This window comes from Rhodanobacter sp. OR92 (assembly GCF_000427545.1).
Taxonomy (GTDB): Bacteria; Pseudomonadota; Gammaproteobacteria; order Xanthomonadales; family Rhodanobacteraceae; genus Rhodanobacter; species Rhodanobacter denitrificans.
The window spans coordinates 109065-164248 of the sequence record NZ_ATYF01000013.1 but is presented as its reverse complement, the minus strand read 5'-3'; the positions used below and the strand labels follow the sequence as shown (position 1 = coordinate 164248).

Genomic DNA, 55184 nt, shown 5'->3' with positions numbered 1-55184 from the left:
GGTCTGGTGCTCCATGCCCAGGTGCGGGGTTTCCACCACACCCATCTTCTCGTCGCCGAACGGATACGGGCCGATCTGCTGCTCGAAGAAATCCAGCATGCGCGGGAACTCGCCGAACAGCCGCTGCGCGCCGGCCGCGTGTTCGGGCAGGTACCACAGCTGCAGCGGGATGGTGTTGCCGTAGCGGCTGGCGTAATCGCCCTTGAGCAACTTGAAGGGCCCGACGTTGATCGCGATCGCGTAGGTGTCGGGGTGCCTGGCGCGCCAGTGGTACGTGTGCCGGTCGCCCGCCTCGGTGATGCCGACCAGCACACCGTTGCCGGGCGCGGCCAGCGTCTTCGGCACGGTGATGAAGGTGTCGACCAGGTCGGGTTCGCCCTGCGGCTGGTCGATGCACGGCCAGAACAGGTCGCAGCCCTCGCCCTCGACCGCGCTGGCCACCCACGGCTGGCCGTCGGCACTGTGGCTCCACACGAAGCCGCCGTCCCACGGCGCCTTCTTCGCCACGTGCGGTTGGCCGCCGTAGCGGATCGTCACGCTGACCTTGCCGCCGGCGGCGAGCATCGCCGGCAGGCGGATGCGCAGGCGGCCGTCGGGGTTGCTCCATGTGCCGGCCGCGAGCGGGCGGCCGTCGAGGTCGATGCCGCCGATGGCCAGGTTGCGATCCAGATCCAGCAGCAGCGTGTCGGTGGTGGATGTCGCGGTGAAGCCCAGGGTGGCGACGGCGTCGATGCGCTGCACGGCCGGCTCGACCGTGAAGTGCAGCTCGGCATGATCGAAGTGCACGCGCGCCTGTTCGGCCGGCATTGTGCCGCCGGAGTTCAGCGTCTGCGCGGTCAGCGCCGGCTGGGCCGGTGCCGCGGTCCGGGCGACGGGAACGCCGCTGCAGGCGGCAAGGCCGAGTGCCGTGCAGGCGGCGAGCAGGTGCTGGCGCAAAGGCATGGCGGGTTTCCGGTCGGGGGAACCCGCAGGATGCAGTCTTTCACTCCGGCACGACAACGCCGGAGGTCATGTTGCCGTAGCGCTGCTGCAGGAACGCGAACGTCGCGCGCAGGCCCATCGCCTCGCCGCCGCGCGGGCGGCCGGGACGGTCGGCGTCGTTCCAGGCGTAGGTGTCCAGGTGCAGCCACGGCGTGCCGTCCGGCACGAAGCGTTCCAGGTACAGCGCCGCGGTGATCGCGCCGGCGTGGCGCGACGGGCCGGCGTTGGCGAAGTCGGCCAGGTAGGAATCGAGCATCTTGCGGTACGGCCGCCACAGCGGCAGCTGCCACAGCGGATCGCCGACCGCGCGGCCGGCGGCCAGCACGCCGGCGGCCGCGGCCTCGTCGTTGGCGAACAGCGCGGGCAGGTCCGGGCCCAGCGCCACGCGCGCGGCGCCGGTGAGGGTGGCGAAGTCGAGCATCAGGTCCGGCTGCTGCTCGGCGCCGTAGGCCAGCGCGTCGCACAGCACCAGGCGGCCTTCGGCGTCGGTATTGTCGATCTCGACCGAGTGGCCGGCGCGGGTGACCACCACCTCGCCCGGCCGCAGCGCATTGCCGGCCACCGCGTTTTCCACCGCGGGGATCAGCAGGGTCAGGCGCACCGGCAGCTGCGCCTGCATCACCAGCCCGGCCAGCGCGATCGCGTGCGCGGCGCCGCCCATGTCCTTCTTCATCCAGCGCATGCCGTCGGACGGTTTCAGGTCGAGCCCGCCGGTGTCGAAGCAGACGCCCTTGCCGACGATCACCAGTCTCGGGTCGGCCTTGCGGCCCCAGCTCAGCTCGACCAGCCGCGGCGCGCGATGACTGGCGCGGCCGACCGCGTGGATGGTCGGGAAGTTCGCCTTGAGCAGTTCGTCGCCGACCCAGTCGCGCACCTTCGCCTGGTGCGTCTTGCCGAGCCGGCGGATCGCATCGCCGAGCTGCTCCGGGCCCATGTGCTCGGTCGGCGTGTTGACCAGGTCGCGCACCAGCGCGGTGGCTTCGACCAGCGGCGCCAGCTGCTGCAACTCGGCGGTCCGCACGGCGAGCCGGGCCGGCGCGCGCTTCGGCTGGCGGTAGCGGGTGAACTGGTAGGCGCCCAGTGCCCAGCCCAGCGCGGCCTGGACCGGGTCGGCCAGCACGCCTTCGTCGGCGAGGTGGTAGCTCGCCTCGGGCAGGCTGCATGGCAGCGCGGCCAGCGCCGCCAGCGGCTCGCGCGGGTCGACGCCGGCCAGCACGCGCACCAGCTTGCCGGCGGCGTCGGACAGCAGCGCGAACGTGCCTGGCGCGGCCGCGAAACCGCTGTCGGCCAGCCAGCGCCGCTGCGCCGCGGTGAGCCGGCGACGGCTCGCCGCGTAGTGCGCGGCGTCGGTGGTCTCGATGGCGATGCTGTGGCGGTTGCCGGACTGGCGTTCGATCAGGGCGGACATGCGGGATCCTTCGGGCTTGCGGCGGCACGGTGCGCCGCGTCATGGGCGATCAGCCGCCAATGATGCGCGCATCGCGCGCAGCTTGCCTATGGTCCTTTGGTCAGCGGGCGCCGTGCGCGTCGAGCCAGTCGGCGAGCGCGGTCATGTCGCGCAGGTCCAGCTCGGGCGGCTGACCCAGTGCGGCCGGCCAGGGCAGGCCCGCGCGGTTGATCCAGGCGGTGCGCAGGCCGGCGTCGCGGGCGCCGGCCATGTCCATCGCCGGATCGTCGCCGACGTGCAGGATCTCCCCGGGCGCCACGCCCAGCCGTTCGGCGGCGGCCAGGAAGATCCGCGGGTCGGGCTTGGCCACGCCGCTGTCGCGTGCGCAGACGTGATGGGCGAAGTGCGCGTGGATGCCGATGCGCTGCAGGTCGGCGTTGCCGTTGGTCAGGCTGGCCAGCGGCCAGCGCGCGGTGATCCGTTGCAGCGCGGGCAGGCTGTCCGGGTACAGTTCCACCCGGTTGCGCGCGGCGAAGTAGATTTCCCACAGCGCCTCGACCGGCGCCTCGTCCACGCCGCAGGCGGCGAACGCCTGCTGCAGGGTGAGCTGGCGCTGGCGGGTGAAGTCGTGCGCCAGGTCCAGCCGCTCGGCGGCGACCTGCATGCGCAGCGCGCGCATGGCCGCGATCGGCCAGGCGCGGGCGACCTCGGGGTGGTGCCGCCGCAGCCATGCGTCCACCGCCTGGTCGGCGCGTTCCAGCGCCGGCAGCACCGGCCACAAGGTGTCGTCGAGGTCGAGCGTCAGCGCGAGGATCGGCACGTCCGCGCGGGCTTAGCGATTGCGGATGCGCAGCACCTGGCCGAGCTTGAGCTGGTCGTTCTTCAGGTGGTTCCACTCGCGCAGCTGGGCCACCTCGACCGAGTGCCGCTTGGCGATCGTCGACAGCGTGTCGCCCTTGGCCACCTTGTAGGTGGTCATGGTCTGGCTGGCGTTCGCATCGACCTCGCCGAAGTTCTTGCCCGCGGCCTGCTCGCGCGTGGTGGCGCTGCCGTTGGCGTGGGTCACGCTGGAGACGGTGACGTCGCTTACGCTGCCCTGGATCCGGCTCAGGCGGGCGTTGTCCTTCTCGTCGGCGCGGCGGCGCTCGACCGCCTGCCGGGCCGCCACCGTATCGGGCGAGGTCGGCGCGATCGCGGCGCGTGCCGCGTAGGTGGCGCCCGGCGCCGACACCGGCGTGCCGCGGACCGGGCGCGCACCCACTTCGGCCAGGATCCGGCTGCGCCGTGAAGTGTCCAGCGCCACCAGCGCCGCGCCGTCCTGGTAGGGCAGCACCGCGTGCTTGCGCAGCGCGGCCTCGGCCGGCGCGGTCTGCATGAAGTCGACGAAGGCCTGCGCCTGGGCGGCCTTCGGGCTGCGCGGGTTGGTCACCAGGTACAGCGGAGTGAACAGCGGGTAGCTGCCGTCGGCGATGTTGGCGGCGGTGGCCGGCCTGCCGTTGATCGGGATCGCCTTGAGCTTCGGGTTGCCGCTGATGCTGGCCAGGGTGCTCACGCCCAGGCCGTTCGGGTTCAGCGCGATGCCTTCTTCCAGCTTGCGCGTGTTGACGTACAACCGCGGCGCCGCCACCGGCTGGTTGCCGCGGCCGAACAGCAGGCTGCGCAGGCTGTATTCCACGCCGTCGCCGGGGCTGGCCACCGCGTACACGTCGATCGGCGCGTTGTTGCCGCCGACCTCGCTCCAGTTGTGGATGCGGCCGTAGTAGATGTCGTGCACCTGCTTCAGGCTGAGGTTGCGCACCGGGTTGGACGACTGCGTGACGATCACCAGCGCGTCCCAGGCTACCGGGGTGAAGGTGAGGTTGGCGTTCTGCGCGCTGTTGTCGCTGCCGCGCGCGCTGCCGGCCAGGTCGGCGGTGCCCGAGGCCACTGCGTCGATGCCCGAGGCGGTGTTGAACGGCTGCAGCTCGATCCGCCCGTGGCCGCTCTTCTCCCACGCCTTCGCCACTTCATTGACCACGCCGTTCGCGGTGGCGACGTCGCCGCGCCAGACCAGGCTGCTCTTGGCGGGAGCACTGGCGTGGTGCGCCTTGGGCTTGCTCTTGGCGAACGTGGGAGTGGCGAGGCAGGCCCCGATCAGGGCAACGGACAACAGGCGGGCAAGACGGACAGACATGGTGGTGGGGAGCCCCGGCATGATTTGGGTGTGGATGGGAAGGCGCAAGTATGGCGCCTCGCAGGCGCACGCAGGATGAAGCGACGAGGGTATTTCATCGGCCTGAATGCTGGACATCAAGCGCTTTCATGGGTTTGCGCGGAGGCAGGCGCCCAAGCTGTGCGCCCGGACACGGCCCGGAGGCGATCCCGGCCACGCTTTCGCCTGAAGCCTTTCCCGGCAGGGTGTTGAAAACATCCTGCCGGGAAAGGCCCGAACAAGATCCGGGGCGTGTCTAGTTGACCACCACGTAGCGCGTGCCGTCGTCGTCGGCGACCACCAGCACCAGCTGGCGCGGGTTCACTCCGGCCAAGCCGCGCAGCATGTGCAGGCTGGTGATGCGCTGGCCGCCCACGCCGATCACCACGTCGCCGGCGTCCAGCCCGGCGCGTGCCGCGCGGCTGCCCGGCTGCACCGCGTCGACTGCCGCGCCGTACCAGCCCTGGTTGCGTTGGCTCTGGCTGAGTTCGCTGAAGCGGACGCCGGCCAGGCGCGGGTCGAGCTGGCCGCCGTCGACGCTGGCCAGTTTCTCCGCGGTGAGCGTGGCGCTGACCTCGCGCAGCTTGCCCTCGCGCAGCACGCCCAGACGCAGCGTGCTGCCCAGCGGCAACAGGCCCTCGGCATTGTTCAGTTCCTGCACGCTGTGCAGCGGCTTGCCGTTCAGCGAGGTCAGCACGTCGCCGGGCTGCAGGCCGGCGTGCGCAGCGGCCGAGCCGTCGGCCACGCCGGTGACCACCACGCCGTTGCTGTCTTTCAGGCTCAGCAAGCGGGCGATGCGGGGGGTGATCGCCTGGGTCTGTACGCCCAGGCTGCCGCGCTGCACCTTGCCGTGCGCCAGCAGCTGCGCCATCACCTCGCTGGTGAGGTTGCTGGGAATCGCGAAGCCGATGCCCACGTTGCCGCCGGACGGCGAGAAGATCATGGTGTTGATGCCGACCAGCTCGCCGCGCAGGTTGACCAGCGCGCCGCCGGAGTTGCCGGGGTTGATCGAGGCGTCGGTCTGGATGAAGTTCTGGTAACCGGAGCTTCCCGAATTGGAGCTGCCCAGCCCCGAGCGGCCCAGCGCCGAGACGATGCCGGCGGTGACCGTCTGGCCCAGCCCGAACGGGTCGCCCACCGCCACCACGTAGTCGCCCACCTGCAGCGCGGAGGAGTCGGCCAGCGGCAGCGCCTTCAGGTTCTGCGCCGGGATCTGCACCACCGCCACGTCGGTGGCCGGATCGGTGCCGAGCAGCTTGCCCCTGAACGTGCGCCCGTCCTGCAGCGTCACGCTGATGTCGTCGGCGCCGCCGACCACGTGGTTGTTGGTCAGCACGTAGCCTTTCGCCGCGTCCACGATCACGCCCGAGCCCAGGCTCTGCTCGACCCGCTCGCGCGGCGTCGCCGGCAGGCCGAAGAACTGGCGCACCATCGGGTCGTCGAAATACGCGTCGCGCACCTGCACCCGCGTGGTGGTGGAGATGTTCACCACCGCCGGCGTCACCCGCGTCAGCATCGGCGCCAGCGACGGCATCGGCTGGCCGCCGACCGCGGCCGGCAGGGTGGCCGCGCGACCGGCGCCCGGCACGCTGCCGAGCATGGCGACGGCCACGGCCAGCAGGCCGGTCAGCCAGGGCACACGACGGGAAGGCGGCTGCGACATGGAGTCCTCCTGAGGCGGTGAAAGCGGCGCTGCTTCGACCGGGGCGCGGCGTCACGGTTCCGTCCGGGCGAATGCTGCCGTGGGACTTTACAAGCATCGACGTCAGGGTTAACTTGCTTACCCGATATCAACCACAACATCTTGTGTTCACGAGCCAGCGCCGAGACAAGCACTGGTGTCGACCGTCGCGCTCTTGAGGGGGAGTTGTTGCCGTCGGGAATCAGCTGGCGCATGGGCCGGAGGGCAATCCTCGCTGGCCCTTCAGGTGCCGCCAACACGGCGTGGAAGACATTGCCGTATCGAATAAAAAAACAACGCCGGCCGCAGGGCCGCCGCGAGAGGTCAGGAAGCCGATGAGCACAATGCGTGCGCCAGCCACAAGTTCAGCCCCCAGCGCGAACCCAGGTTCAACCATGAACCCAGTTACCAACCGTGATGCCGCCGTGGAAATCCCGCTGCAGCCGGCGTCGTACGACATCTGGGACAAGAAGTATCGTCTGAAGGCGAAGTCCGGCGAGCCGGTCGACGCCACCATCGACGAGACCTACCAGCGCGTGGCGCGCGCGTTGTCCGAGGTGGAAGCCAGCGACGAGCTGCGCGGCCACTGGTACGAGCGTTTCCTGTGGGCGCTGCGCCGCGGTGCGATCCCGGCCGGCCGGATCACCTCCAACGCCGGCGCGCTGGCGCACAAGCCGGCCACCTCCACCATCAACTGCACCGTCTCCGGCACCATCCGCGACTCGATGGACGACATCCTGGAGAAGGTGCACGAGGCGGGTCTCACGCTGAAGGCCGGCTGCGGCATCGGCTACGAGTTCTCCACGCTGCGCCCGCGCGGCGCGTACGTGTCCGGCGCCGGCGCGTACACCTCGGGCCCGTTGTCGTTCATGGACATCTACGACAAGATGTGTTTCACCGTCTCCAGCGCCGGCGGTCGCCGCGGCGCGCAGATGGGCACCTTCGACATCAGCCATCCGGACGCCAAGGAATTCATCCGCGCCAAGCGCGAGGACGGTCGGCTGCGCCAGTTCAACTTGAGCCTGCTGATCACCGACGGCTTCATGCAGGCGGTCGAGCACGACCAGGACTGGCCGCTGGTGTTCCCGGTGCACGTGAAGGAACAGGACGAGCTCGACCTCACCGACCCGACCCAGGTGGTCTGGCGCGAATGGCCCACCCACGAGAACTACGTCGACCGCGAGGACGGCCTGGTCGCCTGCAAGATCTACGGCCACATCCGCGCGCGGCACCTGTGGGACATGATCATGGTCTCGACGTACGACTACGCCGAGCCCGGTTTCATCCTGATCGACAAGGTCAACGAGATGAACAACAACTGGTGGTGCGAGCATATCCGCGCCACCAACCCGTGCGTCACCGCCGACACCTGGGTGCAGACCGCCGAAGGCCCGCGCCAGGTCGGCGACCTGCTCGGCCACGGTTTCATGGCGCGGGTGGACGGCCAGGATCACGCCACCGGTGCCGAAGGTTTCTTCCGTACCGCGACCAAGCCGGTGCTGGCCTTGCAGACCGAAGAGGGCCACCGCCTGCGCCTGACCGAAGACCATCGCGTGCGCCGCGTCTCGCGCCTGACCCGCTGGAGCGTGGACACCGAGTGGTGCGCCGCCGGCGCGTTGCAGCCGGGCGACCGCGTGCTGCTCAACGACCACCGCGCCAACGCGCAGTGGCCCGGCGCGCTGAGCGCGGAGCAGGGCTACCTGCTCGGTCTGCTGGTCGGTGATGGCACGCTCAAGCACGAGGCCGCGGTGTTGTCGGTGTGGCCGCAGGCCGCCGTCGTGAACGGCTCGGTGAATGGCGGCGCCCGTGCGCTGATGGCCGAAGCCCTGCGCTGCGCGCAGACGCTGCCGCACCGTACCGATTTCGCCGGCTGGTCGGAAGTGGCCGGTCGCGGCGAATTCCGCATGAAGTCAGCCGCGTTGCGCGACCTCGCCTTCGAGTTCGGCATGGGCGTCGGCGACAAGGCGATCACCCCGGCGCTGGAACAGGCATCGAGCGAGGCCTACCGCGGTTTCCTGCGCGGCTTCTTCGACGCCGACGGTTCGGTGCAGGGCAGCCAGGCCAAGGGCGTGTCCGTGCGCCTGGCGCAGTCGGACCTGCCGCGGCTGGAAGCGGTGCAGCGCATGCTGCTGCGCCTGGGCATGCCGTCGCGCATCTACCGCGATCGCCGCGCCGCCGGCGCAAGCCGGCTGCCGGACGGCCACGGCGGCACGCGGGCCTACGCCACCCAGGCCCAGCACGAGCTGGTCATCGCCGGCGAGTCGCTGCAGCGTTTCGCCGAGCTGATCGGCTTCGCCGACAGCGACAAGGCGACCCGCCTCAAGGCGGCCCTGTCCGGTTACAAGCGCACCCTCAACCGCGCACGATTCGTCGCCACCGTCGAGTCGCTGCAGGCCGATGGCGTCGAGGACGTCTACGACGTGCAGGTGCCGGGCATCAACACCTTCGACGGCAACGGCCTGCACGCGCACAACTGCGGCGAACAGCCCCTGCCGCCGTACGGCTCGTGCCTGCTCGGCTCGATCAACCTGACCACCTTCGTGCGCGACCCGTTCGGCCCGAAGGCGCGCTTCGACTGGGACGAATACCGCGAAGTGGTCAAGGTGTTCACCCGCATGCTCGACAACGTGGTCGAGATCAACGGCCTGCCGCTGGAGCAGCAGCGCAACGAGATCATGGGCAAGCGCCGCCACGGCATGGGCTTCCTCGGCCTGGGTTCCACCGTGACCATGCTGAAGATGCGCTACGGTTCGGCCGACGCGGTGAGTTTCACCGAGGACGTCTCGCGCGAGATGGCGGTGGCCGGCTGGGAAGTGGCGCTGGAGCTGGCGAAGGAAAAGGGCGCCGCGCCGATCCTGCTGCGCGACTACACCGTCACCGGCGACATGCTGCGCAAGCGCCCGGAAATGGCGGCCGACGGCTACAAGATCGGCGACGCCATCCCCGGCCGCGTGCTGCACGCCAAGTACAGCCGCTACATGCAGCGCATCGCCACGGTGGCGCCGAACCTGGTCGAGCAGCTGGCCGAGACCGGCGCGCGCTTCACCCACCACAGCTCGATCGCGCCCACCGGCACCATCTCGCTCAGCCTGGCCAACAACGCCAGCAACGGCATCGAGCCCAGCTTCGCCCACAGCTATTCGCGCAACGTGATCCGCGAGGGCAAGAAGTCCAAGGAAAAGATCGAGGTGCTCAGCTACGAGCTGCTGGCCTACCGCGCCCTGATCAACGCCGACGCCAAGGTGTCCACCGACGAGGCGGCCAACAAGCTGCCGGACTACTTCGTCTCCGCCGACGACATCAGCCCGAAACAGCACGTGGACATCCAGGCCGCCTCGCAGAAGTGGATCGACTCGTCGATCTCCAAGACCGCCAACGTGCCCACCGACTACCCCTACGAGGACTTCAAGGACATCTACTTCTACGCCTACAAGCAGGGCCTGAAGGGATGCACCACGTTCCGCTTCAACCCCGCCGCGTTCCAGGGCGTGCTGGTCAAGGAAGCGGACCTTGAAAGCACCCTCTACCGCTTCGAGCTGGAGGACGGTAGTGTTGTCGAACTGAAAGGCAATGAGCAGGTGGAATACGATGGCGAAATGCACTCCGCCGCGAACCTCTTCGATGCCTTGAAGGAAGGCTACTACGGCAAGTTCTGAACCGTCGCACGCGCCCGCGTGCGGCAACTCAAGCGATCCACCGGAGGGGAACACCAGCATGTCCATCGATAACGAAGTTGAAATGAACGCCACCACCACGCCGGTCGCCGCCGAGGCACCTGCCGTAGTCCTGCCGGTTCTGCCGGAAGTGCCGCCGGCCGCGCCGGTTGCCGCACCCGCGCCGGCAAAGAAGAAGCCGGCAGCGAAGAAGAAGGCCGCCCCGAAGAAGGCCGCGGCCAAGAAGGCGGCGCCGAAGAAGGCTGCCGCCAAGAAGGCCGCGCCGAAGAAAGCCGCGGCAAAGAAGAAGGCAGCGCCCAAGAAGGCTGCGGCGAAAAAGGCCGCCCCGAAGAAGGCCGCCGCCAAGAAAGCCGTGAAGAAGGCGGCGAAGAAAGTGGCCCGGAAAGTTGCGAAGAAAGTGGCGGTGAAGAAGACCGCCGCGAAGAAGGCCGTCAAGAAGGTGGCCGCCAAGGCCGCTAAGAAGGCCGGCGCCGCGAAGAAGGCGGTGAAGAAGGTCGCGAAGAAAGTCGCCAAGGTGGTGAAGAAGAAAGCCGCCAAGGTCGCAAAGAAGGTCAGCAGCAAAAAGACGGCCGGCAAGAAGGCCGCACCGAAAAAGGCGGCAGCGAAGAAGTCCGCCAGCAAGAAGGCCGTCGCCAAGACGGCCAAGAGGTCCACTGCCAGCAAGAAGGCGGGCACCCGGTCGGCGGCGCGCAAGCCTGCCGCCAGGAAGGCCGCCGCAAAACGGAAGTAGGCAACACCCATCCGGCCCGGCCGTCGCGCCGGGCCGGATCTTTCGCCGCACGCCGCGTCCACTCCGGCACCAACACCGATAAATAGAAGAAGCGAACACCATGGCGATCAAGATCGACAAGAAGATCACCGGCTACAACGTGGTCAAACCCGAAGACAAGGTTGCCGCCACCCCGGTCACCGCCGCCGCGCCGAAAGAGGCGCCCACGGCCGAAGTGATCCAGATGCACGAAAGCGTCGAGCGCCCGGAAACCCTGGTCGGCTCCACCTTCAAGATCAAGTCGCCGCTGTTCGAGCACGCGTTGTACGTCACCATCAACGACATCGTGCTCAACGCCGGTACCAAGCACGAGCTGCGCCGCCCGTTCGAGATCTTCATCAACTCGAAGAACATGGACCACTTCCAGTGGATCGTGGCGCTTACCCGCATCCTGTCCGCCGTGTTCCGCAAGGGCGGCGACGTCACCTTCATCGTGGAAGAGCTGAAGGCCGTGTTCGACCCCCGCGGCGGCTACTTCAAGGCCGGCGGTGTCTACATGCCCAGCATCGTCGCCGAGATCGGCGGCGTGATCGAACAGCACATGAAGAACATCGGGCTGATCCACGATCCGGAAATGGACGAGGCCACGCGCAAGCTGATTGCCGAGAAGCGCGCGGCCTACGAGGCGCTGGACTCAAAAAAAAACTCTGAAGTGAGCGGTACGCCGGCTGCCCCGAGCGCCGATGCCGCTGCGTCCGAGACGCTCACGTTTCCGCCCGGCTCGATGATGTGCGACAAGTGCAACACCAGGGCACTGGTGCTGATGGACAACTGCCAGACTTGCTTGAATTGTGGGTATAGCAAGTGCGGGTGAATGTGCGCATACGAGTGAATTGAGCAAGGGGTGGCAGTCATGCCACCTTTTTTATTCTGCGCAATTCCTCGCAGTAAGTTTTCGCTTGTCGGCGAGACCGCTCAGGCTAACGCACCTGAGCTTCCTCGCACGATTAGGTGATGCGCTTCAGAGTCAACCCGCGCCCGCTGGTTTCGGCAGTCAAGCGGCTTCTGGCAAGTCATCGCTCAGATCCAAGCCCATCCAGCCAAGGAGTACCAGGCTGCGAATCGCATGGGCGACGGCGAGTCGCTTCTCGCCCGAGTCCCAAGCCTTCTTCCATTCGAGGATATAACTGTAGAGTTGCTGCTCGCTGACCTTCTGGTTCGGGTACGCTGCCTTGAGTTGCCGGCTGGCATAGAGGACGGTGATCACCTCTTCAGCCTGCTCGGTACTCTTGATGCGGCTGAAAAGGTCTACTGTCTTGGCGATTTTCCGTTCGTAGGGACGATAGGCGACCTCAAGCTTTGCACGCTCATTCTCGTACTGGGGCGTTGCCCGCAGTGAGATCATCCGGCCGAGCGGCTGTTCGTGCAGCCAGTTGCGGTTGGCAAGATCGGCCAAGGCGGGATTCACATCATCGGAAAAGGGGCCATAACTGCCCTTGCCGAATTGGAATCCGGTAGGTACGCCCATCTCGGTGACGACGTAGCAAATCTTCTGGAAGATCGTCCGCCCCACCGGATTGGCGTACGGCTGCCGTTGCAAACGTAGCAAGACCTCCATCAGCACGGTCCACGATGGATTCGCCCTCTCGTGTCTCCGACCTTTGCCGTCCAACGTCATTTGCGACGGACTCGCCAGGAAATCGTTCTCCAGTTGCGAACGCGGCGTGCCGTAGGGCGCGTAGACTTCCACGTCGACAGGCAGGTGGGCGAGTTTGCGATAGATCAGTGGGCCGACCTCTTCCCAGCTCAGGCCGCCATTGCCGCATCCGAGCGGCGGCAGGGCGATGCTGCGGATGTCCCATTTGTCGAGGTGTGCAGCGAGGTAATCCAGGCCTGCTTCTATATCGGCGATGCGCGAGGGCGAGCGCCAATGTCGCTTGGTTGGGAAGTTGAGGACCCAGGCACCAGCCGTGTCGCGGTACAGGTACGGCTCGCCGATACGCACCCGGCCATCTTTGCAGCGGGATGCATAGTCCTTGAACATCGCCGGGTAGCGCTTCCTGAACTCCTGCGCGATACCTTTTCCCATGACGCCCACGCAGTTGACCGTATTCACCAAGACTCGCGCTTGGCTGGTAAAGAGGTCGCCGATGAGTGCCTTGAACATGACTGCAATCCGTCAACGGAAGAATAAAGCCGGATTGACGCTGACCGGCAGCGTGAACCCGAGCGCGGACAGCTTGTCTCGTGCAGCAGCGTCCACGACGTGCGCTCCGACCAGGAAGCCGGATGGAACCTGGTGGGGAACCAGTACCTCGGCGCACTTGGCCGCTTTCCGGCGGAAGTAGGTGATCCGGTCCGGATCCCGCCAGTCCTCAGCATAGACCAGATCCATATCGATTTCTGAGATTTGGCCGGGGGCGAGGAATCGGACGTAATCGCCGGCCGCGTTCTGGTCGGTCAGCACCACTCCGGGGAGGGCCAGTACGTCGCACGATACCCGTAGGACGCAAAGCGCGGACGCTTGCGCGAGGCGTGCGTACAGCATGGGGTTGCGGGCATGGAAATACAGGTTGGCGTACTGATGCAACCGTAGGCCGCCGGGAACCTGTTTCCGGTCGCGGCGCTCCTGGACCTCCGCCATGGCGACAGAGGCGTGCGGCAGTCTGGCTGTCGATTCGTACGAGAGAATGCCATGGGCCAGAACCGACAGGATATTGCCCATCGGCATGATGCAGTGCAGTTCGGTGATGCGTGAGTCCACGCTGCAGGTCGCTCCAGGACAGTGCCTCATTGTGCCCTAGCGGCTGAGTATGAGGTCAATTCGGAAAGGAAGCCGAGCCGGCGACGTCCCCCGCTTTGAGTAGCGGGAGGCGGTGACTTCGACGGCATGGGGATCCCCCACCGTAACCAGGCAGGCAAGTCACCAGTTACGCCCTGCCGGGCCTACGGACTATCTATGGAGAGCGACTGCGCATCTACTTGGCAGCTTCCGATCAGCGCTTACTCTTGCTTCGTCCTTTGAAATTGGCAATCAACTGCGCAAGTTCGTCGTCTTCGGCATAAAAGTAGGCTACTGGTAGCTTGAGGATTGCTGCGAGGCGCTGCAGGGTCTGCAAGTCGGGCTGGTGCACACCCGTTTCATAGCGGTTGACCCGCGTGCTGGCGACGAATTCGTCCAATCCAGCTTCGATACCTAGGGCGCGCTGTGAAATGCCGTAGGCTTCGCGTGCTTCGCGCAGCCTACGGCTGTACACAGGGAGTGGTCCCTTCTCAACCACGGTCGCGTGCGTCTTGAACTTCCATGTGTGGAAGCTTCCAGATACGCGCGCATATGCGATACTACGTTAAACGTAGTAAGTGTTTGGCGTGCCGAGAAGTCCAAGTGTGCGTGTGAACAAGTAGGCATGACGGCAGCCGATCGCACGGCGGCCGCACTTCTCAAGCACGTCGTTTATGCAGGGGTCGAGAGCCAGGAGGATGGCGAGGGTCCGTTCCCATCTGGGGATCTACTTTCCCTTCACCTTTCTCTCGATCGCCTCTTTCAGCTTGACCGGCTTATCGCTGCGCGAAGCTTCCGCGAGCAGTCGCGCTTCCTCGTCATCCTCGATGTAGAAGTATTTCAAAGGCAGTGCCAAAGCCTTGGCGAACAATTTCTGCAGACCAAGTTTCACTTCGTGCTTGCCCGTCTCGTAGCGGCTGACGCGGCTGCTCGCTACTGACTGATCAAGTCTCGCCGCTACCCCCAGCTCCGCCTGAGAGAAGCCATAGCTGTTTCGTGCCTCGCGTAGGCGACGGCCGTAGATGGTTGCCGGGCACTTCTCGGTCATAAGCGCATATCAGTTTCGATACGCAGCAGCTTCCCGGTGGGCGCTTGACATTGATACTACGTAAAACGTAGTGTTAACGAAGCTACGTTTATCGTAGCTACGGGGCTTTTTGCTGGTGATTCGGCGCAAATGCAATTCAGCCGAAGCCAGTGAGGGGTGAAGACAGAGACATGGCGGCTTAGCTGGCGGCAGGTATGTAAGCGCTGAGAAGCGCGATCCGAGCCTGTGATCAAGCAGTGACCAGCAAGGCGCCAACCAGGGGAAAGCTGAGGACGCAGCATGAATACACGCACGCTACGCAACGCCATTTCCGTCGTTCTGTTCGCCCTCGCCACCGGCTTGACCGGACTGGCGCTGGCCCAGGAGACCACGATAGACACAACTAGGTCGGGCCGAACCGCGACGACCGCTTCGCAGGTAGAAACCGCCTTCGATCTGCCTGCGGGCAAGCTTGCCGCGGCTCTCAATGCGTTCGGTATGCAAAGCGGCCTGCAGATGGACTATCCACCCGAACTGGTTGCGAGCCGGCAGGCGAGGGCGGTCCTCGGCTACATGACCTGGCGCGAAGCGCTGACCCAGCTGCTTGAGGAGTCGGGCCTGGAATACGAAGTGCTCGACAGCCGGACTGTGGCCATCCGGCGTGCAGCCGGGCAGGCGAGGGCGGCAGGTTCCACGGTAACTACATCAAGCGCAACACATCCGGCACCTGCCGCCACGAACTTGGAAAGCGTACAGGTCACGGGAACGCGCATTCGCGGCGGTAGTTCGCCATCGCCGGTCATCACGATCGGTAGCGAGCAAATTCAACAGGAAGGCTTCGCAGACCTCGGCGAGGTGATCCGCAGCGTGCCTCAGAACTTCTCGGGCGGGCAAAATCCAGGGGTAGCACCGGTCTCAGGTGGACCAGCGAGCAATCAAAACATCACTGGAGGCTCGGGCATGAATCTACGCGGGCTGGGACCGGATGCGACCCTGACCCTAATCAATGGCCGTCGCATGTCCTATGGCGGGTTTTCCCAGTCCGTAGATATCAGCGCGATTCCGGTTGAGGCAGTGGAGCGCATCGAGATCGTCCCGGATGGCGCCTCTGCCGTCTATGGCTCCGATGCGGTGGGCGGCGTGGCCAATGTGATTCTCAAGCCAGACTTCGACGGCGTGACATTGGGCACGCGCTATGGGGACGCCACCGAGGGTGGGTTGACCACGCGTGAGTACACGGCTACTGCCGGCACTACCTGGGCTACGGGCGGCTTGATCGCGGCGGTGGAGAAAACCTCCAACGATCCGATCTACTCCGACCAGCGTGACTACACACGCTCGATGTACCGGCCTTCGACGTTATGGCAGGACAGCAATCTTCGCAGCGGCTTGTTCAGCCTGCATCAGTCGCTGGGAGAGGCCGTCGAACTACATCTGGATGCACTCGGGGACGACCGGGACAGCCGCACATCCCTGGCGTACCCCAGCGTTTACCACCCCTACGATGTAAAGACGAGGACCACTTTGCTGGCACCCAGTCTTGAAATAGGACTGCCGGATGACTGGACGCTCACGCTCAGCGGGGCCGTGGGACAAGAGAAGAACTCGGTTACGCAACAGACGGTGAGCAGGGTAGACGAGGCGATCATTGCCAACAGCCCCGTCGCGTACAGGAACAAGAGCCTGACTTATGAGATCGGTGCGGAAGGGCCATTGTTCACGCTGCTCGGTGGCGAGGCGAGGTTAGCCACGGGTGCAGGCTATCGATACAACGATTATCTGTACTTGATCGGTCACACGATCGGTGCCGATGGCGACGAGAGCAGCCGCTTTGCCTATGTCGAGTTGAACCTTCCGTTGCTCGGGCCAGAGCAAAGCATCGGTGGGATCGAGCGGCTCGAGCTGACAGGCGCGGTCCGCACCGAGGATGGCGATTACGGGAGGGTGACCACGCCCAAGTTCGGCGTGATCTATTCGCCCAGTGTCGATTTCTCGTTGAAGGCTTCATGGGGCAAGTCGTTCAAGGCACCAACGCTCTCGCAGCGCTACTTTGTCACGAACGCTCTTTATTATACGGCAGCGACGTTTGGGGGCACTGATTACCCTACGGATGCCGCAGTATTAGCACTGTCGGGTGGCAATCCGGACCTGCACCCGGAGCGGGCACGGACATGGAGTGCCTCGCTGGCGCTCCACCCTGAGGTATTGCCCCAGCTCGAAATGGAGTTGAACTGGTTCGAGATCGACTATACCCAGCGTGTTGTGTTGCCCATCGCCAACACCGATGTGCTAGGCAATCCGATCTACGCGGATTTCGTCGATTACGAACCAACCGAAGCCGCGCAGGCGATAGCGCTTGCAAACGCCGGCAACTTCTACAACTACGTTGGCACACCTTACGACGCCAGCAAGGTCGTGGCGATCATCGATGACAGGTCTACCAATGCATCGCGGCAGCGAATCAAGGGGATCGATCTGTCAGGGATGTACCGGTTCGACTTGGGTGCGGGGCGATTGACAGTCCGCGGCTCGGCCAGTTGGCTGGACAGTACGCAAGCGCTGACGGCGGCACAAAGCTCTTACCATCTGGCCGGAACATTGTTCAATCCGGCCAGGCTCAGCAGCCGCATCGGGGCAGTGTGGCAGCAGGGTGGCTTTACCGCTTCGTTGTTTGGGAACTACAAGAGCGGGGTGATCAACACCGCGGACGACAAAAAGAGCGCTTCGTTTACCACTTTCGACGCCACGCTGCGCTACGACACCGGCGCGCGGGATGACGCATGGTCAAACCTGAGGTTGGAGTTGTCGACACAGAACCTGCTCAATCACTTGCCACCCTTGTACACGCCGATTTCACCCAAGTACACACCTTACGACTCGACCAACTATTCGGCAGTGGGGCGCTTCGTGAGCCTTTCCGTGTCCAAGCACTGGTAGGAGAGAGGACATGGAATTTTCTCACCAGCCGGTCCTGCGTGTAGCCGTTATGTCCCGCTTGCGCTGGGGTGCCTCGATCAAAAAGCGATATGCGCATTGGTTTTCGGCGCTTGCATCTGTTTTGCTGAGCATGGTTGTCGTCGGGTCATCGCATGCGGAGAGGATCTCGCCGCGGCGCCTACTGGGGGTGACCGATCTGGGAAACCCAGTGATCTCGCCCGACGGGCGGTACGTGGCGTTCCGAACCGAGCGCGCGTCGATCGAGCGAAATACGTACGACACTGCGTGGTATGTGCAAGCCATGGATGGGAAATCTCCGCCACTTCGTGTAGCAAATGGCGGTGTGCCGTTGCGCGAGTACAACAGCGGACTCGCGCTGCCATCGCCGGCTACTTGGTCACCGGATGGAAAGTGGGTCTACTATCGCGCCCGTCTCGATGGCCGTGTCTCCGTCTGGCGCGCGGCAGCAGATGGTTCCGGAGCTCGCGAGGTGACGTCGGACCCGGCGGACGTGCGAGATTTCACTCTGAGTAGCGATAGTCAAACGCTGAAGTACAGTGTAGGTGCGACACGGAAAGCGGTCGGCAACGCTGAAGAGTCCGAATACGACCGTGGCCCCCGCATCGACGACACGATGAACATTGCTGCCGGGCTGTTCCGGTCGAGCAAGGTCGATGGACGTCCGACCACGCAGCGATTCGTGGGGCCTTGGTTCTCAATGGGGCCCTTGCTGGCGAAGGCACCGGACCGCTGGAAGGCCATCGACCTGACAACGATGACAACCCAGAGCCTGTCCGCATCGGAGCTGCCGGCGCCTCCCCTGACGCCGGCCGATCTTTCGCATCATTTGCATGCGATTCCGACCAAGATAGTCCGGAATCCGAACGATGGACGCATTGCGGTGCTGTTGCCTGGGCACAAGGACAAAGGACTGGCAGGAAGCCAGTATGTCGAGCTGGGCATAGTGTCGGACAAGCATGCGTCGCATCCGATCTTCTGTACGGCCAAGCTGTGCGGCCACAGAGACATCACCCGTATTCAATGGCGACCCGGGAGCGATGAGGTTCTGTTCACGGTTATCGACTATGACCGAGAGCAGTCGATTTACGGATGGAATGTCGTAACGGGCCAGGTGCGGCCGATCGTGCTTTCCGATGGGCTCGTCAGCGGGAGCCAGCGTTACTGGGACATCCCCTGTGCACTGTCGTCTGACACGCTAGTATGCATCGCAGCGGAGGCCGATCATCCACCACGCCTCGAGGCGATTGATGTAAAGAGCGGTCATCGGCGAGTCCTGTTTGCACCAAACAAGAGTTTGGATGCGGATATCGCGGCCACGGTGCCGGTAAAACTTATCCGTTGGAAGGATGCGCGGGGACGGGAGTTCACAGGCCAGTTCTTCGAAGCTCGCGGAAGGAGCGCTGGCCATCTGCCGCCATTGTTCGTGAATTTCTATCACTGTTACGGCTTTTTGCGCGGCGGAGTGGGCGACGAGTGGCCGTTTGCCACCCTAGCCGAGGATGGCATCTCGGCGCTGTGCATCAACGCGATACCGGAGTATCGCCTTGACGCCGCAGCGCGCTACGACCAGGGGCGCGCAGCCGTCGAGAGTGTCGTGAAGCTCTTGTCCGCCGAGGGGCGCATCGATCCAACCCTCGTTGGCATGGGCGGACTCAGCTATGGCAGCGAGGTAACGCTGTGGACGCTTACCCACTCGGATGTGGTGACTACCGCATCTGTTAGCGGTGTTTCGGTGACGCCAACGCTTTATCTGCTCAATAGCCTGCGCAAAGCCTTCCGATCTCAATTCAGGCAGGAGTGGCAACTTGGTTCATTGGAGGAGACGCCTAAGCGGTGGCGGAAAGTCTCGCCCGTATATCAGCTCGACAGGATCAAGGCACCGATTCTGTTCCAGTTGCCAGAGCAGGAATACCGGATGACGCTGGAATATTCTCTGCCTCTGGTGCACAGACATCAGGCGGATATGTACGTGTTCCCGGACGAGACCCATATCAAGTTTCAGCCTCGGCACAAGCTGGCGGTATATGAGCGCAACGTCGACTGGTTCCGCTTCTGGCTACAAGATTATGAAGATCCGAATCCGGCCAAGGCCGGACAATACCGCATCTGGCGTGGAATGAAGAAGGCCGAAAAACGTCATTTTGGTGCGAGCGTTCACGATGGATCGTGACTTTGTTGACGTACCCAGTTCTCGGCCGCACACAGATCGAAAATACGAAGAAACGAAAGGTCCCGAGGCGCAAGATCCTTGGCGAAGAAGGCCGCCAGTGCGGAGTGGTCGAGTAGGTCATGCGCACACAGCTGCCCTTCTTCCAGGAACTCGTTCATCTTCAGCTTGTTGCGCAAATAGATGGTGGCCATGTAGTCAACATACGAGCCTTTGCTGCGTCGATCGAGAATGCCTTGTGGCAGGCGATCGGCAAAGGCTTGGCGGGCGACGGCACGGTTTCGACCGTCGGCAATCCACATCCAGGTCGGGACTTTGAGGCATGCTTCCATGACGGGCTGGGACAGCAGCGGGAAGTGCGTGGAGTGCTTCGCCCCGCGAAGTGCGGTCTCCCTAAACAGTTGAGTCCCGATCAGGTCATGAATTTTCTCGCGATCGCCGGGCAACGTGCCCGGGGGCGCGTCCATCCAGGGATGGTGCTCGGACACCGTGCTCACGCAGGCTGGGTTGAGCAATGTGTGGTCTTCTTTCCAGGCGGCACGTGGCTGACGCAGCATTTTCTTGAGAGTCAATCGGACGGCCTTGAAGACCGTGCATCGGTGAAGGGTAGCGAGGTTTTCGATGGCGGCGAAGCCTGCCATGACGCCACGCTCCCGGAACGCGTCGGCGGCGGGGGCGGCGGTCTTCAGGTAGCAGAAGATGGTGTCGCCCCCTCCTCCTGAAAAAAAGCTGTCCACGCCATGCTGGATGCCTGCTGCCTCCCAGGCTTCGTTGGTGGCATTCTGCGGACTCCCGATCACAGGAACGGCGGACGATCGCGGTACGGAAAATTCCAGTCGGTCATTGTCGAACCTGACTTCCACGGGGATGAGTTCCTGCCTCAATGCCTCCGTTACCAACCGGGCGTATGGCCGCTCGTCCGTGCCGGACACGGGCATGACCATCGTGCAAAACGTGGCACGCAGCAAAGCATGGCGTAGGCACGTGGCAACGATGGACGAATCAAGCCCACCCGACAGCTCGACCAGAAACCTATCGTCACCCGTGGATAAAGCCCTGACCACGTTTGATACGGCGGCTCGGATGTCCTCGGCTGCAACACGAGGATCCTTGTGCCGAATGCCCCTTTCCACGAAGCGCCAGGGCGACCAAGCGGAGTGAACTGAAACATTCTTTCCCCGGCAGGTCAGCATGCAGCCTGGAAGCAATTCCCAGACGCCCTGCAGTGCCGTACGCGCCGTCTTGAGGTAAGGAAAGGTGAGGCCGTGTGCAATGGCCTGCCAGTTTACCTCCCTGCGATAGAGTCCCAGGTCGACTGCAAGGCCGATGTCCGAAGTAATGAAGCCTTCGCCATCAGCGAGCGAATAGACGCATGGCACGGCGCCGGAGGGGTCGCGTAGCAAGGTGATTACCGAGCTGTCTTCGCGATCGACAAGAATGGCGAGATAGTCGCCCCAAGTGTTTTGCAACAGGCAACTGATGAGTTCGTGTGTAGAGCCGTCGATATCCAGGCGTTGTGAGATTGGCTGGCCATCCTGGGTGAAAATATGGCCGATGATCAGGCCGCACCCGGGTATAACAATGGTGGGGATCTCAGCGGAAACGAAAATCCTGGTCGAGGCCGATTCAAGCTTGCAGATCATTCCCGCAGCTTGAAGGATCCCATCCAGTTGAAGCGTGTAGCCGGCAATCCGGTTCAATCTCGCGCCGAGCAGAATGAAATAGTGGTGTTTCATCAGACCTTCCTGATGGGGGTATGTGCATTGGCGTCGGAGAGCGTTTCATTCAAGACCATATCGCCGGCTTGTACCCAGCAATGCGCAGCGAAAGGCTCTGGCGCCACCCCGAAAACAATGTTTGCCGGCAGTCCTCGCCGTGAAAGGAACCGGAGCAGGGACAGGGAATCCAGGAGGCAGGCAGGCTCGATGGGCACATAGCGGCGCGCACGAGCGAATTGCCCGCTTGCCAGGAGCAGGCTGTGCTCAAGAGCAGTGGACGTAGCGATCTCGTGCGCATCTACTTTTCTACCGCGGTATGCGCTGGCTTTGTCGAGATTCGTTTTGAGTGCACGGGTCTTCAGCTGGCGACGAGTCGACCAGACGATCGCCAAGACTTCGAAGACAATGGTGATACCGATTCGTTGACCCGCAATCGTGGCGGGTTGCTCGATTGCGCTGCAAGTCGGGCGCCGGATGTTCGCTATTGCGGCATGCGCTTTCAGGTTCGGTGCCTCAACCAGTATCCGCGCGGCCACGAGGTCCCCCACTAGCGTGGGGGCGACATCTTCATGTGCCTGGAAGCGTCGCATGGCGTTCTCAAGAGCACCAGTTAGCTTGAAGTACCGATCTTGCGCGACGTCGAGAAAAATCAGGTGTCCGCCAACGTCACAGTACGAGAGGTTTTCCCTGAGCCGACAGTGCATCGTCCGTCCCTCGGAATAGGGCGCGCACCACGGTGCGCGCCCTAGAGTGGTTACTCCTCGGAAATGCCGGGGATCATCGGACCGCCGGTCCCAGGAACCTCGCCTATGCCTTGTTGCCCCTTGGTCTCGACACTGGCAACACCGAGCACGATGACCTCTTCCGGCGTGTCGTTGCGGATGTTCTCGTTCGTGTTCATCTCAGTCTCCTGCGGTCACGTCATGGCAGTCCCATGACGCGATCAGCGTAGGAGTCGGAATTTTTGATTTTCAAATGATTTTTGCGCTGTCATCCGATGATTATTCCGGAAGCGTGACCGCCGCCCTGTAATGCCGGGCCCTGCTTCGACGCCTCTTCGGCTGGCGGCATAGCCGCACGTTGCGCACGCCGCTGAACTCGATCGCCCGGACCTGCCGCTCGTGATCGACTCGCTGGCGCTGATCGGCTTCGGGCTGCGCTGTACGTGAGGTCCCTCGACGTTAGTTCCGAGGCATTCACCCACGCATCGCCACCCATGCAGTGAAGTAAGCGGGAGACGTGTAAGGGAATGCCCTTTCTTTTTGTAGGTGAATTCCTATTCACTCGGGTAGACTCTCGTCTTTGACCCACTGCCGAAGAGCACAATCATGGCCATTAATCTCGACACGCTGTCCCCTGCCGAACTCAAGGCGCTCATCGCCAATGCCCAATCACAGATGCAGGCTGCCCACGCCAATCACGTCAACGAGGTACGGGAAAAAATCGAGCGTTTGCTGAAAAGCAGCGGCCTCACCCTGGCCGACGTGTATCCGGCACGTAGCGGCAAAGGCGCCAAGGGGCCGAAATCGGTAGTGGCCCCGAAGTATCGCAACCCTGCGAACGCTACCCAGACATGGTCAGGTCGTGGCAAACGGCCGTTGTGGTTTGTGCAGGCCTTGAAGAAGCGCGGTACCACCGCCGAGAGCCTCCTGATCGATGGCGCACCCAAGGCGGCTCCGGCGAAGGCCGTCAAGAAGGGCGTAGCCAGGAAAGTTGCAAAGACCGCTGCCAAGAAAGCGGCCTGAGGGCCAGGCGAGCCACGTTCCGCGGCGCAGATGAAAACCTGCGCCCGGAATTCGGGCATCTTTCCAGCCCCCGAAAAGCAGCTGTTTGAGACCCGCTTGCCGGCAGGGCAGCGCCGAAGCGGGCAACCGTTGTGGTCGCGCAAAGCGGATCCGCTGACAGGGGACATCGGCGAGGTCTAGTGAAGGTAATCGCTGCCGTCGCTCAGCAAGGCCACGATGCACGGGACGAGCTGTTTCCGTCGCTCGTGATAGTCGCGTAGGGCAGACCTCAGGGCCTGGATGTCGCGCGTCTCCCAATGCCGGTTCAGCTCCGAAAGCTCTTCGAAGCGGTTCTTGAGCAATCCTTGCTTGGCCCGGCGTATCGGCGCCAGTCGGTCGTTGGCCTGCTTCACTGCAAGGTGCAGGGACACGTGTGCCGTCGCGCGGGCGATCGCATCGAACAGCTGCCACGTCAGCTTGACCAGATCGCCATCGGCAGCCGCGAGTTCCAGTTTCCCTGTCTTCTGGATTGCCGGCGACTCGCCGATATCGCATGCCATCAGCAACAGGCGTTCCATCCAGTCGTAGAGGTTGCGCAATGCGACTTCGTTGAGCAGCGGCACGTGCAGTCCGTTTCGGGCATGGTCGGTGACCATGCCTTCACCAACCAGGCGGTACAGCGCGAATCGAACCGGCGTAGGACTGGTCTTGAATTCAGAGGCGAGCTTGGCCGGATCGATCCGCTGCCCGGGCGTGTAGCGTCCCGCCTGCAGGGCACGCCTGACCTGTCCGTACACGAGTGCGCTCTTGGAGTCCATTCGGGCGGACCTCCCGGCCTGCTTTTAGCACGAAGGTTATTGCGGCGCAACGCAATATCTTGCAAACCGAAAACCAAGGGCAGGCAGGACTGAATGAATTGCACTTCAGTGGGAACTACGAGCGAGTTCCTGATTGGTAGTGCCATCGAAATTTCTTGCTCATTGACGCTGGCGCGCGGGCAACTCGATGATGCGTACCTTCGTCACCCGCCACTCGGCCTGGGTCGGAAACCGGGACGGAGGAGGTTAAATCGTTTGGTTCCTGAGTTCATCGTGTGCTGGCCTTCTGCTTAACTTCCTCCGTCCCGGTTTCACCGATGGTAATCCGTTGCAAGAATAACCCTTGGCGCCAAAGCATCTGCTTTATCGCAATTCGATTAGGCATGATTGCGTTGCCTCTGATCGGTGTGGCCGGCGTTTCCGTCGCCTCGACGGCAGAATGCTCGCAGGAGATGGCCATGAAGGCTATGGATGAGGCTTCAAATCTCGGGACATGGAGTGCCGTCTTCGAGTCGTACAAGCGCTACGGGCAGTGCGATGACGGAGCTATCGCCGAGGGATATAGCGCTTCTGTTGCCGACTTGCTTGCGAACCACTGGGCCGATACCAGCAAGTTGGTGACACTAGCAAATGCCAATCCGGATTTTGGCCGTCTCGTCCTGAAACACGTCGACGAAAGCATGAGCTTGGATCAAGGCAAGAGCATCAGGGACAGCGCTACGAACAACTGCTCAGCAGGAGCAAGGAAACTGTGTAGGGCGATCCTGAAACGTTTCATGGAATTTGATGCTTTTGATGCGCCGAAGAAATAGCGCAACAGGGAAGAACACCCGCCACGCGGGCGATGAGTCTTCAGGGGCAATTTCTGCGGCATGCGAGCTGGCGGGGCTGCGGGGCTTCACCGAGCGGCCTGTGACGCGCTGACCCGCCTTTCCAGCATCCGATCCTGAGGGGCGCGGTCATTTGCCTCGACGCCGACCCGCGCGACCCCGGTACCGAGGTAATTTCCCTCGGAGTAAAAGTGCTGGCGACCATTTCTCCAAGAACGCCCCGCGGGCAACGCCGCCGCGGGGTGGTTTAGCTGGCGCATGGCTTGAATACCCCGCCGTCCGGTCGGTGCCGGTGTGTCCATGGCCGAGCTGATCCGGCGCCTGCGAAGGGGACTAGACTGGCCTTGGCAGACGTTCCCGCCTCCGGCGTGGAGGGTTTCGGCATGGTGATCTGGGCGTACGCGGCAATCCTGGCATGGTCGGTTGCCGTGCCTGCAGCGGTCACGTCGGTGGCGCCAGCCCCCTCGATGGTGCCAGTCGTGCCGGCGGTGTCGCCGATGCCGCGCCCGGAGCAGGTCATGGCGGTGCCGCCGGAGTTGCGTACGCAGCTGCAGCAGCAGGTCATCGACGCCAGCGGTTCCGGCAGGCCGCGGCTGGAGCGGTTGGTGGGCTTCCTGTTCCAGAAGCCGGGCCTGGGCATGGCGTATTCGACCGACGCCACGTTGACCATCGAACAGGCCTACCGCACACGCAAGGCCAACTGCCTGACCTTCACCCTGCTGACCGTGGAGCTGGCACGCGAGTCCGGCTTGCAGGCCTACGGGCAGGAGCTTGACGACATCGTGGCCTGGCGCGTGGGTGGCGACATCGTGTACCGGTTCAACCACGTCAACGCGGGAATCAACCTGGGTCGTGCGCGCCTCACGGTCGATGTGGCGCAGGATGTGGTGGGGACGCGCAAGCCGCCCGAGCGGATTTCCGACCAGCGCCTGCTGGCGCTCTATTACAACAACCGCGCCGTCGAGCTGTTTACCGAGGCCTCGCCCGCGGCCGCCGCCCCGTACATGGCCATGGCGCTGCAACTCGATCCGCGCCATGCCAGCACCTGGGCCAATGCCGGTGTGTTGCGCCTGCGCCAGGGCGACCCGCAAGCGGCCGAGCGCGCCTACCTGAAGGCGCTGTCGCTCGACCCGGCAAACGCGGGTGCGCTGGTGAACCTGATGGCGCTGTACAAGGGCAACGGCGACGAGGCGCGCCGCGCGATCTATGCGCTGCATCTGCAGAAGATCCAGGTCAAGGACCCGTATTTCCAGTTCCTGCAGGCCGAGGATGATGCGCGGCAGGGCGATTACGCCGGCGCCGTGCAGCACTACCAGCAGGCCATCCGTCTGTTTGACGGCGACTCGCGTTTCTACGTCGGGCTGGCCCACGCCTATCGGCAGCTGGGCGAGGAGCGCCGCGCACGGCGAGCCACAGACCGTGCCGCCGCGCTCAGTCGCCGCAGCGCAGGGAACAGGAACTAGGGGCGGTTCCCGAGTGCGCCAATAAAGGGGACGAATAAAGGGGACGGAGGTAATTAAATCGGAATAACTACCTCCGTCCCCTTTGATTCCGGGGTCGTGGCCATGCCGGGAAACGCATCGCCGTCGCGGCGCGTGCTCACGCCTCACGCCTCGCGCTTGACGCGGTGGACCGCGCATAGCTTGTTGCCGTCCGGGTCGCGCACGTACGCCAGGTACAGCGCGCCGAGGTCGCTTTCGCGCAGCCCGGGTGGCTGCTCGATCGAGGTGCCGCCATGGGCCACGGCCGTGTCATGGAACGCCTGCACCTGCGCGGGCGAGTTGCACTTGAAGCCGATCGTGCCGCCGTTCGCGAACGTCGCCGCGCCGCCGTCGATCGGCTCGGTCACGCAGAACGTGTTGCCGTCGTGCCGATAGAACAAGCGGCGATGACCCGTGGCGGCGAGGTCATGGTACGGCTCGCCCGCGCCGAGCGCGCCCAGTACCGCGTCGTAGAACCGTTTCGCGCGCACGATGTCGTTCGAGCCGACCATCACGTGACTGAACATGGTGTGCTTCCCACGATGGAGTGTCTCGTCCCCGTCGCTCGTCCAGGGGCCGAGGCCTAGCCTGCACGGGACGGCAAGCCCGACGCAAGCGCGAACCCGGGGCAGAGCAAATCAAATCGTCTGGTTCCTGGATTCGTCGTGCTCCGGTCTTGTGCTTGACTGCCACCATCCTGCTTTCGATGCCGTTGCGTCCTTCGGCAGCAGGGTCCGCGCGATCAGGACGGCCAGCAGCGGGATGCCGATCGCGTAGATGTACTGCGTCCGCGACACGCCGATGTTGAACGGAAACCAGATGCCCGGCACGCCGAGCGGATCGAGCAGCTCGCCGCCGAACAGGGCGGCCAGGACCGAGGCCAGCGTGACCAGCGCCAGGGTGCGCAGCGGGCCGCCGCGGACGATGCGCACGACGATCACGGCGAACAGCGCGAGCGAACCCAGCCGGCTGATGCTCGCCCAGGTCGGCAGGTGGGCCAGGGCGCCGACGATGCCGGCGGCGCCCAGCGCGATGGCCAGCGCGTCGATGCTCCGCCATACGGGCGGGTGCCAGCGGTTCCAGGCCAGCAGCCAGGCGGTCATCGTCGGCGCCCACATCACCTTGGCCAGCCACGCATAGGTGCGCAGGTCCTGCAGGTCGGTCCATGACACGATCGCATTGTCGAGCCGCCGGGCGGCCGTAAGCGCGAGCGCGATGCCGGCAAACAGCAGGAAACCCTTGCGGCGGCTGCGCGGGCCGACCACAAACGCCAAGGCGATGAGCGCCAGCATGGCGGCCGGCTCGACCGCATCGACGACGTAGCCGGCGATGGTCCGCTGCCATTGCGCGCGGTGCAGCGCCTCGCCGACCGGCCGTGGTGCCAGGATCGGCGCGGCATGCATGCCGCCGCCGTCCGCGCTGGGGCCGGGGCGGGGCAGCATATAGGTGCGCACGGTGAGCACGCCGCTGGTGCCGGCCGCGCCGGCGGGCAGGGCGAAGCGCAGCGGTCGCGTGCCGACCAGGCGCGGCTCGGGGCCGAGCCGGCCCGAGCCGCCCAGCCGCTGGCCGTTCCAGTACAGCTCGTAGCCGTCCTCGACCAGGGTCGGCCCGAGGATGTCCCACGACGCGCTGCCGGCCGGCACCGTCACCGTGCGCCGGTACCAAGCGTAGCCGTGATAGCCGCGATGGCCATGCGCACTCCATCCGCCCACGTAGTCGGGCAGGCCCACGTCGCCGTCGTGACTGCCGGGCGGGGCGGTCAGGTCGATCGTCTCCCAGCCGCTGGCGTCCAGGTTGGCGGCCGCCCAGCGCGGATCGTCGCCGGTATGGAATCGCCAGGGGCCGTCGAGCAGGGTGGACGCGGCGCGCAGTGGCGCCGGATCGGGGCGGCCGCCGATGGCCAGGCCCGCGATCATGAGGGCCGCGATCAGCAGCGTCATGATGACGATGCCGCCGATCAGCTTGCGTTGCGTTGCATCGATTAATGGCCCCGTCGGGGGCGTCGATTCGGGCATCATGCAGCGACCTCGCCGCCATGGTCTTGATGTCGGCAAGCAAGCTACCATCTAAAACAATTTAGAAGGTAGTCCGAAGGTCACGGCCCGGAGGATCGAGCAGAACCGCATGCCAGCCGAAAACCGTCATCTGCCGCCACGGCCGATTGCCGCCATCCGGCTGGACGGGGGGCGCCTGTGCCTGGATTTCGTCAACACCATCCACGACCGTGGCGCGGTGGAGGTCGAGGATTACCTGCAGCAGCCGCAGCGCTTGGTGGAGTGGTGCGCGCGTGCGGGGGCGCTGCGCCCGGACGATGGCGTTCGCGCGCCGCGCACCGCACGCGAGCGCGCGGCGCTGATGCGCGAGGTGGAAACCCTGCGCCGACACCTGCATGCGCTGTTCGCCGCGCGGGTCGACGATCTGCCGCTGCCTGCGGACGCCTTGCGCGGCCTGGATCGCTGGCTGCATCGGGCCTGGGAAGGCCAATCGCTGGGCGCGGACGGGCAACTGCACTGGCGTGCCGATGCCCGCGACGCGCGGTTGCCGCTGAAGCGCATCGCGCTGGATGCGCTGGACCTGCTTGGCGATCCGCACGCCTCGCGGCTGCGCCGCTGCGCCAACACCCGCTCCTGCGGCTGGCTGTTCCTCGACACCAGCAAGAACCAGCGCCGCCGCTGGTGCGCCATGGAAACCTGCGGCACCGCCGAGAAGATGCAGCGCTATCGCCAGGGCTGACGAACGGCGGCCGGCGCTGGCGCCCTGTTGCACCAGCGCCGCCGCTCCCGCACCGAACACCGGCTTCCCGCCCAGCCGCTGATTCAACCTCCCGACAGCGAACCGGGCCACGCCGGTACCGCACGGCGAGGTCGCAAGCCAAGGGACAACAGGGTGCGGCTGGTTGAATGCGCTGCTCGCAGGCCGCGGCTCGACGTGATTGGCCACGCGCTCTTTCTCGGCGACTGCCGGCGGCGAGTATGCTGGTATGTCGCCGTGGGCCACCGGGCCGCGGAACTTCCAGGCCTGACCATCGGATACCTTCCCATGAACCTGCATCGTTCGCTGTTTGCCGCCGTGCTGGCTGCTGCCGCCGGCCTTTCCATTGCCCCCGTGGCGCCGGCGCAGACCGCCGCGCCCGCCAACAATGCGCTGGGCGGCAATCCGGTGCCGGGCGTGTGCATGCTTTCGCGCGAGGCGGTGTTCGCGCAGTCCAAGGTGGGGCAGGCGGCCAGCGAGCGGCTGAAGCAGCTGGCGACGCAGCAGCAGACGCTGCTGGAGAACCAGCGCAAGCCGCTGGATGCCGAGGTCCAGGCCTTCCAGCAGAAGGCTGCGTCGCTCACCGAGGCGCAGCGCCAGCAGCAGGGCCAGGCCCTGCAGCAGCGCATGCAGGGCTACCAGGCGCAGGTGAACCAGATCGGCGAGCGCATCCAGCTCACCCGCGCCAAGGTCATGGCGCAGATCGGCGCGCAGGCGCAGCCGATCATCGCCAGTTCCTACGCCAGCCACCACTGCGGCCTGCTGCTGAACCGCGACGCGGTGCTCGGCGGCAACACCAGCAACGACCTCACCAGCGACGTGGTGCACGGCCTGGACGGTAAGATCAGCACGCTCAGCTTCAACCTCGAGCCGGCGCCGGCGAACAGCGGCAAGTAATCCGCAGACAGGGCCGGCTGGCCGGGTTCGCTTTTCCGGGCGACGCCGGCCCGCGGCCGCCGCAGGAAAACCGGAACATCGCCGCCGCGGCGTTGTCCGCCCCGCGCTGGCGCGGACGTATACTGATTGTCCGCTGCGTCATGGCCGCGACACCCGTCCGTCCCGGCCGCCCGACCCGTTGCGGGAGAGCCGTCATGAAATCTTCTCCGCTGCTGCGCCTGTTGTGCCTGGCCTGCCTTGCCCTCGCCGCCGCCGTCGCGCAGGCCGCGACCACGCCGGAGGCCGTCAGTGTGCGCTACAAGGATCCGCAGCACTTCACCGAGGCGACGCGCAGCCGCGGGGTGCACCTGGTCAATCCCGACGCCTACCTGGCGCCGCTCAAGGCGCACATCGTGCAGCGCGCCTCGCGCATCCTGGCGCCGGGCCAGCGGCTGGAGATCGAGGTGACCGACGTGGTTCGCGCCGGCGCCTACGAACCCTGGCGCGGCCCCGACTTCAACGACGTGCGCATCGTCAAGGACATCTATCCGCCGCGCATCGACCTCGACTTCACCTTGTACGGCGCCGACGGCAAGGTGCTGCGCCAGGGCCAGCGCAAGCTGCGCAACGCGGCCTTCCTCAGCAGCAGCTCGCCGATCGACCAGGACTCGTTGCGCTACGAGAAATCGCTGATCGATCTGTGGCTGCGCCGGGGCGTGGACAATCTCTAGACGGCCGCGCGGCGCGGGCCGGCAAGGCCCGAATTTCCGTTACGCCGCCGGCAGGCCCGCACGATGCCTGCCTGGTGGTCCACCTGTCGACAGGAGACCCCATGGATCCCGAGTTCTGGTTGCAGCGCTGGCGCGAAGGCCGCACCGGTTTCCACCAGGCGACACCGACGCCGCAGCTGCTCCGGCACTGGCCGGCGCTGGCGCTGGCGGCGGGCAGCCGGGTGTTCGTGCCGCTGGCCGGCAAGTCGCTGGACTTGTTGTGGCTGGCCGGGCAGGGGCATCGCGTGCTGGGGGTGGAGCTGTCGCCGCTGGCGGTGGCGCAGTTCTTCGACGAGCACGGCCTGACGCCGCAGGTGCATGCCTCGCGCTACGGCACCCACCACGTGGCCGGCGAGATCGAGCTGATCTGCGGCGACGTGTTCGAGCTGGATGCCGCGGCGCTTGCCGATTGTGCGGCGGTGTACGACCGCGCCGCGCTGATCGCCTTGCCGCCGGACCTGCGCCGTCGCTACGTGCGCGAGCTGCACGCACGGCTGCCGGCCGGCTGTCGCGGCCTGCTGGTCACGCTGGAGTATCCGCCGCACGAGAAGCAGGGTCCGCCGTTTCCGGTGCCGGAAGCCGAGGTGCGCGAGCTGTATGGCCGCGACTGGACGGTGGCGACGCTGGAGCGATGCGACATCCTCGCACAGCAGCCGGGCTTCGCCGCCGAAGGGGTGAGCGCGCTGGAGACGGTGGCGTACCGGCTGGCGAAGCGATAGGCGGTCCGGCGCGCTCCGCGCGTCCGGGGTGACGCCATGCCAGCGGCGGTTCCGCCGCGCGAAAGTGCGATCGGGTTCCTTTTTCCGGCAGTGCGGCCCTGCGCTCGGCGGCAGCCAGGCCGAAACGGTGTCAGGATGCTTTCCGTTCCGGCCTTGCCGGACACGTCGGCTTGCGCCCGCGGGAGACGCACCGGGTAGACGGAGGCGCGTTTGCGCGAGTCGACGCGACCCCCGGTTTCGCTGCACTCTTCGCAGATATGTCCTGCGCGAGCCAGGGGGGGCTTCGTGATCGTGAGGTTGTCGCCAGTGAACTGCAAGGTGGTCGATGGGATTTGCGCGCATGAGGGATGAGCGTACGGGTGTTCCCGGCTGGCTGGCTCTTGCGTCCTTCGCCCTGATCACCCTGCTGGCATGGCTGGCGCTGGTGCCCCCGCGCGTGCACTTCGCGGTGGAAGGCGGTGTCATCCTGGTACCGCCCCCGCCGGAGGCCGCGGTCAGGCTGTGGCTGAGCACGGCGGATCGCCGGCTGCGCCTGGCGCGGCAACCCGATATCGAGCCAAGCGCCGGCGAGCCGTCGTCCGCCGACGTGGTGGTCGACATCGACCGCAAGTACCAGTCCATCGTCGGCTTCGGCGCGGCGCTGACCGACTCCTCGGCGTGGCTGCTGCAGAACCGGCTGAACGCGCCGCAGCGCGCCGCGTTGCTGCGCGAGTTGTTCGGCCCGCCGCCCGGGCTCAACTTCAACATGACGCGGCTGACCATCGGCGCCTCGGATTTCTCGCTGCAGCCCTACACCCTGGACGACCTGCCCGCCGGCGACACCGATCCGCAGCTGCTGCATTTCAATGTCGCGGCGAACCTGCAGGACGTGATACCGAGCGTGCGCGAGACGCTGTCCGTCAACCCGCAGCTGCGCATCATCGCCTCGCCGTGGAGCGCGCCGGCGTGGATGAAGACCAGCGCGAACCTGATCGGCGGCGGCCTGCTGGAGCAGTTCGAAAGCACCTACGCGGACTACCTGGTCAAGTACGTCGACACCTACCGCAGCTACGGCATCCCCATCTTCGCGCTGACCCTGCAGAACGAGCCGGCCTTCGTGCCGCTGACCTACCCGGGCATGGAACTGCCCCCGGCCACGCGCGCGCGCATCATTGCGCAGTATCTCGGTCCGGCGCTGGCGCAACGCAGCCCGAAGACGCTCATCCTCGGCTGGGACCACAACTGGGACCAGCCGGACCAGCCGCTGGGCGTGCTGGGCGACCTCGACGCCGAGCGCTACGTCGACGGCATCGCCTGGCACTGCTACAGCGGCAGCCCGTATGCGCAGGGCCAGGTGCATCGCGCGTTTCCGGCCAAGGACACCTACATCACCGAGTGTTCCGGCGGCGACTGGGAGTCGGCCAGGAACGGCGAGCTGCTGTGGTTCACGCGCGACCTGCTGCTGGTCGGGCTGCGGCAGTGGGCGCGCGGCATCGTGTACTGGAACCTGGCGCTGGACGAGCAGCATGGCCCGCATCTGGGCGGCTGCGACCTGTGCAAGGGCGTGGTCACGATCGACTCGCGCACCGGCGAGGTGAGCCGCAACGATGAGTACTACGCGTTTGCGCACTTCAGCCGCTTCGTGCTGCCCGGCGCGGTGCGGGTACGCTCCAGCGATACCGACAAGGGCCTCGCCAACGTGGCGTTCCAGAACGCCGCCGGCGGATCGGTGGTGCTGGTGATGGTCAACAGCGAGGCGCAGCCGCGCCGCGTCACCGTGGTGCAGGAGCAGACCCGTTTCCACTACACCTTGCCGGCGCAGAGCGTGGCGACGTTCGAGTGGAAGCCGCGCCGGCCGGAGCGGTCCGCGAATGCGGCGCCTGCGTCGCCGGCCAGTACCGCGCCGGCCGGGACGCCGCCCGGCGGCGGCGCCGGTTGAGCCCGGTGCTACAGTGCTCCGCTCCCCCTTGCCACACGAAGCGAGCACCGCGATGACCAGCCCGGCCTTCTACCCCATCGGCACTCCCGGACAGCCTTGGGGCGGGGCGGACGTGGCGGTGTGGCGCTCAAGGCAGGCCGTCAGGCGCAGCTACGCGGCGGAGGTGGCGAGCCTGATCGAGACCCTGCGCGCGCGCTTCGACGTATCCGACTACGGCCGGCTCGACTATCCCTCCGGCAGCTATCCGCTGTTCGCGATCAAAAGCCGTGACTGGCGCGACGAACTCCCCATCGCGCTGGTGACCGGCGGCGTGCACGGCTACGAGACCAGCGGCGTGCACGGCGCGTTGCAGTTCGTCGAGCGGCACGCGGCGCACTACGCGGGGCGGATCAACCTGCTGGTGGCGCCCTGCGTGAGCCCGTGGGGCTACGAGCGCATCCATCGCTGGAATCCGGATGCGCTCGACCCGAACCGCTCGTTCCGCGCCGACAGCCCGGCGCAGGAATCGGCGGCGCTGATGCGGCTGGTCGCGCCGTGGCGCGAGCGCGTGCGGATGCATATCGACCTGCACGAAACCACCGACAGCGACGAGAGCGAGTTCCGCCCGGCGCTGGCCGCGCGCGACGGCAAGCCGTACGAGCCGGGCACTATTCCCGATGGTTTCTATCTGTGCGCGGACAGCGCCAATCCGCAGCCGGCGTTCCAGCAGGCGGTGATCGCCGCGGTGGCGAAGGTCACCCATATCGCACCGGCCGACCCCGACGGCACCATCATCGGCTCGCCGGTGGTGGCGCATGGCGTGATCGAGTACGACTGCCGCAAGCTGGGCCTGTGCGCCGGCATCACCGACGCGCCGTACCGCACCACCACCGAGGTCTACCCCGACAGCCCGCGCGCCACGCCCGCACAGTGCAACGCCGCGCAGGCGGTGGCGGTGTGCGCGGCGATCGACTACGCGCTGGCGCACGGGGCCGGCTGAGGCGGAGACGGGCATGTCGCTCAAAGCCGACTTCGAGCTGATGGCCCGCTACAATCAGTGGATGAATGCGCGGCTCCTTGCGGCGGCCGCGCAGCTGGACGAGGCGCAGTGGCATGCGGACCGCGGCGCGTTCTTCGGTTCGATCGCCGCCACGCTGGAACACATCCTCGTCGCCGACACGCACTGGCTGAAGCGCTTCGCGGCGGCCATGCCCGGCCTGACCTCGCTCGACTACGTGCGTGCGCTGCCACTGCCCGAGCCGGTCCGCGGCATCACGTTTCCTGGCCTCGCGCAGCTGCGCGGCGAGCGCGACGCGATGGACGCGGCGATCGTGGATTTCACCGGCGAGGCCAGCGACGACCTGTATGCCCTTCCGCTGCGCTACGTGAACAGCGCCGGCGAGCCGCACAGCAAGCCGTTCGGGCTGGTGCTGCGTCACGTCTTCAACCACCAGACCCACCACCGCGGCCAGGTCACCGCCTTGTTCAGCCAGCTCGGCATCGACGTTGGCGTGACCGACCTGTCCGCGTTGATAGTGGAAATTCCGGCATGAATCGGCGGCATCGCTGACCATGTCGCGCGACGCCACCCCCGCCGACTTCCCCGCGATCCTCGCCCTCAACGAGGCGTTCGTGGCGGTGCTGAGTCCGCTCGATGCCGCGCGGCTGGCGCGGCTGCATGCGCAGGCGGCGTGGCATCGGGTGGCCGAGGTCGAGGGGAGGGTGACGGCGTTCCTGCTCGCCTTCCGCGAAGGCGCCGACTACGACAGCCCCAACTACCGCTGGTTCGCGCAGCGCTATCCGCGCTTCCTGTACGTGGATCGCGTGGTGGTGGCGGGCGACGCGCAGGCGCGCGGCGCGGGCACCGTGCTGTACCGCGAGCTGCATGTGCAGGCGCGTCGCGATGCGGTGCCGTGGATCACCTGCGAGTTCGACCTCGAACCGCCCAACCCGGCGTCCGCGCGTTTCCACGCGCGGCTGGGCTTTGGCGAAGTCGGCGGGCAGTCGCTGCACGGCGGCAAGAAGACCGTCTCGCTGCAGGCGCTCGATGTCGTCGCGGGTGACACGCCGCTGGCGGCCGTCGACGCCGGCTGATTTCCCGCTGCCGCCGAATGGTGCGGCGACTGTCGTCGAACGGGTACTTGCGGACATGCCGGGGTGGCCGGCGCGGACCGCATTGCGCGACATGCGCGTGTGCTAGCATCGCCGCAGAAGGGGAGTAGCTCCCAATCGCTGTCGCCGTCATGACGAGCTTCCGCTCCGGTGCAGCAGCAAGCCACCCGCTGGTTTGCGAGCAAGACCTTCGCCGTTCCACGGCGAAGGCGCGTCCATCACCGATGCCCCTGGCCGTGGCCTTTCGAGACTTGCCGGAGCCTTCGCATGCCCATGGACGTCCACCCGCCACCGTGACACGCGCCGGCTCCATCCTGTGCGCCGGCCGGCTCCTTCCGCCGGTGCCGAACCCCATCCACCGAAGAGACTTCCCATGGAACTGCTGGCCAACCCCGAAACCTGGATCGCCCTTGCCACGCTGACCGCGCTGGAGCTGGTGCTCGGCATCGACAACATCATTTTCATCTCGATCCTGGCGGGCAAATTGCCGCCCGCGCAGCGCGACAAGGCGCGCCGTGCGGGCATCGTGCTGGCGGCGGTCACGCGGCTGGGCCTGCTGCTGGCGATCGCGTGGATCGTCGGGCTGACCGCGCCGCTGTTCTCGCTGTTCGGCCATGCGTTCTCGTGGCGCGACCTGATCCTGCTCGGCGGCGGGCTGTTCCTGATCGGCAAGGCCACGCACGAAATCCACCAGAAGCTGGAGGGCGCCACCGAGCAGGTCACGGTGGGCACGGCGGCGGCGACGTTCGGCGGCGTGGTCGCGCAGATCATGCTGCTGGACATCGTGTTCTCGCTCGACTCCATCATCACCGCGGTCGGCATGGTCGACGAGCGCTGGATCATGGTCACCGCGATCCTCGCCTCGATCGGCTTCATGCTGGCGTTCGCGCGGCCGATCGGCGAGTTCGTCGAGCGCCACCCCACGGTCAAGGTGCTCGCGCTGAGCTTCCTGATCATGATCGGCCTGGTGCTGATGGCGGACGGCTTCGGCCAGCACATTCCGAAGGGCTACATCTACGCCGCGATGGCCTTCTCGGTATTCGTCGAGCTGGTCAACCTGGCGATCCGCCGGCGCGCGAACCGAGCGCTGGCGCCGGTGGCGCTGCACGAGAAGTACGCTCGCGACGAGGCCGACTGAACGCCTGGGCCGTGCTCGCCGCGCGGGGCACGAGTCGGCCGCCAACGCGTCAGCCGCGGCCGGACGCTTTTGCGCCCGGCCGCGTTTTCGCGGCGGCGACGACGTCGCACCCCGGCACGATGCGAGTTGACCTCGGTCAATACCACCCGGTGGCTGGCGAGTACGCTCAAACGCGGTGCCGCTTCGTGCGCATGCGGTCCGTGCGCGTGCAGCGGGTTGGCCCGGCTTCCGCGAGGGGGTGGCTGAAGCGGGGCGTCTTGTGTGTCGAGGAATCAGCCCATGTCAAACATTGCACGATGGAATCCCGTCAAGGCCGTGACCAGTTTCGATCCGCTGCTCACCTTCGAGGACATGTTTCGCGGTCTGCGCCAGCGCGCGCCTTGGCGCGAACTGGAGACGACGGCGCCGGACATGCGCCTGGACGTCTCCGAGGACGACAAGTCGTTCCTGGTCAAGGCCGAGGTGCCCGGCGTCAGCAAGGACGACATCCAGGTCTCGATCGATGGCAACCAGGTCGCGATCAGCGCCGAAGTGAAACGCGAAACCACCAAGAAGGGCGATGACCGGAAGGATCTGTACACCGAGCGCTACTACGGCAGCGTCTATCGCGCCTTCACGTTGCCCAACGACATCGACGACAGCAAGGCGGACGCCCGTTACGACAACGGCGTGCTCACCTTGAGCCTGCCGAAGAAGTCGAACGGCAGTGCGCACAAGATCAAGGTCAGCTGAACCGGCCAGGCCGTTGCACGGCGCCGCGGCGCGGCCCGGGCAACGGTCGGTATGCCGATGCGTTCCCGGGCGCGGCGGCGCGATCGGGTCATCCGCCCTGTCGCGGTGACAGGGGCGGATCATCACGCCAGCAGGTTCCCGCCATGGGCACGGTCTCCGGCAAGACGAAGAACGGGTTTACCTACCAGGGCGATCACGCGCCGGCGAGTGCCGGGCGCGTCATCTGGACGGCGACGTTTCGCCGCGACGGCGACTACGCCGGCATGCGGCATGGCTGCCTCTACGGCATGCAGGACGTTCCGCCGTCGGCGCTCGACGACCTGGTCAAGGCCGATATCGAGGCGACCTGGGGCGATGCCAGCTGAGAGGCGATGCGAGCCAAGGCTCGCCTGTGCGCGGTCGCGCTCCGCTGCCGCAGCTGCGTCGCACGCGGGGCTGCAGGGCGCGGCGCGATGTGCTCGATAATGTCCTCCTTTTGATCGGCGGACATGAGCGTGAGCGACCCTCGGCAGCCGTTGTGGCTGCTCCCCGGATTCCTGTGCGACGACGACCTGTGGCGCGACCAGCTGACCGGCCTGGCCGACATCGCCGCATGCACCGTGGCCGACCTCGGCCACGCTGACAGCATCGCCGCGCTGGCACAGCAGGTGCTGGACGCGGCGCCGCCACGCTTTGCGCTGGCCGGCTTCTCCTTCGGCGGCTACGTCGCCCAGGAAATCGCGCGGCAGGCGCCGCAGCGGATCGCGCGGCTGGCGCTGCTCGACACCTCGTTCCACGCCGATACGCCCGAGCGCATCGCGCAGCGGCGCGCGGCGAACCGCTCGGTCAGCCTGCCCGGCGAGTTCCGCGGCATGACCGAACGGCTGCTGCCGAGCTTCGTCGCGGCCGAACGCCTGCACGACACCGCGCTGGCGCAACGGATCAACGCGATGACGCTGCGCCAGGGCCGCGAGGTGTTCATCCGGCAGAACGCGATGCGGCGCGAAGACGGCGCGGCGGCGTTGCGCGCGCTGACCTGTCCGGCGCTAGTGCTGTGCGGTCGGCACGACGTGCTCACGCCGCCCGCGTTGCACCAGTCGATGGCGGCGCTGATGCCGCAGGCGCGCCTGGTGGTGGTCGAGGACAGCGGCCACATGAGCCCGATGGAGCAACCCGCGGCGGTTACCCGCGCGCTGCGCGAGTGGCTGGCGGCATAGACGCGCGCGAGCTGTCCGGCTGTCCGCTGTGGCGCGGCGGCTGTCCGCGGACAGCCTGCCGGCGTCGCGTGCGCATCGGCCCGATGCAGGCAGGACAAGGCCTGGCGCGCTTCGTGGCGGGTTGGCACGGGGATTGCTCTCCCTGCATCACAGGGAACATTCACCCACCCGCGGAGACACGTCATGAAATTCGAATCGCAGATCCTGGTCAGCCTGTTCGTCGTCTGCTTCGCGCTGTGCGCGCTGGTCATGGGCGCCATGCTGACCGCCACCCCCAGCTCGGTGCAGCTGGCCCATGCGAACCCGGCGGCGCAGGTGGTTCCGGTCGCGTCGGCCAGCTGAAGCCGCGGCGACGCCGCCCCGGCGGGTGGCCGCGACGCGCCGCCGCGAAGCATGGCTTTCGTCATGCATGCCAGCGCGGCGCATTGGGTAGGATCGGGTCTTCCCCACCACGAGATCCGTACCGATGAAGCATCCGATCGCGCTGGCCCTGGCCATTGCCCTGTCCGGCTCCATGGCCGCCTGCACCGATGTCGGCAGCGACAAGAACAGCTCCACCCCGGCGCAGGCGCACCGCGATGCGGTGGCCACCGACGCCGGCAATCCATTCTTCGCCGAAAGCCCGCTGCCGCTGCACTACCCGCAGTTCGACCGGATCAAGGACCGCGATTTCGCGCCCGCCTTCGACCGCGGCATGGCCGAGCAGTTGAAGGAAGTGCAGGCAATCGCCGGCAACGCCGAGGCGCCCAGTTTCGACAACACCATCGTCGCGCTGGAGAAATCCGGGCAGATCCTCACCCGCACCTCGACTGTGTTCTTCAACCTGGTCGGCGCCGACACCAACGACGCGCGCAAGGCGCTGCAGGCCGAGTACGCGCCGAAGCTGGCCGCGCACCGCGACGCGATCTCGCTGGACCCGCGGCTGTTCGCGCGCATCCAGCAGCTGTTCGACACGCGCGACAGCCTGGGCCTGGACGCCGAGGGCGTGCGCCTGATCGAGCGCTACCACACCAACTTCGTGCGCGCCGGCGCCAGGCTGTCCGACGCCGACAAGGCGCAGCTGAAGGCGATCAACGGCGAGCTGGCGAAGCTGGGCACCCAGTTCAGCCAGAACGTGCTGGCCGAGGTGAACGACTCGGTCGTGGTGGTCGACACGAAGGAAGCACTGGCCGGCCTCACCGACGAACAGATCGGCGCCGCCGCCGCGGCCGCGAAGGCGAAGGGCCTGGACGGCAAGTACGTGATCGCCCTGCTCAACACCACCGGGCAGCCGCCGGAAGCGCAGCTGCAGAACCGCGCGCTGCGCCAGCGCCTGCACCAGGCGTCGATCGCGCGCGGCAGCCGCGGCAACCCGTACGACAACACCGCGATCGTGGCGCAGGTGCTCAAGCTGCGTGCGGAGAAGGCGACCATGCTCGGCTATCCCAGCTACGCCGCCTACGTGCTGGCCGACGAGACGGCGCAGACGCCGGAGGCCGTCAACGCCATGCTGACCCAGCTGGCGCCGCCGGCGGTGGCGAACGCGAAGCGCGAGGGCGCGGCGCTGCAGGCGATGATCGACAAGGAGCAGGCGGCGAAGGGCGAGCCGACGTTCGCGCTCGAACCCTGGGACTGGGCGTACTACACCGAGAAGCTGCGCGCCGAGAAGTACGACTTCGACGAGAGCCAGCTCAAGCCGTACTTCGAGATGAAGAACGTGCTGGAGAACGGCGTGTTCCACGCCGCCGGCCAGCTCTACGGGCTCAGCTTCAAGCAGCGCACCGACCTGCCGGTGTACCACCCCGACGTGCTGGTCTACGACGTGTACGACGCGGACGGCAAGCAGCTGGCGATCTTCCTGGCCGACATGTATGCGCGGCCGTCCAAGCGCGGTGGCGCGTGGATGAACGCCTACGTCGAGCAGTCCGCGCTGACCGGCAACCTGCCGGTGGTGGCCAACCACCTCAATATCACCAAGCCGGCCAGCGGCCCGACCCTGCTGACCTGGGACGAGGTGACCACCATGTTCCACGAGTTCGGCCATGCGCTGCACGGCATGTTCTCGAACGTGCAGTACCCGTACTTCGCCGGCACCAGCGTGCCGCGCGACTTCGTCGAGTTCCCCTCGCAGGTGAACGAGATGTGGGCCGACTGGCCGAGCGTGCTGGCCAACTACGCCAGGCACTACCAGACCGGCACGCCGATGCCGAAGGCGCTGCTGGACAAGGTGCTGGCCACCGTGAAGTTCAACCAGGGCTTCGCCACCACCGAGTACCTCGGTTCGGCGATGCTCGACCAGAGCTGGCACCAGATCGGTGTCGACAGGATCCCCGAGGCCGGCGGCGTGGTGGCGTTCGAGGCCGCCGCGCTGAAGGCGAACGGCACCGACTACGCGCCGGTGCCGCCGCGCTACCGCACGCCGTACTTCAGCCACATCATGGGCGGCTACGCGGCCGGCTACTACGCCTACCTCTGGTCGGAGGTGCTGGACGCGAACACGGTGGAGTGGATCAAGGCGAACGGCGGCCTCACCCGCGCCAACGGCGACCGCTTCCGCGCCACGTTGCTGTCGCGCGGCGGCAGCAAGGACGCGCTGCAGCTGTTCCGCGACTTCACCGGGCAGGAACCCAAGATCGAGCCGCTGCTCAAGCGGCGCGGACTGGACGGCGCGGTCGACTGAGCCGGATTCGCCCGCTGGAAACGAAGCCGCCCGGAGCGATCCGGGCGGCTTTTTTGTGTGATGCGTGGAGCAGCGCCGGCGCGGTGAAGCAGGCGCGGGTCGAATGCTCCGGGGCGCGATGCCTGCGGCGCGAATGCCGAACGCCAGGGCCAGGTCATGCGCGAGCGCATCCACCTAATCGTTGACAGACGTATGACGGCTACCTAACTTTAGACGTAGGCCGTCGCGTCGGCCCGCCCGTCCACACTGGCGAAGTCGTATCGACATCGTGGCTTCACTACGCGATTTCCGGATCCTTGCCGCGTAGCTTGTGTGTGGACGCACAGTCGGTTGCGGCACTGCATTTGGAAACGACAAACATGTTGAAGCTATTTACCGCCCATGAGGTGGAGGCCATGCGTCGCGACGCCAGGAAGCGCGCGCGCATGAGCGGTATGGCCCTGGCCAAGGCGTTCGACCAGATTGCCGCGGAGTACGGGTACCGGAATTGGTCGCTGCTGCAGAAGAACGGCTGCCTCCCTTCCGATAGACCACAGCCTTGGTTCTTCCGACGTAGTCCGGAAGAAATCGCTCAATCCATGCGTGTAGTGCCCGACCCACACTCTAGGGCAGAGCGCCGAACGCAGTCGCAGATCGCGCGCGATAGCGTGCAGGCTTTGGACGCAAAATTCGCCAGCGCAGCGAACGCCGTCGACTTCGCCATTGCATACGTCGAAGGAATCCTCGGCCAGCCGCGTTTCCAGCTGAGCACGAAGTCGGTCGCCTACTGGGAGATGCGCCACTGGTTGCCCTACGGAGCGATCGGGGTGAACGGCACGACGCACATCCTCGTCAACCGCGGCTACAAGCCTCAGGGATCGACGTCGGAAAGCTATGTCGAGTACGAGGAATTTCCTCAGCTATGGCTGCCACTGAAGGTCGATAGCTGGCAGCTCTTCGCCCACCCGACGGCTTCGCAACCATTCCTCTTCAACGATGGGTGCCCGCCATGGGGAAGCAGGAAGAACGCGGGAGCCTATCTTGAGCGCCTGAAGGAACTGCGCAAACAGCTGTGATCGCGCGAGCTGATCGGTGGCCGGGTTGGATCCCGGCCGCCGATGACCTTCGCGTCGTAGGTCGATCGGATATCGGGGGTGGTGACATGACGTGGATAGTGGAGCTCAATGGTGACCAGCACAGCCTGTGCGAGCTGGAAGCGAGCTGTCGCGGCGAAGGCCCCATAGTGCTCGTCAGTGGACATTATCGGCTCGATTCGGCGCTCTTCGCGCAGGTCGATGACTACGAGTCAGCCGAGACCATCGCGCAACGGGAAGTCGGCTATCTGAACGGATACGCGAGACTGTTCCTGGCTACGCACTGGAAGATCGCGGTCGGCAACATCAGCCGAGAAGAGCCAGACAAGCCGAAGGTGCACTATGCGACGATTACGGACGGACTGGTGGTCTCCGCACGACTCGTCGGCATCAGGCTAGGTGATGACGAGGGCGTCTTCCAGGAGCCGGATCTCGGTCCGGGGCTCCGCGCATGGCGGGCTCTGGTGCAGGAGGAGCAGGTCGTCGCAGACGTGCAGCAGTACCTCCGGGGCCCCCTCGACGACTGGAGCAATCTGGGCCGCATCATCGAGGCCATTGAGCACGACGCCGGTGGCATTGACAAGCTAATTGCGACGGGCTGGATCGACGCGCGTTCGCTCAAACGCTTTCATGCGACCGCCAACAACCCGTTAGTCGCAGGCGTCACCGCCAGGCATGGCGCGCGCAAGTACAAGGCGCCTGGAAGCCCCATGGATACCCACGAAGCCCAAAGCCTAATCACGGGTATTGCGCGCAAGTGGATCATCGCCAAAATTGGCGCCACTGCCGGTGCCAGCGACGTCCCTCCGCTTTGAGTAGCGGGGCGGAAAACGGGGTCGGGTTCACTTAGTCCAACGCGGACTCTGGATCGGTAGCAACCACTGAACTCGAATAACCCGCATGGCGGCGTGCCGATCAAGATCTCTTGACCCTGCTGATCCATTTCATCGGCATGCGCTAGAGTGAGTCGGCCTCTCTTCACGAGTCCGCTTCTTGTCCACGCCGCGTCCAGTCTCCCCGGAACCGCGCCGAGCCCGTATCGTGCGCGGGCTGCTGTTCGCGGCCGGTGCGCTGTCACTGGCGCTTGCCGTGCTCGGCACGGTGTTGCCGGTGCTGCCGACGGTGCCGTTCCTGCTGCTGACCACTGCCTGCTGGTCGCGGGCGTCGCCGCGCTGGCATCGCTGGCTGCTGGCGCGGCCGCGGTTGGGGCCGGCGATTAAGCGCTGGGAGCGCGAGCGCACGATTCCGCGGCGGGCCAAGTTCAGCGCGGTCGTGCTGATCGTGCTGTCGATGGGCACGTCGATCTGGCTGCTGCGCGAGCACGCGTGGTTGCCGTGGGCGCTGGCGGGTGTGGCCGCGCCGGTGCTCGTGTTCATCCTGCGCCTGCGGGAAACGCGTGACGGCGCGTGATGAGGGATTGCCGGCGCAGTCTGCGGTGGCAGCTACTGACTGAGCCGCCGCCTCAGTGCGCCCGATCGTGCCGCGGCCAGCGCAGGTCGGCCACTACCGGGAAGTGGTCGGACGGGTAGCGGCCGTCCTGTTGCGTGGTGACGGTACGCACCGTGTCGGCGTGCAGGCCGCGGTAGAGAATCCAGTCGATGCGCCGGTCCGGCGTGCCGGTGAAATTGTGGAAGGTGGCTTCCGGGCCGCTGTGGGTGGTGGCGTCCAGCCAGGCGTCGTGCAGCAGTCCGGTGAGCAGCGCATGCGCGGGACTGGCCGGCGCGGTGTTGAAGTCGCCGGTCAGCACGATCGGCAGCGCCGCGGGCAGGGCCTGGAGGCGGCCGAGGATTTCCTGCGCCGCGCGGGTGCGCGCCGGTTCGTCCTGGTCGCGGTAGGGGAAGTGCGTGTTGGCGTAGTAGAAGCGCTGGCCGCTGGACTTCAGTTCGAACATCGCCCAGGTCACCATGCGCGGGAACGGATGCCCCCAGCTGATGCTGCCGGGCACGTCTGGCGTGTCGGACAGCCAGTAGTCGCCGGACTCCACTAGCTTGAGCCGGTCGGTGCGGTAGAACACGCCCATGTGCTCGTCGCCGTCGTCGCCGCGGCGGCCGCGCCCGAACCAGGTGTAATGCGTGAGCTTGCCGACCAGATAGTCGCCCTGCAGCTTGTACAGCTCCTGCGTGCCGATCAGGTCGGGCTGCTGTTCGCGGATGGTGCGCACCATCAGGTCGCGGCGCAGCTCCCAGCGGTTCGCACCGTCGTCGGGGCTGGGCAGGCGCACGTTGAAGCTCATCACGCGCAGCGTCTGCGCCGCGACCGGCCAGGCCGGTATGGACAGCATGGCTGCGGCAAGCAGCAAGTGGATGAGGCGCATGGCGGTTCCTTCGAACGCATCGGCACGGGAGGGTCGCCCTAGCATAGCGGTGCCACCGGGGTGATGATGAAGGCCACGCCGCATCCCAGGGCGCAGGATCATGCCGATGAAACCACGGTTCCGAATCATCCTGCTGCTGGTGGCGTGCGCCTTCGCCGCCGCGCTGCCGGCAAGGCAGGCGCCCGATGCGCAGCAGACGCAGGCCTACATCCACCGCGCGTGGGCCACGCTGACACGCTCGATGGACGACTGCTCGGCGCTGGGCGATCCCAAGCTGGGCGCGCCGTCGGTGCTGTACCTGCCGGCGAACCTGCCACCACCGCCGGAGCTGGCCGCGGTGAAGCGGCGCTGCAAGGTCGACGTGCAGGTGCTGCCGCGGGCGATCGGCCAGCTCGGCGACATCGCGCCGAGCGCGCTGGCGCGGCAGGGCCTGCTCTACCTGCCGCATCCGTACGTGGTGCCGGGCGGCTTCTTCAACGAGATGTACGGCTGGGACAGCTATTTCATCGTGCTCGGCCTGGTCGCCGACCACCGCGAGGCGCTGGCGCGCGACATGGTCGAGAACGCGCTGTTCGAGGTGCAGTACTACGGGGCGGTGCTCAACGCGAACCGAAGCTATTACCTCAGCCGTTCGCAGCCGCCGTTGCTGAGTTCGATGGTCCGCGCCGTGCTGGACGACCCGGACAGCTTCGGGAGCAAGGCCGCAGCGCATGCTTGGCTGGAACGCGCGTATCCGCTCGCCGTGCGCGACCACGCCACCTGGACGCGCAAGGAGCACCGCGCCGGCACCACCGGCCTGGCGCGCTACTACGACTACGGCGGCGCCGCGCCGGTGCTGGAGATGCGCGACAGCCGCTACCTGCGCGGCGTGATCGACTGGCTGCTCGCGCACCCGTCGCAGGATCCCGGTTATCTGGTCAAGGCCGCCGAGCATCCGGACGCGGCGGAAGCCGCGCGGCTCAAGACCGCCAGCTGCGACGTCGAGGCTTCGAAGGTCTGCGCCGGCGCCTGGTCGCAGGGCTACCGGCTGAGCGCGGACTACTACCTCGGCGACCGCGCGATGCGCGAGTCGGGTTTCGACACCACCTTCCGCATGGGCCCGTTCGGCGGCTCCACCCACCACTACGCGCCGGTCGATCTGAACAGCCTGCTATACCGCTACGAGCGCGACCTACATGACTTCGCCGCGCAGCTGGGGCATACGGCGGATGCTGCACGCTGGGCCGAGGTCGCCGCGGCGCGACGCGCGGCGATCGACACCTACCTGTGGCGCGCCGACCAGGGCATGTACATGGACTACGACTTCGTGCGCGGCAAGCCGTCCGACTACCACTTCGTTTCCACCTACTACCCGCTGTGGGCCGGCGCGGCGTCGCCGGCGCAGGCCGCGTCGCTGCGCGGCAAGCTCGCCCTGTTCGAGCGCAAGGGCGGCCTGCAGACCAGCGACCACGCCAGCGGCGCGCAGTGGGACGCGCCGTTCGGCTGGGCGCCGACCAACTGGCTGGCGGTGGCCGGGTTGGACGCCTATGGCTTCCACGACGACGCCCGCCGCATCGCGCGCGAGTTCACCGCCACCATCGAGCGCAGCCTCGCCGCCGACGGCACCATCCGCGAGAAATACAACATGGCCAGCGGCAACGCCGAGGTGAAGATCAGCGCCGGCTACACCGCCAACGTGATCGGCTTCGGCTGGAGCAACGGCGTGTACCTGAAGCTGCAGGCGCTGCTGCGCGAGCGCCCGGGCGATCGGTAAGCTGCGCCGTCGACACATCGGTCTCGGGCATAATCGCCGTTGCAGGGGACCAGGGGATACGCATCGCGGCACCGGCCGTCCGCCGGCCCGACCGTCGGGCCGCGGCCGTGCACGCGTCGCCCGTGCCCTCGTGCCCTCGTGCCCTCGTGCCAACAGCGGCGGGCAACCGCCTTGCGTCGTCCATCCACAGGGGAAAGGGAATGAATACCTACAATCCGTACGAGGCGCCGAAAGCCGACATCGCCGCGCCGCCGGCGAGCGATGCCGACATCGAGCAGGTGGCCGGTGCGCAGAAGCTGATCATCTTTTCGATCCTCGGCTATTTCGCCGGTGCCGCGGTGCAGACTTTCCTTGGCCCGGTCGGCGTGCTGGTGGTGCTGGGCGCGGTGCTCGCGGGGCTGGTCGGCACGTTCCGCCTGTGCGCGGGGCTGGGCTATTCGATGCCGGTGCGGGTGATCCTGATCGTGCTGATGTTCGTGCCGCTGGTCAGCCTGGTCGTGCTGCTGGTGCTGAACGCGAAGGCCACCGCCAGGCTGCGTGCAGCCGGCTATCACGTGGGGCTGCTGGGGGCGACGCGCTGAAGGCGACGCGCCGGCCGGCGTGCCTGCCGCCGGCGCGGATTCAGGGAGCGGCGAGGCTGGCGGTCATGGCGCGCCCGACGCTGCACTTGAGGTAGGGCGAGCCGCCCAGCCAGCGCGCATCGGGATAGTAGGAGAACACGTACTGGCCGCCCTTGAGCGCGTCGATCAGCGGCCGCGCGATCGCGTTGCGCACCGCCGGGCAGCCGTAGCTGCGGCCGATGCGGCCCTGCTGGCGGGCGAGTGCCGGGTTGACGTAGGCCGCGCCGTGGATCACCAGCGCGCGCTCCAGCGCGTGGTCGTTGGTGCCCGGCTCGAGGCCTTCCATGCGCAGCGAGTAGCCGTTGCGGCCGGCGTAGGTGCCCAGCGTGCGGAACAGGCCCAGGCTCGATTGCAGACTCTCCGGCGTGTTCGAGAATTTCGTGGCCAGGTTCTCGCCGGTGTTGCGCCCGTGCGCCACCAGCTCGTGGTACAGCAGCTTGCGCCGGGTCAGGTCGAACACCCACAGCCGCGGTTCGGTCGAAGGCTTCGAATAGTCGATCACCGCCAGCCGGTCGGACGGCGGCTGGCCCTGCGCGGCGGCACATTCGGTGGCGGCCAGCGCCAGCCCGATCACCTTGGGGTTCGCCTGCGGCGCGAGCTGGCTGAGCGCGTCCTGCAGCGACGGCGTGGCGGCGTGCACCGCGGCGAAACAGCCGGCGCAAAGCAACATCAGGATGGCGACGGGGCGCAGGAGTCGGCTCATCGGAACGGCTGGGTGGGGGACGGGTCGGGCATGCGGTCGTCGATGCTAGCAGCCCCCCGTTAAGAACCCGTCGGGCGGCGGCCGCTTGCGCGCGCAGGCGGCTGTGCTATGACAGGCCGGTCTTCCTTGCGCAGGGCCGTGCCGTGCCATCCAGATTTTTCCGTGTCGTTCGGGGCGTCGCCATGCTGGGCTTGCTGCTGGGAACGGCATTGCACGCGCAACAGCCTGCGCCCGAGCCGCCGCCGGGACCGGTGGCCGAGCAGATCCGCGAACGCATCGAGCAGTGGCGCGCTGCGCATGCCGATGCCGCCGCGGCCCAGGCGCCCGGCAACGCGGTGGCAGCGTTCTACGAACAGAACCGGTTCGCGCCGGCATGGACGCAAGCGGGCAATCTCGACCAGTTGCTGGCCGCGCTGCGCGACATGGCCGGCGACGGCCTCGGCCCGGAAGACTATGCGCTGACCGAACTGCAGCGTCGGCGCGCCGTGCTCATCGACCCGCAGGCCACGGCGCAGCAGCGCGCACAGTTCGACCTGCTGGCCACCGATGCCTGCTTCGCCGCGCTGCTGCACCTGTATCGCGGCAAGGTCGATCCGGCCACGCTGGACACGCACTGGAACTTCGACCCGCGCCAGCTCGACCAGGCGCGGGGCCTGCAGGCGGTGCGCGAGGCGCTGGCACAGGGCACCATCGGCGCGCTGTTCGCGCGGGCGCGGCCGCAGCACCCGTACTACGCCCAGCTGCGCACCGCGCTGGCGAAGCTGCGCGAGGTGGCGGCGCAGGGCGGCTGGCCCGCGATCGCCGACGGCCCCACGCTGAAGCCGGGCAGCCGCGATGCGCGCGTGCCGGCGCTGCGCCGGCGCCTGCAACTGGCCGGCCATGCGCTGGGCGACGCCGCGGACGACCGCTACGACCCGGCGCTGGAGGCCGCGCTGAAACAGTTCCAGCGCGAACAGTACCTGGCCGCGGACGGCCACCTGGGCAAGGCCACCCTGGCCGCGCTGAACGTGCCGGTCGCCGCGCGCATCGAGCAGCTGCGCGCGAATCTGGAGCGTGCGCGCTGGCTGCTGCACCAGCTGCAGGGTGATTTCGTGGTGGTCGACATCGCCGGCTACCAGGTCGCCTACTACAGGGACGGCAAGCCGGTGTGGCGCTCGCGCGTGCAGGTGGGCAAGCCGTACCGCAGCACGCCGGTGTTCAAGTCGGCGATCACCTACCTCACGCTCAACCCGACCTGGACGGTACCGCCGACCATCCTGAAGAACGACATCCTGCCCAAGCTGCGCAAGAACCGGGGCTACCTCGCCGCCAACCGCATCCGCGTGCTGGACGGCCAGGGCCGCGAGCTGGCGCCCGCCAGCGTGGACTGGGCCAACCCGCGCGGCATCGTGCTGCGCCAGGACGCCGGCCCGGGCAATTCGCTGGGGCGGCTGGTGATCCGCTTCCCCAACGACTACGCGGTGTACATGCACGACACCCCGCACCAGGAACTGTTCGCCAGCGAGCGGCGCACCTACAGTTCCGGCTGCATCCGGGTGGAACGCCCGCGCGAACTGGCCGAGCTGCTGCTGGACGATCCGCTGCACTGGAACCGCGCGGGGATCGACCGCGCGATCGACACGCTGCAGACGCAGACCGTGATGCTGCCCAAGCCGGTGCCGCTGCTGCTGGCGTACTGGACGGTGGACCTGCGCGAGGACGGCCGCGTCGGCTTTCGTCCGGACGTGTACCGGCGCGACCCGCCGCTGCTCGCCGCGCTGGCGCGCCCGCGGGTGTCGCCGTGGCTGCCGGCGGCCGCCACGGCTCCCGTGCCGGCGCAGCCCTGAGGCAAAAAAAAGCCGCGTCGGCGGGAGTGCCGGACGCGGCCAAGCTTGGGACCGATCCACTGCCAGTGCATCGGGCGCCGGTCGCGGAGCGGTCCGCGCCGGCCCGGGCAGTGTGCCGAGCGTAGGTCTCACCGTTCGGGATTGCCCTGATCCCGGTCAGGGCGCCCGGGCGGGGCGCCGGTCACCATCGCGCCCGGCGGATGTGCCGCCCTCAACCCTGGAGATCGTACCGATGCTGTTCCAAGTGAAGGATTTTGCCGGTGACACCGGCGCCATCGCCGCCATCCTGCGTGCCCATGACGCCACCGCGAAAGTCACGGGCGATGCCGTCGCCGGGCAGATCGACGTGTCGGCACAGCTGACCTCCGGCCAGGTCGTCACCGCCCTGCACGAGGCAGGCTACGAGGCCGTGCGCGTGTCCGAGCCGCGGCAGATCCACGTCAGCGGCGGCAGCACCTGCTGCGGCAGCTGCTCATGAGCCGCTGACGTCCTCGCCGCGCGGCCGCGTGCGCGGCTTGCGCGGCCCCGGCGCGGAATGCCGGCCCTGCGCCGCGTCGATCGCGTCGATCCAGCCGGCGCGCGCGGCGGGGAACGCGTCCGCGTAGGGCACGTACGGCTTGATGTCGAGGATCGGCGTGCCGTCCAGCAGGTCCACCCCGCGCACGCGCAGCGCGCCTTCCTCCACCGCCACCAGCTCCACCGCCGACAGTCCGATCGCGTTCGGCCGGTGCGGCGAGCGCGTGGCCAGCACGCTGCGCTTGCCGCCGCCGCGCGGCGGGCGCACCTCGGCCTTCCAGCCCTCGCTGCGGTGGAAGGCGAACAGCAGCCAGATCCGCTCGAAGCCGGCCAGGTCGCGGAACGCCGCCGCGGGAAAGCCCGCCACGAACTCGACCACCGCCTCGGCCGCCGCCAGCGTCTCGGTGCCGGCGACCACGGTGGGCTGGTGCGGCGCGTCGATGCGCTGCGCGTACGGCGAGCGCACGAAGGCGATCGGATGGCAGGACAGGACGTGCAAGCTATCGGGCGCGGTGCTCATTGCGGCATTATCGCTCCTTCGCCCCGCTTCCCCCGCCGAGGACGCCATGAAATATCTCGTGATGATCTACTGCGACGACGCCCTGCTGGACGCGCTGCCGGAAGGCGAGTTCGACACCCTGATGCACGGCTGTTTCACCAAGGCCGATGCCCTGCGCGCGAACGGACGGCTGCATGATTCGCAGCAGCTGGAGGCGCCCTCGACCGCGCGCACCGTGCGCGTGCGCGAGGGCCGCACCAGCGTGGTCGACGGCCCGTTTGCCGAAACCAAGGAATACCTGGGCGGCTTCAACCTGATCGAGGCCGCCGACATGGACGAGGCGGTGCGCATTGCGCAGGCCTTCCCGTGGTCGCGCACCGGCGCGATCGAGATCCGCCCGGTGCGCGACATGGATGCGGTCAGGCGGCGGGTGGGCGCGTGAGCATGCGCGACGACGACGATTTCGATACCGGCCCGGACTTCGACGAGGAGGACGACTCGGTCGAGGCGAAGGTCTGGCAGTTGCTGCTGCTGATCAATCCCGGCGACGAGGAAACCGCGCTGCAGCAGTTCGCGGACTACCGCGAGGCCGCGGCGGAGGCCGCAGACGCGGAGCCGGTCGAGCTGATCGGCCGGGTGATCGACTGGCGCTCCGGCTTCATGGTCGACGAGCACGACCTGCGCGCGCTGGTGCAGGCGCTGGACGAGCTGAGCGCGCGCTGGAACCTGTCGATCGACTGGAACGGCGACCCGGACGACGACGACTTCTTCGACGACACCGACGCGGGCAGCCTGCTCGGCCTCGCCTACGACCGTCTGGCCGAATCCGGCTACACGATGTGGTCGTGGGAAACCGCCGACGGTGCCTGCGCCGGCTGGATCACCCTGAGCCGCGACAACGAGCCGATGCGCGAACTGGCCACGGCGCTGCACATCAACCTGCGCCTGGGCAGCGACTTCGGCTGAGCCGCGGAACAGAAAGGGAACGGCACGACCATGCTGCAATTGATCGGTTTCGACGGCGACGACACGCTGTGGCACAGCGAAGGCTATTACCGCCAGGCCGGCGACGCGTTCGCCGCGATCATGGCGCGCTACGTGGACCTCGGCGACCGGCACGTGCACGACAGCATGCTGGCCACCGAGCAGCGCAACCTCAAGCTGTTCGGCTACGGCGCCAAGGGCATGGCGCTGTCGATGGTGGAAACCGCGATCGCGGTCTCGGGCGGCCGCATCAGCGCCGCTGACATTCACGCGCTGGTCGAGCTGGGCAAGACCGTGCTGCAGCATCCGGTGGAACTGCTGCCCGGCATCCGCGAGGCGGTCGAGGCGGTGGCGCGAAGCTACGACGTGGTGCTGATCACCAAGGGCGACCTGTTCCACCAGGAAAAGAAGGTGGCCGAGTCCGGCCTGGCCGACCTGTTCCGCCGCATCGAGATCGTCTCGGAGAAGGACGCCGCCACCTACCGCCGCGTGCTGGGCGAGTTCGACCTGCAGCCGGCGCAGTTCGCCATGGTCGGCAACTCGCTGCGCTCGGACATCGAGCCGGTGCTGCGCCTGGGCGGCTGGGGCGTGCACCTGCCGTACCACGTGACCTGGGCGCACGAGCTGGAGAACGGCCTGGCCGCCGACGAGCCGCGCATGCTCACGGTGGACGCGCCGGCGGCGATCCCGGCGGCGCTGGAACGGCTGCGCGCATTGGCCGGTGCCGCGGCGTAAGGCAGGCATCGCCCGCCGCTCGCCTAGTCGTCGAAGCCGGTGTAGCCCTCGGGGAAGATCGGCGTGCCGTCCGCTTCCAGGCCGGTCATGTCGGCCAGCGCCCTGGCGGCGGCGGCTTCGGCGAGGCCCTTGTCGCGGAAGCTGCGGTTCTCGCAGATCGCGTAGTACACCGGGTAGCCGTGGCGGCGCGGGGTGACCGCCAGCCAGGCCGCATAGCGCGAGCCTTCCAGCGTGGCGCCGGAGCGGCAAAGGTAATCGTCGAACTCGCGCTCGGCCATGGTCGTCGGTTCCGCCCGGAAAGCCTGCATTGTATCGAGTGGACAGCGTGTCTCGCGCAGCCGGCGAGGTGGATCCATCGAACCCGTCGGTCCCGATCAGCTAGGATCCCCTGGCTGCAGCCGAGGTGACCCGTATCCGTCCACCGCATGACAGCGCAGGTCGCCATGCTCCGTGACCCTGGAAAACGACAAGGATGAATCGATGAAGTGGGGTCTTGCCTTTTGTTTCCTGGCCGTATCGACCGCTGCCGGAGCCGTTGTCATCCGGGCAGACCTTGATGATGCCAGATATCGGGTTCCGGCTTCGGCATTCCCCGCGCTGGTCGACATGCCCGGCGAGGGACATGGCGTCCTGATCGCGCCGCGGTGGGTCGTGACCGCGGCTCACGCCGCGCCCATGCCGATGCAGGGCATGGAGAACGAGGTATCTGTCGGCGGCGTGGCGCGCAGGATCAAACGTGTCGTCACGTATCCCGGCTACAGGAAACTGCCCAACCGGCTGGTCACGGAGGCATTGGCCTCCGGCGACTTGTCCAGGGTGTCTGCCTTTCTCGCATCGTCCAACGACATCGCGCTGATCGAACTTGCATCGCCGGTGACGGAGGTGACTCCCGTTCCCCTCTATCGCGGGAAAAAAGAAGTGGGGATGACCGTGCAGCTCGTGGGCAAGGGCGTCACGGGCAATGGCGCCGGAGGCCAGGATCCCCACGGCTCGCATCGCAGCGTCTTGCGCCACGCCTTCAACGTGATTGCCGGTGCCGACGCGCGTTACGTCTGGTATCGATTCGATGCGCCGCCGTCCGCCCTGCCGCTTGAAGGCATCACGGGAAGCGGTGACAGTGGCGGTCCCCTGCTCATCGGGGATGGCCATTCAAGGCAACTCGTCGGCCTGGCCTCCTGGAGCAGATATCCGCCGGACCATCCATTCTGGAGAAAATGGGCACCGGGCCGCCCGTTCGTGGAAGGTCTTTACGGCGAGATTGGGTACGCCGTTCGCATCTCAGGCTACGTCCCGTGGATCGAAGGCGTGATGTCAGCGCCTGCGGGTGGCCGTACGCAGCATCAGGCAGCGGAGGCTGGCGACTCGAACCCGCCGACGGACATGCGCCACTGATCAGGGCACCGGCAAACGGACGTCCAGAAAGCTGACCATCGCGGTTGGCTGGAATGGGCGGCTTCTGCCGGTCGACGCCGGCCGTCGGCTGGTCCCGTCGGTCGGCGGTCAGGTCAGCGCCGACCGGTCGCGTGATGCAATCGCTCCGGTGCGATCGTTGCGGGCGTGCGGGGTGGCGCGCCCGCCCTCGACCCCGATGGTCGGTTCCGCTCGGAAAGCGTGCAGTGCACCGTGCGGCCCGCTTGCCTCATCATGGCGCAATGACCCTTGCCGAACCGCCCGTGCCGCGCATCGTGCTGGACACCAACGTGTGCCTGGACCTCTTCCTGTTCCGCGACGCGCACTCCGCGGCGCTGCACGTGGCGATGCAGCAGGGCACGATCGAGGCGGTGACGCGCGCCGACTGTCGCGACGAATGGCGGCGCGTGCTGCACTACCCGCAGCTGCCGGTTACCGGCGCCACCCGGCCGGCGATCGAGGCCGCGTTCGATGCGCTGGTGCGCTGCCTGCCCGATGACCTGGCCATGGCACCGGCCGCGCCGCCGTTGCCGCACTGTGCCGATCCGGACGACCAGAAGTTCCTGGAGCTGGCGCAGGCCTCGGGTGCGCGCTGGCTGGTCAGCAAGGACAACGAACTGCTGAAGCTGGCGCCGCGCTGCGCCCGCGACGCGCTGTTCTGGATCGGCCTGCCGCAGGCATGGTCGTTGCGCAAGGGGTGAGCGTCGCAGCGCCGCCGCTACGGCGTCGTGGTGTACTTGGGCTCCCCCGTCTGCCGGGACGCACCATGCTCACGCCACACGCCATCGACTGCCCGTACTGCGGCGAGCCGATCGAAGTACTGATCGACGCCTCGATTCCCCGCCAGCGCTACATCGAGGACTGCCAGGTGTGCTGCCGGCCGATCACGCTCGACGTGGAGACCGACGTGGACGGCGAGCCGCAGGTGCGCGCCTCCGGCGAGAACGACGCCTGAAGTTCAGGCAAGTGCCCACTCCGCCGACGCGGCGATGCCGATGCCCTGCGCCAGCAGCGTGGCGCGGGTGGCCGCGTCGCCGGCCGGCGTGACCGGGCGGCTCAAGTCCCACAGCACGCTGGCGCGCAGGCCCAGTGCCTGCGCGTCCTGCGCGGTCCACAGCACGCATACGTCGCGCGCCAGCCCGCACACGAACACCTCCTGCACGCCGCGCTCGCGCAGCCAGCCGGCCAGCCCGGTGCTGGGCCGCGTGCCGTGCGGGCCGTGGTTCTCGCGGAAGCCGCTGTAGGAATCCACGGTGCTGTCGCTGCCCTTGCGGATCACCGCATCCAGCGCCGACCAGTCGACGTCCGGATGCAGCGCGGCGCCGGGCGTGCCTTGCACGCAATGCTCCGGCCACAGCGTCTGCGGCTGGCCGTACAGCGCAATCTGCTCGAACGGCGCGCGGCCGGGATGCGAACCGGCGAACGAGACGTGCCCGCGCGGGTGCCAGTCCTGGGTGGCCACCACGTGGCGGAAGCGGTGTGCGCGCAGCAGCGCGTCGAGGCCCGGCACGATCGCGTCGCCCTCGTGGCAGGCCAGCGCGCCGCCGGGCATGAAGTCCGGCTGCACGTCGACCACGATCAGTGCGGCATGGGGCGAGAAAGCTTGGCTCATGGCGTGGGGCGCAGGAAGGAGCGGTCAAGTCTAGCGCGCGGATGCGAGCCGTCGGCATGGCCCATAATGCGCGCTGCAGCGGCAACGCGGTTCAGGGGCAGGCGATGCAGTACGACCAGTCGTGGATGGGTTACGGGATCGTCGGCGGACTCCAGGCCGGC

56 protein-coding genes (2 of these 56 cut by a window edge) are annotated in these 55184 nt (G+C 66.8%); 36 read left to right on the top strand and 20 right to left on the bottom strand.

The window, feature by feature from the left end; all coding sequences use genetic code 11:
- From RHOOR92_RS0108190 to RHOOR92_RS0108170, 5 genes are all read right to left on the bottom strand, one after another.
- Nucleotides 1-942, bottom strand: the 5' portion of a protein-coding gene (locus RHOOR92_RS0108190) for a M1 family metallopeptidase (RefSeq protein WP_027490017.1). The gene continues 801 nt to the left of window position 1, outside the view; 942 of the gene's 1743 nt are visible here — the first part of the coding sequence; it begins with the start codon at nucleotides 940-942; its stop codon lies beyond the left edge, outside the window.
- A 40-nt stretch (nucleotides 943-982) separates the two neighbouring features.
- On the bottom strand, nucleotides 983-2389 hold the full coding sequence (locus RHOOR92_RS0108185) for a leucyl aminopeptidase family protein (protein WP_027490016.1): 1407 nt from the start codon (nucleotides 2387-2389) through the stop codon (nucleotides 983-985).
- Between the two features lie 100 nt (nucleotides 2390-2489).
- Complete coding sequence (locus RHOOR92_RS0108180) at nucleotides 2490-3188, bottom strand: HAD family hydrolase (RefSeq protein ID WP_015446658.1); 699 nt, start codon at nucleotides 3186-3188, stop codon at nucleotides 2490-2492.
- Between the two features lie 12 nt (nucleotides 3189-3200).
- A complete protein-coding gene (locus RHOOR92_RS0108175) occupies nucleotides 3201-4541 on the bottom strand; it encodes a substrate-binding domain-containing protein (protein ID WP_027490015.1) in 1341 nt (446 codons plus the stop codon).
- Nucleotides 4542-4815: 274 nt separating this feature from the next.
- Complete coding sequence (locus RHOOR92_RS0108170; protein WP_027490014.1) at nucleotides 4816-6222, bottom strand: Do family serine endopeptidase; 1407 nt, start codon at nucleotides 6220-6222, stop codon at nucleotides 4816-4818.
- A 413-nt stretch (nucleotides 6223-6635) separates the two neighbouring features.
- On the opposite strand from RHOOR92_RS0108170, the gene RHOOR92_RS0108165 reads away from it, so the two are divergent.
- The 3 genes from RHOOR92_RS0108165 to RHOOR92_RS0108155 all read left to right on the top strand — a co-directional run bounded on the left by RHOOR92_RS0108165 (nucleotide 6636) and on the right by RHOOR92_RS0108155 (nucleotide 11497).
- Nucleotides 6636-9896 carry an LAGLIDADG family homing endonuclease gene (locus RHOOR92_RS0108165; protein ID WP_027490013.1) on the top strand — a complete coding sequence of 1087 codons (3261 nt, stop codon included), beginning with the start codon at nucleotides 6636-6638 and terminating at the stop codon, nucleotides 9894-9896.
- 58 nt (nucleotides 9897-9954) lie between these two features.
- Nucleotides 9955-10644, top strand: coding sequence for a hypothetical protein (locus RHOOR92_RS0108160; protein ID WP_027490012.1), 690 nt, complete (start codon nucleotides 9955-9957; stop codon nucleotides 10642-10644).
- 100 nt (nucleotides 10645-10744) lie between these two features.
- Nucleotides 10745-11497 (top strand): hypothetical protein, encoded by a 753-nt coding sequence (locus tag RHOOR92_RS0108155; RefSeq protein WP_007511742.1) that lies wholly within the window; start codon nucleotides 10745-10747, stop codon nucleotides 11495-11497.
- 180 nt (nucleotides 11498-11677) lie between these two features.
- On the opposite strand, the gene RHOOR92_RS0108150 is transcribed toward RHOOR92_RS0108155, so the two are convergent.
- From RHOOR92_RS0108150 to RHOOR92_RS0108135, 4 genes are all read right to left on the bottom strand, one after another.
- On the bottom strand, nucleotides 11678-12790 hold the full coding sequence (locus RHOOR92_RS0108150) for a macro domain-containing protein (RefSeq protein ID WP_027490011.1): 1113 nt from the start codon (nucleotides 12788-12790) through the stop codon (nucleotides 11678-11680).
- A gap of 12 nt (nucleotides 12791-12802) precedes the next feature.
- A complete protein-coding gene (locus RHOOR92_RS0108145; protein WP_007511739.1) occupies nucleotides 12803-13387 on the bottom strand; it encodes a DUF4433 domain-containing protein in 585 nt (194 codons plus the stop codon).
- A 232-nt stretch (nucleotides 13388-13619) separates the two neighbouring features.
- Entirely contained in the window at nucleotides 13620-13880 is a 261-nt protein-coding gene (locus RHOOR92_RS0108140) for a helix-turn-helix transcriptional regulator (RefSeq protein ID WP_081491652.1), read from the bottom strand.
- 252 nt (nucleotides 13881-14132) lie between these two features.
- Nucleotides 14133-14453 (bottom strand): helix-turn-helix transcriptional regulator, encoded by a 321-nt coding sequence (locus RHOOR92_RS0108135; protein WP_027485600.1) that lies wholly within the window; start codon nucleotides 14451-14453, stop codon nucleotides 14133-14135.
- A gap of 279 nt (nucleotides 14454-14732) precedes the next feature.
- On the opposite strand from RHOOR92_RS0108135, the gene RHOOR92_RS0108130 reads away from it, so the two are divergent.
- Both RHOOR92_RS0108130 and RHOOR92_RS0108125 read left to right on the top strand, forming a co-directional pair.
- The gene (locus tag RHOOR92_RS0108130; RefSeq protein ID WP_027490009.1) at nucleotides 14733-17369 is read left to right on the top strand and encodes a TonB-dependent receptor; all 2637 of its coding nucleotides are present in this window, start codon (nucleotides 14733-14735) and stop codon (nucleotides 17367-17369) included.
- 10 nt (nucleotides 17370-17379) lie between these two features.
- The gene (locus tag RHOOR92_RS0108125; RefSeq protein ID WP_027490008.1) at nucleotides 17380-19560 is read left to right on the top strand and encodes an Atxe2 family lasso peptide isopeptidase; all 2181 of its coding nucleotides are present in this window, start codon (nucleotides 17380-17382) and stop codon (nucleotides 19558-19560) included.
- Here RHOOR92_RS0108125 and RHOOR92_RS0108120 read toward each other — a convergent pair.
- The 3 genes from RHOOR92_RS0108120 to RHOOR92_RS19580 are packed head-to-tail and all read right to left on the bottom strand — an operon-like array spanning nucleotide 19545 to nucleotide 22176.
- A complete protein-coding gene (locus tag RHOOR92_RS0108120) occupies nucleotides 19545-21293 on the bottom strand; it encodes an asparagine synthase C-terminal domain-containing protein (protein ID WP_027490007.1) in 1749 nt (582 codons plus the stop codon). The two genes, RHOOR92_RS0108125 and RHOOR92_RS0108120, sit on opposite strands and share 16 nt — an antisense overlap.
- A complete protein-coding gene (locus RHOOR92_RS0108115; RefSeq protein ID WP_027490006.1) occupies nucleotides 21293-21979 on the bottom strand; it encodes a lasso peptide biosynthesis B2 protein in 687 nt (228 codons plus the stop codon). Before RHOOR92_RS0108115 ends, RHOOR92_RS0108120 begins: the two co-directional genes overlap by 1 nt.
- A 50-nt stretch (nucleotides 21980-22029) precedes the next feature.
- Entirely contained in the window at nucleotides 22030-22176 is a 147-nt protein-coding gene (locus tag RHOOR92_RS19580) for a benenodin family lasso peptide (protein ID WP_155950214.1), read from the bottom strand.
- A gap of 427 nt (nucleotides 22177-22603) precedes the next feature.
- Here RHOOR92_RS19580 and RHOOR92_RS0108105 point away from each other — a divergent pair, with 427 nt between their 5' ends.
- On the top strand, nucleotides 22604-23020 hold the full coding sequence (locus RHOOR92_RS0108105) for an H-NS histone family protein (protein ID WP_027490005.1): 417 nt from the start codon (nucleotides 22604-22606) through the stop codon (nucleotides 23018-23020).
- A 176-nt stretch (nucleotides 23021-23196) separates the two neighbouring features.
- Here RHOOR92_RS0108105 and RHOOR92_RS0108100 read toward each other — a convergent pair whose 3' ends face one another.
- Entirely contained in the window at nucleotides 23197-23817 is a 621-nt protein-coding gene (locus RHOOR92_RS0108100; RefSeq protein WP_027490004.1) for a GntR family transcriptional regulator, read from the bottom strand.
- Between the two features lie 383 nt (nucleotides 23818-24200).
- On the opposite strand from RHOOR92_RS0108100, the gene RHOOR92_RS0108095 reads away from it, so the two are divergent.
- Both RHOOR92_RS0108095 and RHOOR92_RS18610 read left to right on the top strand, forming a co-directional pair.
- Complete coding sequence (locus tag RHOOR92_RS0108095) at nucleotides 24201-24629, top strand: hypothetical protein (RefSeq protein ID WP_027490003.1); 429 nt, start codon at nucleotides 24201-24203, stop codon at nucleotides 24627-24629.
- Nucleotides 24630-24991: 362 nt separating this feature from the next.
- On the top strand, nucleotides 24992-26110 hold the full coding sequence (locus RHOOR92_RS18610) for a tetratricopeptide repeat protein (RefSeq protein ID WP_231378350.1): 1119 nt from the start codon (nucleotides 24992-24994) through the stop codon (nucleotides 26108-26110).
- 143 nt (nucleotides 26111-26253) lie between these two features.
- On the opposite strand, the gene RHOOR92_RS0108085 is transcribed toward RHOOR92_RS18610, so the two are convergent.
- Together RHOOR92_RS0108085 and RHOOR92_RS0108080 are read right to left on the bottom strand one after the other, a co-directional pair.
- Nucleotides 26254-26655: a VOC family protein gene (locus RHOOR92_RS0108085; RefSeq protein WP_007511718.1), complete on the bottom strand. Its 402-nt coding sequence runs from the start codon at nucleotides 26653-26655 to the stop codon at nucleotides 26254-26256.
- A gap of 111 nt (nucleotides 26656-26766) precedes the next feature.
- Entirely contained in the window at nucleotides 26767-28146 is a 1380-nt protein-coding gene (locus RHOOR92_RS0108080; RefSeq protein WP_007511715.1) for a hypothetical protein, read from the bottom strand.
- A 106-nt stretch (nucleotides 28147-28252) separates the two neighbouring features.
- On the opposite strand from RHOOR92_RS0108080, the gene RHOOR92_RS0108075 reads away from it, so the two are divergent.
- The 17 genes from RHOOR92_RS0108075 to RHOOR92_RS0107995 all read left to right on the top strand — a co-directional run bounded on the left by RHOOR92_RS0108075 (nucleotide 28253) and on the right by RHOOR92_RS0107995 (nucleotide 43461).
- Entirely contained in the window at nucleotides 28253-28861 is a 609-nt protein-coding gene (locus RHOOR92_RS0108075; protein ID WP_027490001.1) for an ABATE domain-containing protein, read from the top strand.
- Between the two features lie 306 nt (nucleotides 28862-29167).
- Nucleotides 29168-29776 carry an OmpH family outer membrane protein gene (locus tag RHOOR92_RS0108070; RefSeq protein WP_007511712.1) on the top strand — a complete coding sequence of 203 codons (609 nt, stop codon included), beginning with the start codon at nucleotides 29168-29170 and terminating at the stop codon, nucleotides 29774-29776.
- 194 nt (nucleotides 29777-29970) lie between these two features.
- A complete protein-coding gene (locus RHOOR92_RS0108065; protein WP_027490000.1) occupies nucleotides 29971-30486 on the top strand; it encodes a DUF3016 domain-containing protein in 516 nt (171 codons plus the stop codon).
- 101 nt (nucleotides 30487-30587) lie between these two features.
- On the top strand, nucleotides 30588-31244 hold the full coding sequence (locus tag RHOOR92_RS0108060; protein WP_027489999.1) for a thiopurine S-methyltransferase: 657 nt from the start codon (nucleotides 30588-30590) through the stop codon (nucleotides 31242-31244).
- A gap of 340 nt (nucleotides 31245-31584) precedes the next feature.
- Nucleotides 31585-33162 (top strand): glycoside hydrolase family 30 beta sandwich domain-containing protein, encoded by a 1578-nt coding sequence (locus RHOOR92_RS0108055; protein ID WP_007511706.1) that lies wholly within the window; start codon nucleotides 31585-31587, stop codon nucleotides 33160-33162.
- 52 nt (nucleotides 33163-33214) lie between these two features.
- Nucleotides 33215-34141, top strand: a complete 927-nt coding sequence (locus RHOOR92_RS0108050) for a M14 family metallocarboxypeptidase (protein WP_015446688.1) — start codon at nucleotides 33215-33217, stop codon at nucleotides 34139-34141.
- 13 nt (nucleotides 34142-34154) lie between these two features.
- Nucleotides 34155-34694: a DinB family protein gene (locus tag RHOOR92_RS0108045; protein ID WP_015446689.1), complete on the top strand. Its 540-nt coding sequence runs from the start codon at nucleotides 34155-34157 to the stop codon at nucleotides 34692-34694.
- Nucleotides 34695-34713: 19 nt separating this feature from the next.
- Nucleotides 34714-35235 (top strand): GNAT family N-acetyltransferase, encoded by a 522-nt coding sequence (locus RHOOR92_RS0108040; RefSeq protein WP_015446690.1) that lies wholly within the window; start codon nucleotides 34714-34716, stop codon nucleotides 35233-35235.
- 391 nt (nucleotides 35236-35626) lie between these two features.
- Nucleotides 35627-36391, top strand: a complete 765-nt coding sequence (locus RHOOR92_RS0108035) for a TerC family protein (protein ID WP_027489998.1) — start codon at nucleotides 35627-35629, stop codon at nucleotides 36389-36391.
- Nucleotides 36392-36670: 279 nt separating this feature from the next.
- Nucleotides 36671-37123 (top strand): Hsp20/alpha crystallin family protein, encoded by a 453-nt coding sequence (locus RHOOR92_RS0108030; protein ID WP_007511695.1) that lies wholly within the window; start codon nucleotides 36671-36673, stop codon nucleotides 37121-37123.
- Nucleotides 37124-37266: 143 nt separating this feature from the next.
- Nucleotides 37267-37488, top strand: coding sequence for a hypothetical protein (locus RHOOR92_RS0108025; protein ID WP_007511693.1), 222 nt, complete (start codon nucleotides 37267-37269; stop codon nucleotides 37486-37488).
- 123 nt (nucleotides 37489-37611) lie between these two features.
- Nucleotides 37612-38319: an alpha/beta fold hydrolase gene (locus RHOOR92_RS0108020; protein ID WP_037115105.1), complete on the top strand. Its 708-nt coding sequence runs from the start codon at nucleotides 37612-37614 to the stop codon at nucleotides 38317-38319.
- A 183-nt stretch (nucleotides 38320-38502) separates the two neighbouring features.
- Nucleotides 38503-38661 (top strand): hypothetical protein, encoded by a 159-nt coding sequence (locus tag RHOOR92_RS19575; protein ID WP_155950213.1) that lies wholly within the window; start codon nucleotides 38503-38505, stop codon nucleotides 38659-38661.
- Nucleotides 38662-38785: 124 nt separating this feature from the next.
- Entirely contained in the window at nucleotides 38786-40978 is a 2193-nt protein-coding gene (locus RHOOR92_RS0108010; RefSeq protein WP_027489997.1) for a M3 family metallopeptidase, read from the top strand.
- A 359-nt stretch (nucleotides 40979-41337) separates the two neighbouring features.
- Nucleotides 41338-42033, top strand: coding sequence for a hypothetical protein (locus tag RHOOR92_RS0108005; RefSeq protein ID WP_007511687.1), 696 nt, complete (start codon nucleotides 41338-41340; stop codon nucleotides 42031-42033).
- Nucleotides 42034-42119: 86 nt separating this feature from the next.
- Nucleotides 42120-42866 carry a hypothetical protein gene (locus RHOOR92_RS0108000; protein ID WP_015446693.1) on the top strand — a complete coding sequence of 249 codons (747 nt, stop codon included), beginning with the start codon at nucleotides 42120-42122 and terminating at the stop codon, nucleotides 42864-42866.
- Between the two features lie 226 nt (nucleotides 42867-43092).
- Nucleotides 43093-43461, top strand: coding sequence for a YbaN family protein (locus RHOOR92_RS0107995; RefSeq protein ID WP_015446694.1), 369 nt, complete (start codon nucleotides 43093-43095; stop codon nucleotides 43459-43461).
- Nucleotides 43462-43513: 52 nt separating this feature from the next.
- Here the strand turns inward: RHOOR92_RS0107995 and RHOOR92_RS0107990 are convergent, their stop codons facing one another.
- Nucleotides 43514-44365 (bottom strand): endonuclease/exonuclease/phosphatase family protein, encoded by an 852-nt coding sequence (locus tag RHOOR92_RS0107990; protein WP_015446695.1) that lies wholly within the window; start codon nucleotides 44363-44365, stop codon nucleotides 43514-43516.
- A 106-nt stretch (nucleotides 44366-44471) separates the two neighbouring features.
- Between RHOOR92_RS0107990 and RHOOR92_RS0107985 the strand changes: the two genes are divergently transcribed.
- Both RHOOR92_RS0107985 and RHOOR92_RS0107980 read left to right on the top strand, forming a co-directional pair.
- Nucleotides 44472-46118 (top strand): trehalase family glycosidase, encoded by a 1647-nt coding sequence (locus tag RHOOR92_RS0107985; protein ID WP_027485813.1) that lies wholly within the window; start codon nucleotides 44472-44474, stop codon nucleotides 46116-46118.
- A 200-nt stretch (nucleotides 46119-46318) separates the two neighbouring features.
- Nucleotides 46319-46699, top strand: coding sequence for a hypothetical protein (locus RHOOR92_RS0107980; protein WP_015446697.1), 381 nt, complete (start codon nucleotides 46319-46321; stop codon nucleotides 46697-46699).
- 40 nt (nucleotides 46700-46739) lie between these two features.
- On the opposite strand, the gene RHOOR92_RS0107975 is transcribed toward RHOOR92_RS0107980, so the two are convergent.
- Complete coding sequence (locus RHOOR92_RS0107975) at nucleotides 46740-47408, bottom strand: murein L,D-transpeptidase catalytic domain family protein (RefSeq protein ID WP_231378351.1); 669 nt, start codon at nucleotides 47406-47408, stop codon at nucleotides 46740-46742.
- A 215-nt stretch (nucleotides 47409-47623) separates the two neighbouring features.
- Here RHOOR92_RS0107975 and RHOOR92_RS0107970 point away from each other — a divergent pair, with 215 nt between their 5' ends.
- A complete protein-coding gene (locus RHOOR92_RS0107970) occupies nucleotides 47624-49267 on the top strand; it encodes a L,D-transpeptidase family protein (RefSeq protein WP_015446699.1) in 1644 nt (547 codons plus the stop codon).
- Between the two features lie 232 nt (nucleotides 49268-49499).
- Entirely contained in the window at nucleotides 49500-49745 is a 246-nt protein-coding gene (locus tag RHOOR92_RS0107965; RefSeq protein ID WP_015446700.1) for a hypothetical protein, read from the top strand.
- Here RHOOR92_RS0107965 and tsaA read toward each other — a convergent pair.
- Nucleotides 49740-50303, bottom strand: coding sequence for a tRNA (N6-threonylcarbamoyladenosine(37)-N6)-methyltransferase TrmO (gene tsaA / locus RHOOR92_RS0107960; RefSeq protein WP_015446701.1), 564 nt, complete (start codon nucleotides 50301-50303; stop codon nucleotides 49740-49742). The genes RHOOR92_RS0107965 and tsaA overlap by 6 nt on opposite strands.
- A 46-nt stretch (nucleotides 50304-50349) precedes the next feature.
- On the opposite strand from tsaA, the gene RHOOR92_RS0107955 reads away from it, so the two are divergent.
- From RHOOR92_RS0107955 to RHOOR92_RS0107945, 3 genes are read left to right on the top strand one after another with little or no spacing between them, the layout of a single operon-like run.
- Entirely contained in the window at nucleotides 50350-50724 is a 375-nt protein-coding gene (locus tag RHOOR92_RS0107955; RefSeq protein WP_007511662.1) for a YciI family protein, read from the top strand.
- Between the two features lie 2 nt (nucleotides 50725-50726).
- The gene (locus RHOOR92_RS0107950; RefSeq protein ID WP_015446702.1) at nucleotides 50727-51248 is read left to right on the top strand and encodes a hypothetical protein; all 522 of its coding nucleotides are present in this window, start codon (nucleotides 50727-50729) and stop codon (nucleotides 51246-51248) included.
- Nucleotides 51249-51278: 30 nt separating this feature from the next.
- Nucleotides 51279-52001, top strand: coding sequence for an HAD family hydrolase (locus tag RHOOR92_RS0107945; protein WP_007511659.1), 723 nt, complete (start codon nucleotides 51279-51281; stop codon nucleotides 51999-52001).
- A 23-nt stretch (nucleotides 52002-52024) separates the two neighbouring features.
- Here RHOOR92_RS0107945 and RHOOR92_RS0107940 read toward each other — a convergent pair whose 3' ends face one another.
- Entirely contained in the window at nucleotides 52025-52279 is a 255-nt protein-coding gene (locus RHOOR92_RS0107940; protein ID WP_007511657.1) for a hypothetical protein, read from the bottom strand.
- 202 nt (nucleotides 52280-52481) lie between these two features.
- Here RHOOR92_RS0107940 and RHOOR92_RS0107935 point away from each other — a divergent pair, with 202 nt between their 5' ends.
- The 3 genes from RHOOR92_RS0107935 to RHOOR92_RS0107925 all read left to right on the top strand — a co-directional run bounded on the left by RHOOR92_RS0107935 (nucleotide 52482) and on the right by RHOOR92_RS0107925 (nucleotide 54366).
- Nucleotides 52482-53393: a trypsin-like serine protease gene (locus RHOOR92_RS0107935; RefSeq protein WP_015446703.1), complete on the top strand. Its 912-nt coding sequence runs from the start codon at nucleotides 52482-52484 to the stop codon at nucleotides 53391-53393.
- A gap of 260 nt (nucleotides 53394-53653) precedes the next feature.
- Nucleotides 53654-54112, top strand: coding sequence for a putative toxin-antitoxin system toxin component, PIN family (locus RHOOR92_RS0107930; protein ID WP_015446704.1), 459 nt, complete (start codon nucleotides 53654-53656; stop codon nucleotides 54110-54112).
- A gap of 65 nt (nucleotides 54113-54177) precedes the next feature.
- Nucleotides 54178-54366 carry a CPXCG motif-containing cysteine-rich protein gene (locus RHOOR92_RS0107925; RefSeq protein WP_007511652.1) on the top strand — a complete coding sequence of 63 codons (189 nt, stop codon included), beginning with the start codon at nucleotides 54178-54180 and terminating at the stop codon, nucleotides 54364-54366.
- Nucleotides 54367-54369: 3 nt separating this feature from the next.
- On the opposite strand, the gene pncA is transcribed toward RHOOR92_RS0107925, so the two are convergent.
- Nucleotides 54370-55023, bottom strand: a complete 654-nt coding sequence (gene pncA / locus RHOOR92_RS0107920; protein ID WP_015446705.1) for a bifunctional nicotinamidase/pyrazinamidase — start codon at nucleotides 55021-55023, stop codon at nucleotides 54370-54372.
- 56 nt (nucleotides 55024-55079) lie between these two features.
- On the opposite strand from pncA, the gene RHOOR92_RS0107915 reads away from it, so the two are divergent.
- Nucleotides 55080-55184, top strand: partial view of a hypothetical protein gene (locus RHOOR92_RS0107915; protein WP_081491651.1) — the start only. It continues 330 nt past the right edge of the window; 105 of the gene's 435 nt are visible here — the first part of the coding sequence; the start codon lies at nucleotides 55080-55082; the stop codon falls past the right edge of the window.

Coding starts and splice junctions, on each gene's coding strand:
- RHOOR92_RS0108185 (WP_027490016.1), bottom strand. CDS start 2,389: ATGTCCGCCCTGATCGAACGCCAGTCCGGCAACCGCCACAGCATCGCC.
- RHOOR92_RS0108175 (WP_027490015.1), bottom strand. CDS start 4,541: ATGTCTGTCCGTCTTGCCCGCCTGTTGTCCGTTGCCCTGATCGGGGCC.
- RHOOR92_RS0108170 (WP_027490014.1), bottom strand. CDS start 6,222: ATGTCGCAGCCGCCTTCCCGTCGTGTGCCCTGGCTGACCGGCCTGCTG.
- RHOOR92_RS0108165 (WP_027490013.1), top strand. CDS start 6,636: ATGAACCCAGTTACCAACCGTGATGCCGCCGTGGAAATCCCGCTGCAG.
- RHOOR92_RS0108160 (WP_027490012.1), top strand. CDS start 9,955: ATGTCCATCGATAACGAAGTTGAAATGAACGCCACCACCACGCCGGTC.
- RHOOR92_RS0108155 (WP_007511742.1), top strand. CDS start 10,745: ATGGCGATCAAGATCGACAAGAAGATCACCGGCTACAACGTGGTCAAA.
- RHOOR92_RS0108150 (WP_027490011.1), bottom strand. CDS start 12,790: ATGTTCAAGGCACTCATCGGCGACCTCTTTACCAGCCAAGCGCGAGTC.
- RHOOR92_RS0108135 (WP_027485600.1), bottom strand. CDS start 14,453: ATGACCGAGAAGTGCCCGGCAACCATCTACGGCCGTCGCCTACGCGAG.
- RHOOR92_RS0108130 (WP_027490009.1), top strand. CDS start 14,733: ATGAATACACGCACGCTACGCAACGCCATTTCCGTCGTTCTGTTCGCC.
- RHOOR92_RS0108125 (WP_027490008.1), top strand. CDS start 17,380: ATGGAATTTTCTCACCAGCCGGTCCTGCGTGTAGCCGTTATGTCCCGC.
- RHOOR92_RS0108120 (WP_027490007.1), bottom strand. CDS start 21,293: ATGAAACACCACTATTTCATTCTGCTCGGCGCGAGATTGAACCGGATT.
- RHOOR92_RS0108115 (WP_027490006.1), bottom strand. CDS start 21,979: ATGCACTGTCGGCTCAGGGAAAACCTCTCGTACTGTGACGTTGGCGGA.
- RHOOR92_RS19580 (WP_155950214.1), bottom strand. CDS start 22,176: ATGAACACGAACGAGAACATCCGCAACGACACGCCGGAAGAGGTCATC.
- RHOOR92_RS0108105 (WP_027490005.1), top strand. CDS start 22,604: ATGGCCATTAATCTCGACACGCTGTCCCCTGCCGAACTCAAGGCGCTC.
- RHOOR92_RS0108100 (WP_027490004.1), bottom strand. CDS start 23,817: ATGGACTCCAAGAGCGCACTCGTGTACGGACAGGTCAGGCGTGCCCTG.
- RHOOR92_RS0108095 (WP_027490003.1), top strand. CDS start 24,201: ATGATTGCGTTGCCTCTGATCGGTGTGGCCGGCGTTTCCGTCGCCTCG.
- RHOOR92_RS0108085 (WP_007511718.1), bottom strand. CDS start 26,655: ATGTTCAGTCACGTGATGGTCGGCTCGAACGACATCGTGCGCGCGAAA.
- RHOOR92_RS0108080 (WP_007511715.1), bottom strand. CDS start 28,146: ATGATGCCCGAATCGACGCCCCCGACGGGGCCATTAATCGATGCAACG.
- RHOOR92_RS0108075 (WP_027490001.1), top strand. CDS start 28,253: ATGCCAGCCGAAAACCGTCATCTGCCGCCACGGCCGATTGCCGCCATC.
- RHOOR92_RS0108070 (WP_007511712.1), top strand. CDS start 29,168: ATGAACCTGCATCGTTCGCTGTTTGCCGCCGTGCTGGCTGCTGCCGCC.
- RHOOR92_RS0108065 (WP_027490000.1), top strand. CDS start 29,971: ATGAAATCTTCTCCGCTGCTGCGCCTGTTGTGCCTGGCCTGCCTTGCC.
- RHOOR92_RS0108060 (WP_027489999.1), top strand. CDS start 30,588: ATGGATCCCGAGTTCTGGTTGCAGCGCTGGCGCGAAGGCCGCACCGGT.
- RHOOR92_RS0108055 (WP_007511706.1), top strand. CDS start 31,585: ATGAGGGATGAGCGTACGGGTGTTCCCGGCTGGCTGGCTCTTGCGTCC.
- RHOOR92_RS0108050 (WP_015446688.1), top strand. CDS start 33,215: ATGACCAGCCCGGCCTTCTACCCCATCGGCACTCCCGGACAGCCTTGG.
- RHOOR92_RS0108045 (WP_015446689.1), top strand. CDS start 34,155: ATGTCGCTCAAAGCCGACTTCGAGCTGATGGCCCGCTACAATCAGTGG.
- RHOOR92_RS0108040 (WP_015446690.1), top strand. CDS start 34,714: ATGTCGCGCGACGCCACCCCCGCCGACTTCCCCGCGATCCTCGCCCTC.
- RHOOR92_RS0108035 (WP_027489998.1), top strand. CDS start 35,627: ATGGAACTGCTGGCCAACCCCGAAACCTGGATCGCCCTTGCCACGCTG.
- RHOOR92_RS0108030 (WP_007511695.1), top strand. CDS start 36,671: ATGTCAAACATTGCACGATGGAATCCCGTCAAGGCCGTGACCAGTTTC.
- RHOOR92_RS0108025 (WP_007511693.1), top strand. CDS start 37,267: ATGGGCACGGTCTCCGGCAAGACGAAGAACGGGTTTACCTACCAGGGC.
- RHOOR92_RS0108020 (WP_037115105.1), top strand. CDS start 37,612: ATGAGCGTGAGCGACCCTCGGCAGCCGTTGTGGCTGCTCCCCGGATTC.
- RHOOR92_RS19575 (WP_155950213.1), top strand. CDS start 38,503: ATGAAATTCGAATCGCAGATCCTGGTCAGCCTGTTCGTCGTCTGCTTC.
- RHOOR92_RS0108010 (WP_027489997.1), top strand. CDS start 38,786: ATGAAGCATCCGATCGCGCTGGCCCTGGCCATTGCCCTGTCCGGCTCC.
- RHOOR92_RS0108005 (WP_007511687.1), top strand. CDS start 41,338: ATGTTGAAGCTATTTACCGCCCATGAGGTGGAGGCCATGCGTCGCGAC.
- RHOOR92_RS0108000 (WP_015446693.1), top strand. CDS start 42,120: ATGACGTGGATAGTGGAGCTCAATGGTGACCAGCACAGCCTGTGCGAG.
- RHOOR92_RS0107990 (WP_015446695.1), bottom strand. CDS start 44,365: ATGCGCCTCATCCACTTGCTGCTTGCCGCAGCCATGCTGTCCATACCG.
- RHOOR92_RS0107985 (WP_027485813.1), top strand. CDS start 44,472: ATGAAACCACGGTTCCGAATCATCCTGCTGCTGGTGGCGTGCGCCTTC.
- RHOOR92_RS0107980 (WP_015446697.1), top strand. CDS start 46,319: ATGAATACCTACAATCCGTACGAGGCGCCGAAAGCCGACATCGCCGCG.
- RHOOR92_RS0107975 (WP_231378351.1), bottom strand. CDS start 47,408: ATGTTGCTTTGCGCCGGCTGTTTCGCCGCGGTGCACGCCGCCACGCCG.
- RHOOR92_RS0107970 (WP_015446699.1), top strand. CDS start 47,624: ATGCTGGGCTTGCTGCTGGGAACGGCATTGCACGCGCAACAGCCTGCG.
- RHOOR92_RS0107965 (WP_015446700.1), top strand. CDS start 49,500: ATGCTGTTCCAAGTGAAGGATTTTGCCGGTGACACCGGCGCCATCGCC.
- tsaA (WP_015446701.1), bottom strand. CDS start 50,303: ATGAGCACCGCGCCCGATAGCTTGCACGTCCTGTCCTGCCATCCGATC.
- RHOOR92_RS0107955 (WP_007511662.1), top strand. CDS start 50,350: ATGAAATATCTCGTGATGATCTACTGCGACGACGCCCTGCTGGACGCG.
- RHOOR92_RS0107950 (WP_015446702.1), top strand. CDS start 50,727: ATGCGCGACGACGACGATTTCGATACCGGCCCGGACTTCGACGAGGAG.
- RHOOR92_RS0107945 (WP_007511659.1), top strand. CDS start 51,279: ATGCTGCAATTGATCGGTTTCGACGGCGACGACACGCTGTGGCACAGC.
- RHOOR92_RS0107940 (WP_007511657.1), bottom strand. CDS start 52,279: ATGGCCGAGCGCGAGTTCGACGATTACCTTTGCCGCTCCGGCGCCACG.
- RHOOR92_RS0107935 (WP_015446703.1), top strand. CDS start 52,482: ATGAAGTGGGGTCTTGCCTTTTGTTTCCTGGCCGTATCGACCGCTGCC.
- RHOOR92_RS0107930 (WP_015446704.1), top strand. CDS start 53,654: ATGACCCTTGCCGAACCGCCCGTGCCGCGCATCGTGCTGGACACCAAC.
- RHOOR92_RS0107925 (WP_007511652.1), top strand. CDS start 54,178: ATGCTCACGCCACACGCCATCGACTGCCCGTACTGCGGCGAGCCGATC.
- pncA (WP_015446705.1), bottom strand. CDS start 55,023: ATGAGCCAAGCTTTCTCGCCCCATGCCGCACTGATCGTGGTCGACGTG.